The organism is Candidatus Poriferisodalis sp. (assembly GCF_965208895.1).
Lineage (GTDB): Bacteria > Actinomycetota > Acidimicrobiia > Acidimicrobiales > Poriferisodalaceae > Poriferisodalis.
In genome coordinates this window covers 2,001,989-2,057,439 of record NZ_OZ242363.1, presented here as the reverse complement: position 1 = coordinate 2,057,439, position 55,451 = coordinate 2,001,989, and the positions used below count along the sequence as shown (strand labels likewise).

Annotated in this window: 59 protein-coding genes, 1 tRNA gene and 2 pseudogenes (2 of these 62 running past the window's edge); 33 read left to right on the top strand and 29 right to left on the bottom strand. The window is 66.3% G+C overall.

Translation table 11 applies throughout. The features are described 5' to 3' along the window. Positions 1-49 carry the beginning of a hypothetical protein gene (locus tag ACOGJB_RS09320; protein ID WP_419840530.1) on the bottom strand. Its footprint begins 242 nt before the window's first position, so 49 of the gene's 291 nt are visible here — the first part of the coding sequence; it begins with the start codon at positions 47-49; its stop codon lies beyond the left edge, outside the window. Positions 50-268: 219 nt separating this feature from the next. On the opposite strand from ACOGJB_RS09320, the gene ACOGJB_RS09315 reads away from it, so the two are divergent. From ACOGJB_RS09315 to ACOGJB_RS09260, 12 genes are all read left to right on the top strand, one after another. Continuing rightward, on the top strand, positions 269-1,015 hold the full coding sequence (locus ACOGJB_RS09315; RefSeq protein WP_419840529.1) for an ABC transporter ATP-binding protein: 747 nt from the start codon (positions 269-271) through the stop codon (positions 1,013-1,015). Positions 1,016-1,072: 57 nt separating this feature from the next. Next, positions 1,073-3,661 (top strand): ABC transporter permease, encoded by a 2,589-nt coding sequence (locus ACOGJB_RS09310; protein ID WP_419840528.1) that lies wholly within the window; start codon positions 1,073-1,075, stop codon positions 3,659-3,661. A gap of 123 nt (positions 3,662-3,784) precedes the next feature. After that, positions 3,785-7,534 carry an adenylate/guanylate cyclase domain-containing protein gene (locus ACOGJB_RS09305; RefSeq protein WP_419840527.1) on the top strand — a complete coding sequence of 1,250 codons (3,750 nt, stop codon included), beginning with the start codon at positions 3,785-3,787 and terminating at the stop codon, positions 7,532-7,534. A 44-nt stretch (positions 7,535-7,578) separates the two neighbouring features. Next, positions 7,579-7,980: a cobalamin B12-binding domain-containing protein gene (locus ACOGJB_RS09300; RefSeq protein WP_419840526.1), complete on the top strand. Its 402-nt coding sequence runs from the start codon at positions 7,579-7,581 to the stop codon at positions 7,978-7,980. Positions 7,981-8,045: 65 nt separating this feature from the next. Then, positions 8,046-8,918, top strand: coding sequence for a 3-hydroxybutyryl-CoA dehydrogenase (locus ACOGJB_RS09295; protein WP_419840525.1), 873 nt, complete (start codon positions 8,046-8,048; stop codon positions 8,916-8,918). A gap of 11 nt (positions 8,919-8,929) precedes the next feature. Then, a complete protein-coding gene (locus ACOGJB_RS09290; protein ID WP_419840524.1) occupies positions 8,930-9,961 on the top strand; it encodes a phosphotransferase family protein in 1,032 nt (343 codons plus the stop codon). Positions 9,962-10,221: 260 nt separating this feature from the next. Next, entirely contained in the window at positions 10,222-11,643 is a 1,422-nt protein-coding gene (locus tag ACOGJB_RS09285) for a S1C family serine protease (RefSeq protein ID WP_419840523.1), read from the top strand. A gap of 126 nt (positions 11,644-11,769) precedes the next feature. Then, a complete protein-coding gene (locus ACOGJB_RS09280) occupies positions 11,770-12,207 on the top strand; it encodes an enoyl-CoA hydratase-related protein (protein WP_419840522.1) in 438 nt (145 codons plus the stop codon). Then, on the top strand, positions 12,159-12,599 hold the full coding sequence (locus tag ACOGJB_RS09275) for an enoyl-CoA hydratase-related protein (protein WP_419840521.1): 441 nt from the start codon (positions 12,159-12,161) through the stop codon (positions 12,597-12,599). Before ACOGJB_RS09280 ends, ACOGJB_RS09275 begins: the two co-directional genes overlap by 49 nt. Positions 12,600-12,697: 98 nt before the next feature. Further along, positions 12,698-14,362, top strand: a complete 1,665-nt coding sequence (locus tag ACOGJB_RS09270; RefSeq protein ID WP_419840520.1) for an MFS transporter — start codon at positions 12,698-12,700, stop codon at positions 14,360-14,362. 52 nt (positions 14,363-14,414) lie between these two features. Continuing rightward, positions 14,415-14,966, top strand: coding sequence for a disulfide bond formation protein B (locus ACOGJB_RS09265; RefSeq protein WP_419840519.1), 552 nt, complete (start codon positions 14,415-14,417; stop codon positions 14,964-14,966). Positions 14,967-15,043: 77 nt separating this feature from the next. Beyond that, a complete protein-coding gene (locus tag ACOGJB_RS09260; protein WP_419840518.1) occupies positions 15,044-15,886 on the top strand; it encodes a DM13 domain-containing protein in 843 nt (280 codons plus the stop codon). 20 nt (positions 15,887-15,906) lie between these two features. Here ACOGJB_RS09260 and ACOGJB_RS09255 read toward each other — a convergent pair whose 3' ends face one another. From ACOGJB_RS09255 to ACOGJB_RS09245, 3 genes are all read right to left on the bottom strand, one after another. Next, positions 15,907-16,266, bottom strand: a complete 360-nt coding sequence (locus tag ACOGJB_RS09255; protein ID WP_419840517.1) for a hypothetical protein — start codon at positions 16,264-16,266, stop codon at positions 15,907-15,909. 151 nt (positions 16,267-16,417) lie between these two features. Continuing rightward, positions 16,418-17,452, bottom strand: a complete 1,035-nt coding sequence (locus tag ACOGJB_RS09250) for a TIGR03617 family F420-dependent LLM class oxidoreductase (protein WP_419840516.1) — start codon at positions 17,450-17,452, stop codon at positions 16,418-16,420. Positions 17,453-17,544: 92 nt separating this feature from the next. After that, positions 17,545-17,617: transfer RNA gene (locus ACOGJB_RS09245), tRNA-Arg, on the bottom strand. Positions 17,618-18,035: 418 nt separating this feature from the next. Between ACOGJB_RS09245 and ACOGJB_RS09240 the strand changes: the two genes are divergently transcribed. Beyond that, the gene (locus ACOGJB_RS09240; protein ID WP_419840515.1) at positions 18,036-18,383 is read left to right on the top strand and encodes a hypothetical protein; all 348 of its coding nucleotides are present in this window, start codon (positions 18,036-18,038) and stop codon (positions 18,381-18,383) included. A gap of 66 nt (positions 18,384-18,449) precedes the next feature. Here ACOGJB_RS09240 and ACOGJB_RS09235 read toward each other — a convergent pair whose 3' ends face one another. After that, positions 18,450-19,610 (bottom strand): metallophosphoesterase, encoded by a 1,161-nt coding sequence (locus ACOGJB_RS09235; RefSeq protein WP_419840514.1) that lies wholly within the window; start codon positions 19,608-19,610, stop codon positions 18,450-18,452. 36 nt (positions 19,611-19,646) lie between these two features. Further along, the gene (locus tag ACOGJB_RS09230; RefSeq protein WP_419840513.1) at positions 19,647-20,891 is read right to left on the bottom strand and encodes an ATP-binding protein; all 1,245 of its coding nucleotides are present in this window, start codon (positions 20,889-20,891) and stop codon (positions 19,647-19,649) included. A 203-nt stretch (positions 20,892-21,094) separates the two neighbouring features. Between ACOGJB_RS09230 and ACOGJB_RS09225 the strand changes: the two genes are divergently transcribed. Then, positions 21,095-21,376 carry a Fic family protein gene (locus ACOGJB_RS09225; protein WP_419840706.1) on the top strand — a complete coding sequence of 94 codons (282 nt, stop codon included), beginning with the start codon at positions 21,095-21,097 and terminating at the stop codon, positions 21,374-21,376. A gap of 197 nt (positions 21,377-21,573) precedes the next feature. Here ACOGJB_RS09225 and ACOGJB_RS09220 read toward each other — a convergent pair whose 3' ends face one another. The 6 genes from ACOGJB_RS09220 to ACOGJB_RS09195 form a co-directional block, all read right to left on the bottom strand. After that, on the bottom strand, positions 21,574-21,960 hold the full coding sequence (locus ACOGJB_RS09220; RefSeq protein ID WP_419840512.1) for a type II toxin-antitoxin system PemK/MazF family toxin: 387 nt from the start codon (positions 21,958-21,960) through the stop codon (positions 21,574-21,576). Between the two features lie 2 nt (positions 21,961-21,962). Further along, a complete protein-coding gene (locus ACOGJB_RS09215) occupies positions 21,963-22,598 on the bottom strand; it encodes a Panacea domain-containing protein (protein WP_419840705.1) in 636 nt (211 codons plus the stop codon). Between the two features lie 350 nt (positions 22,599-22,948). Continuing rightward, positions 22,949-23,323 carry a type II toxin-antitoxin system VapC family toxin gene (locus tag ACOGJB_RS09210; RefSeq protein WP_419840704.1) on the bottom strand — a complete coding sequence of 125 codons (375 nt, stop codon included), beginning with the start codon at positions 23,321-23,323 and terminating at the stop codon, positions 22,949-22,951. A gap of 29 nt (positions 23,324-23,352) precedes the next feature. Then, a complete protein-coding gene (locus ACOGJB_RS09205; protein ID WP_419840511.1) occupies positions 23,353-23,577 on the bottom strand; it encodes a ribbon-helix-helix protein, CopG family in 225 nt (74 codons plus the stop codon). A 156-nt stretch (positions 23,578-23,733) separates the two neighbouring features. Beyond that, positions 23,734-25,275, bottom strand: a complete 1,542-nt coding sequence (locus ACOGJB_RS09200) for an ATP-dependent nuclease (RefSeq protein WP_419840510.1) — start codon at positions 25,273-25,275, stop codon at positions 23,734-23,736. 369 nt (positions 25,276-25,644) lie between these two features. Next, a complete protein-coding gene (locus ACOGJB_RS09195; RefSeq protein ID WP_419840509.1) occupies positions 25,645-26,355 on the bottom strand; it encodes a hypothetical protein in 711 nt (236 codons plus the stop codon). Between the two features lie 266 nt (positions 26,356-26,621). On the opposite strand from ACOGJB_RS09195, the gene ACOGJB_RS09190 reads away from it, so the two are divergent. Beyond that, positions 26,622-26,837, top strand: a complete 216-nt coding sequence (locus tag ACOGJB_RS09190) for a DUF4258 domain-containing protein (protein ID WP_419840508.1) — start codon at positions 26,622-26,624, stop codon at positions 26,835-26,837. Then, positions 26,834-27,034 (top strand): DUF2283 domain-containing protein, encoded by a 201-nt coding sequence (locus ACOGJB_RS09185; RefSeq protein WP_419840507.1) that lies wholly within the window; start codon positions 26,834-26,836, stop codon positions 27,032-27,034. The genes ACOGJB_RS09190 and ACOGJB_RS09185 overlap by 4 nt, the downstream gene beginning before the upstream one ends. Positions 27,035-27,557: 523 nt before the next feature. On the opposite strand, the gene ACOGJB_RS09180 is transcribed toward ACOGJB_RS09185, so the two are convergent. Next, entirely contained in the window at positions 27,558-28,730 is a 1,173-nt protein-coding gene (locus tag ACOGJB_RS09180; protein WP_419840506.1) for a tyrosine-type recombinase/integrase, read from the bottom strand. 378 nt (positions 28,731-29,108) lie between these two features. Between ACOGJB_RS09180 and ACOGJB_RS09175 the strand changes: the two genes are divergently transcribed. The 3 genes from ACOGJB_RS09175 (at position 29,109) to ACOGJB_RS09165 (ending at position 36,245) form a co-directional block, all read left to right on the top strand. Beyond that, complete coding sequence (locus tag ACOGJB_RS09175; protein ID WP_419840505.1) at positions 29,109-32,105, top strand: DEAD/DEAH box helicase family protein; 2,997 nt, start codon at positions 29,109-29,111, stop codon at positions 32,103-32,105. Between the two features lie 20 nt (positions 32,106-32,125). Further along, the gene (locus tag ACOGJB_RS09170) at positions 32,126-34,720 is read left to right on the top strand and encodes a DNA methyltransferase (protein WP_419840504.1); all 2,595 of its coding nucleotides are present in this window, start codon (positions 32,126-32,128) and stop codon (positions 34,718-34,720) included. Positions 34,721-35,666: 946 nt separating this feature from the next. Next, on the top strand, positions 35,667-36,245 hold the full coding sequence (locus ACOGJB_RS09165) for a helix-turn-helix domain-containing protein (protein WP_419840503.1): 579 nt from the start codon (positions 35,667-35,669) through the stop codon (positions 36,243-36,245). Here ACOGJB_RS09165 and ACOGJB_RS09160 read toward each other — a convergent pair. Beyond that, positions 36,242-37,527: pseudogene (locus ACOGJB_RS09160) on the bottom strand (IS256 family transposase). The gene ACOGJB_RS09165 and the pseudogene ACOGJB_RS09160 overlap by 4 nt on opposite strands. A 73-nt stretch (positions 37,528-37,600) precedes the next feature. Here ACOGJB_RS09160 and ACOGJB_RS09155 point away from each other — a divergent pair. The 3 genes from ACOGJB_RS09155 to ACOGJB_RS09145 all read left to right on the top strand — a co-directional run bounded on the left by ACOGJB_RS09155 (position 37,601) and on the right by ACOGJB_RS09145 (position 39,059). Continuing rightward, a complete protein-coding gene (locus tag ACOGJB_RS09155) occupies positions 37,601-38,194 on the top strand; it encodes an IS630 family transposase (RefSeq protein ID WP_419840502.1) in 594 nt (197 codons plus the stop codon). Between the two features lie 296 nt (positions 38,195-38,490). Further along, the gene (locus tag ACOGJB_RS09150; RefSeq protein ID WP_419840501.1) at positions 38,491-38,892 is read left to right on the top strand and encodes a DUF6338 family protein; all 402 of its coding nucleotides are present in this window, start codon (positions 38,491-38,493) and stop codon (positions 38,890-38,892) included. Positions 38,893-38,915: 23 nt separating this feature from the next. Next, positions 38,916-39,059: a hypothetical protein gene (locus ACOGJB_RS09145; protein ID WP_419840500.1), complete on the top strand. Its 144-nt coding sequence runs from the start codon at positions 38,916-38,918 to the stop codon at positions 39,057-39,059. Positions 39,060-39,323: 264 nt separating this feature from the next. Here ACOGJB_RS09145 and ACOGJB_RS09140 read toward each other — a convergent pair whose 3' ends face one another. The 4 genes from ACOGJB_RS09140 to ACOGJB_RS09125 form a co-directional block, all read right to left on the bottom strand. Beyond that, positions 39,324-39,620 (bottom strand): DUF1971 domain-containing protein, encoded by a 297-nt coding sequence (locus ACOGJB_RS09140; RefSeq protein WP_419840703.1) that lies wholly within the window; start codon positions 39,618-39,620, stop codon positions 39,324-39,326. 63 nt (positions 39,621-39,683) lie between these two features. Next, positions 39,684-40,025, bottom strand: coding sequence for a hypothetical protein (locus tag ACOGJB_RS09135; RefSeq protein ID WP_419840499.1), 342 nt, complete (start codon positions 40,023-40,025; stop codon positions 39,684-39,686). Between the two features lie 113 nt (positions 40,026-40,138). Continuing rightward, positions 40,139-40,432 carry a hypothetical protein gene (locus ACOGJB_RS09130; protein WP_419840498.1) on the bottom strand — a complete coding sequence of 98 codons (294 nt, stop codon included), beginning with the start codon at positions 40,430-40,432 and terminating at the stop codon, positions 40,139-40,141. A gap of 38 nt (positions 40,433-40,470) precedes the next feature. Next, positions 40,471-40,785, bottom strand: a complete 315-nt coding sequence (locus ACOGJB_RS09125) for an AbrB/MazE/SpoVT family DNA-binding domain-containing protein (RefSeq protein ID WP_419840497.1) — start codon at positions 40,783-40,785, stop codon at positions 40,471-40,473. Between the two features lie 363 nt (positions 40,786-41,148). On the opposite strand from ACOGJB_RS09125, the pseudogene ACOGJB_RS09120 reads away from it, so the two are divergent. From ACOGJB_RS09120 to ACOGJB_RS09105, 4 genes and pseudogenes are all read left to right on the top strand, one after another. After that, positions 41,149-41,277, top strand: a pseudogene (locus ACOGJB_RS09120) (SRPBCC family protein); the annotation flags it as partial. 34 nt (positions 41,278-41,311) lie between these two features. Beyond that, positions 41,312-41,572: a hypothetical protein gene (locus ACOGJB_RS09115; protein ID WP_419840798.1), complete on the top strand. Its 261-nt coding sequence runs from the start codon at positions 41,312-41,314 to the stop codon at positions 41,570-41,572. A 129-nt stretch (positions 41,573-41,701) separates the two neighbouring features. Continuing rightward, positions 41,702-41,938, top strand: coding sequence for a hypothetical protein (locus tag ACOGJB_RS09110; protein WP_419840496.1), 237 nt, complete (start codon positions 41,702-41,704; stop codon positions 41,936-41,938). Positions 41,939-41,947: 9 nt separating this feature from the next. Continuing rightward, positions 41,948-42,328 carry a twitching motility protein PilT gene (locus ACOGJB_RS09105; RefSeq protein WP_419840495.1) on the top strand — a complete coding sequence of 127 codons (381 nt, stop codon included), beginning with the start codon at positions 41,948-41,950 and terminating at the stop codon, positions 42,326-42,328. A 103-nt stretch (positions 42,329-42,431) separates the two neighbouring features. Here ACOGJB_RS09105 and ACOGJB_RS09100 read toward each other — a convergent pair whose 3' ends face one another. Next, on the bottom strand, positions 42,432-42,728 hold the full coding sequence (locus ACOGJB_RS09100) for a DUF1971 domain-containing protein (RefSeq protein WP_419840702.1): 297 nt from the start codon (positions 42,726-42,728) through the stop codon (positions 42,432-42,434). Between the two features lie 238 nt (positions 42,729-42,966). Between ACOGJB_RS09100 and ACOGJB_RS09095 the strand changes: the two genes are divergently transcribed. Further along, positions 42,967-43,251: a hypothetical protein gene (locus tag ACOGJB_RS09095; protein WP_419840494.1), complete on the top strand. Its 285-nt coding sequence runs from the start codon at positions 42,967-42,969 to the stop codon at positions 43,249-43,251. Between the two features lie 142 nt (positions 43,252-43,393). After that, positions 43,394-43,843: a hypothetical protein gene (locus ACOGJB_RS09090; RefSeq protein WP_419840493.1), complete on the top strand. Its 450-nt coding sequence runs from the start codon at positions 43,394-43,396 to the stop codon at positions 43,841-43,843. Positions 43,844-43,858: 15 nt separating this feature from the next. Here ACOGJB_RS09090 and ACOGJB_RS09085 read toward each other — a convergent pair whose 3' ends face one another. From ACOGJB_RS09085 to ACOGJB_RS09075, 3 genes are all read right to left on the bottom strand, one after another. Further along, a complete protein-coding gene (locus ACOGJB_RS09085; protein ID WP_419840492.1) occupies positions 43,859-44,236 on the bottom strand; it encodes a PIN domain-containing protein in 378 nt (125 codons plus the stop codon). Further along, the gene (locus ACOGJB_RS09080) at positions 44,233-44,484 is read right to left on the bottom strand and encodes a hypothetical protein (RefSeq protein ID WP_419840491.1); all 252 of its coding nucleotides are present in this window, start codon (positions 44,482-44,484) and stop codon (positions 44,233-44,235) included. Before ACOGJB_RS09080 ends, ACOGJB_RS09085 begins: the two co-directional genes overlap by 4 nt. A 99-nt stretch (positions 44,485-44,583) precedes the next feature. Beyond that, positions 44,584-45,702 carry a citrate/2-methylcitrate synthase gene (locus ACOGJB_RS09075; protein WP_419840490.1) on the bottom strand — a complete coding sequence of 373 codons (1,119 nt, stop codon included), beginning with the start codon at positions 45,700-45,702 and terminating at the stop codon, positions 44,584-44,586. Positions 45,703-45,832: 130 nt separating this feature from the next. Between ACOGJB_RS09075 and ACOGJB_RS09070 the strand changes: the two genes are divergently transcribed. Then, entirely contained in the window at positions 45,833-47,005 is a 1,173-nt protein-coding gene (locus ACOGJB_RS09070) for a citrate synthase (RefSeq protein WP_419840489.1), read from the top strand. Between the two features lie 63 nt (positions 47,006-47,068). Then, the gene (locus ACOGJB_RS09065) at positions 47,069-47,257 is read left to right on the top strand and encodes a PIN domain-containing protein (RefSeq protein ID WP_419840488.1); all 189 of its coding nucleotides are present in this window, start codon (positions 47,069-47,071) and stop codon (positions 47,255-47,257) included. A gap of 14 nt (positions 47,258-47,271) precedes the next feature. Here ACOGJB_RS09065 and ACOGJB_RS09060 read toward each other — a convergent pair whose 3' ends face one another. After that, positions 47,272-47,553 (bottom strand): DUF983 domain-containing protein, encoded by a 282-nt coding sequence (locus tag ACOGJB_RS09060; protein ID WP_419840487.1) that lies wholly within the window; start codon positions 47,551-47,553, stop codon positions 47,272-47,274. A 152-nt stretch (positions 47,554-47,705) separates the two neighbouring features. On the opposite strand from ACOGJB_RS09060, the gene ACOGJB_RS09055 reads away from it, so the two are divergent. After that, complete coding sequence (locus tag ACOGJB_RS09055) at positions 47,706-47,945, top strand: hypothetical protein (RefSeq protein ID WP_419840486.1); 240 nt, start codon at positions 47,706-47,708, stop codon at positions 47,943-47,945. After that, entirely contained in the window at positions 47,932-48,246 is a 315-nt protein-coding gene (locus tag ACOGJB_RS09050) for a type II toxin-antitoxin system PemK/MazF family toxin (RefSeq protein WP_419840485.1), read from the top strand. The genes ACOGJB_RS09055 and ACOGJB_RS09050 overlap by 14 nt, the downstream gene beginning before the upstream one ends. Before the next feature lie 82 nt (positions 48,247-48,328). Here the strand turns inward: ACOGJB_RS09050 and ACOGJB_RS09045 are convergent, their stop codons facing one another. The 6 genes from ACOGJB_RS09045 to ACOGJB_RS09020 form a co-directional block, all read right to left on the bottom strand. Next, complete coding sequence (locus ACOGJB_RS09045) at positions 48,329-48,700, bottom strand: DUF2237 family protein (protein WP_419840484.1); 372 nt, start codon at positions 48,698-48,700, stop codon at positions 48,329-48,331. 37 nt (positions 48,701-48,737) lie between these two features. Continuing rightward, positions 48,738-49,502: an inositol monophosphatase family protein gene (locus ACOGJB_RS09040; protein WP_419840483.1), complete on the bottom strand. Its 765-nt coding sequence runs from the start codon at positions 49,500-49,502 to the stop codon at positions 48,738-48,740. A 57-nt stretch (positions 49,503-49,559) separates the two neighbouring features. Beyond that, entirely contained in the window at positions 49,560-50,309 is a 750-nt protein-coding gene (locus ACOGJB_RS09035; RefSeq protein ID WP_419840482.1) for a RidA family protein, read from the bottom strand. Between the two features lie 464 nt (positions 50,310-50,773). Continuing rightward, positions 50,774-52,213, bottom strand: a complete 1,440-nt coding sequence (locus ACOGJB_RS09030) for an amidase (RefSeq protein WP_419840481.1) — start codon at positions 52,211-52,213, stop codon at positions 50,774-50,776. 59 nt (positions 52,214-52,272) lie between these two features. Next, complete coding sequence (locus ACOGJB_RS09025; protein WP_419840480.1) at positions 52,273-53,064, bottom strand: short-chain dehydrogenase/reductase; 792 nt, start codon at positions 53,062-53,064, stop codon at positions 52,273-52,275. Positions 53,065-53,135: 71 nt separating this feature from the next. Next, the gene (locus ACOGJB_RS09020; protein ID WP_419840479.1) at positions 53,136-54,398 is read right to left on the bottom strand and encodes a Fic family protein; all 1,263 of its coding nucleotides are present in this window, start codon (positions 54,396-54,398) and stop codon (positions 53,136-53,138) included. A 170-nt stretch (positions 54,399-54,568) separates the two neighbouring features. Here ACOGJB_RS09020 and ACOGJB_RS09015 point away from each other — a divergent pair, with 170 nt between their 5' ends. Further along, positions 54,569-55,451 carry the 5' portion of an acyl-CoA dehydrogenase family protein gene (locus ACOGJB_RS09015; RefSeq protein WP_419840478.1) on the top strand. It continues 353 nt past the right edge of the window, so the window shows 883 of its 1,236 coding nt (coding positions 1-883); the start codon lies at positions 54,569-54,571; its stop codon lies off the right edge, out of view.

The following is a 55,451-nucleotide window of genomic DNA, read 5'->3' as shown; positions in this document are numbered from 1 at the left end:
TCTCGATGAGTTCTGCATCGATCGTGACGGTAATGCGCCGCTTGGTCATACTTTCATCATATTTGACGTCGCCGATACATCGATCTCCGAGCGCAGACCGTGTGACCGAGACTGCGTGGTCGTCATCGCTCGGGATGCCACGATGATCGTCGCCGTTGAGAAGGCCAGCCAAGATCCCACGCTGCGAACCTGAGAAAAACCTGAGCATGGGCAGGGGACCGGCGTGCGTAGAGTTGCCCGCTGGTTGGCAACCTCTCTGGGAGGCAACATGTCTGTCGCGGCTCCACCCACGCATGCAGCGGCGCGGGCCGTCGCAGCCACCAAGACCTACGGCTCGGGCGACACTGCGGTGCGGGCGCTCGACGCCATCGACGTGACCTTCGGGCAAGGCCGCTTCACCGCCATTATGGGGCCGTCGGGTTCGGGCAAGTCCACGCTCATGCACTGCATGGCGGGACTGGACCGGGTGACCGACGGCCAGGTGCTCATCGGCGAGACCGACCTGTCCTCGCTGTCCGAACGCGACCTGACCCTGCTGCGCCGCGACAACGTGGGATTCGTGTTCCAGGCGTTCAACCTGATCCCGACGCTGACCGCCATCGAGAACATCATGCTGCCCATGGACCTTGCCGGCAGCAAGGGCGACACCGCCTGGATCGACGAGGTGGTGGGGGCCACCGGTCTGGCCGATCGTCTCAAGCACCGGCCCAGCGAGCTGTCGGGCGGGCAGCAGCAGCGCGTGGCGGTGGCACGGGCGCTGGCCGGCAAGCCGCAGGTGATCTTCGCCGACGAACCCACCGGCAACGTCGATCTCAACACCGGCGCGGAGATCCTGGGCTTCATCCGCAATGCGGTGGACGAGATGGGCCAGACCGTCGTGATGGTGACCCACGACGCGGTCGCAGCGTCGTACGCGGACCGGGTCGTGTTCCTAGTGGACGGCAAGATCGTCGACGAACTGCACGACCCCACGCCAGAGCGAATCCGTGCGCACATGAACCAGCTCGGCGCCTGAGCCGACGCATCGGCCCGCGGGCCACACCGACCGGCCACACACCGACAGGGAACTCACATGCTGCGACTCGGCATCAAATCGCTGCTGGCCCACAAGGTCCGCTTCGCGCTGACGGCCAGCACCATCGTCATCGGCGTGGCTTTCGTGGTGGCGGCATTCGTCACCGCCGACTCGCTGCGGTCGGGCTTTGATCAGCTCGCTGAGGACATCAACACTGGCACCGATTACACCGTGCGGGGCGAGCTGACGTTCGGCGACATCACCGAGGCCGTGGCGCCCGCAGTTCCCGCCGATCTGGTCGACGTCATCAACGCGGTAGACGGTGTGGACATCGCCGCGGGCGGACTGTTCGTAGACGGCGTGATACCGGTGGACGGCAGCGGCGAAGCGGTCACCACCTTCGGACCGCCGGTGGCCGGTAGCAATTGGCTCGAAGACGAGTCGCTGTCGCAGTTCTTCCTGATCGAGGGCCGCTGGCCCGTCGGCGGCGAGGAGTTTGCCATCGACGTCGCCACCTACGGCGACGACAGCTACGACTTCGAGCTGGGCGGCACGTACCAGGTGGTCACGCCCACCGGTCCACGCGAGTTCACCCTGACGGGTACGGCACAGTTCGGCTTCCCCGAGAACGCCGGCGTCGGTGCCATCTTCTCGCTGTTCGACACCCCCACGGCGCAGAACGTGCTGGGCTTTCCGGGTGAGTACTCCCAGATCGCCGTGCGGGCCGACGCGGGCGCGGACATCGCCGAGGTGCAGCGCCGCATCGAAGCCGTGCTGCCTGACGGCGTCGAAGTCATTACCGCGGACGACTCCGCCGAGGAGTTCAGCGACGCCACCGAGACGTTCATCGGGCCGTTCCAGACCATCCTGCTGGTCTTCGCGTTCATCGTGCTGTTCGTCTCCATGTTCATCATCTCCAACACGTTCAACATCGTGCTCGGCCAGCGGGTGCGAGAGCTCTCGCTGCTGCGGGCCGTGGGCGCGACGCCCCAGCAGGTGCGCCGGTCGGTCCTGACCGAGTCGGCGATCATCGGCGCGGTTGCTTCGATGGTGGGGCTGGGCCTCGGCATGCTGGGCGCGCTCGGCCTGAAGGCCCTGTTCAACTCGCTCGGGGCGTCGCTGCCTGGAGGTTCGCTGCCGCTGACCCTGCGCACCGTGGCGTGGGCTGTCGTGGTGGGCGTGGGCTTCACGGTGGCGGCGTCGCTGGTGCCCGCCTTCAAGGCTTCGCGCATCTCGCCGGTGGCAGGACTGGCTGAGGGCGCCGGCGGCGACGAGAGCGCCAGCCTCGGCTGGAAGCGCCTGGCGAGCGGCAGCCTGCTCGCAGCCATCGGTCTGGTGCTGACAGGCCTCGGCCTGTTCGCGGACTTCGACGGCGCGACGCCGCAGCTCAGCACGCTTGGAGCGGGCGCTGCGATCACGTTCGTGGCGGTGTCGATCCTGAGTCCGCTGGCGGCCAGATCGGTGGTGTCGCTGCTGGCGCGACCGCTGGCGTGGATCATGCCGATCTCGGGCCGCCTGGCCCGTGCGAACGCCGCCCGCAATCCGCGGCGCACCTCCGCGACCGCGGTCGCGCTCACGATCGGCCTGGCGCTGGTGACGATGGTGTCGATCGTCGGCCAGTCCCTCAAAGTGTCATTCGTCGAGCGGTTCGCCAGTGCGGTGAATGCCGACTTCGTCGTGTCGGTGAACACGCAGGCTGGACTGCCCAAGACGCTCAGCTCCGACATCCGCGCTGCGGGCATCGGCACCCCCGTGGGGTTCGACTTCGACCTCGTGCGGATCGAGATCGCCGGCGGCCCGTCGCGGCCTGCGGGGACGGTGATCGAGACCGACCTGACCGCCGCCAGCATCGGCGATCTCGACGCTGTTGTGAACATCGATGTGGCCCAAGGCAGCTTGGACGGCTTCGATCCGCAGACGGGGCTGCTGGTCCACAGCGACGTTGCCGCGGACGAGGGCTTGGTGCCCGGCGATTCGGTGGACCTCACCTTCGTCAGCGGAGACCGCGTCACAGCGACCGTCGCCGCGACATTCGACGGCACGGCTTTCTGGAGCAGCTGGATCATCGACAGCGCGCTGCATGAACGGGTGGCGACGAGCGCCTTCGACGACATCGTGCTGGTGCGCTCGGCCATCGACGATCCCGAGGCTGCCCGCTCGGCCATCGACGAGGTGCTGGCCGGCTACCCGCAAGCAGCTCTGGAAGACCGTCAGGAATTCCAGGAGAGCGTCGAGTCCAACCTCGACACGGTGCTGGTGCTGGTGAACGTGTTCTTAGGTTTCGCGCTGCTGATCGCGCTGGTTGGCATCGTGAACACCCTCACGCTGTCGGTGTTCGAGCGCATCCGCGAGATCGGGTTGCTGCGCGCCGTGGGCATGACCCGCCGGCAGATGCGGCGCATGATCCGCTGGGAAGCTGCCGCTGTGGCGCTGTACGGCGCCGTGGTGGGCGTGGTGCTCGGCGGAATGTTCGGCATAGCGACTGCAGTGGCGATCCCCGACGACATCATCGACAGGGTGTCGATTCCGTCGGCACAGCTGGTGTCGTTCCTGGTGATCTCCGTGCTGTTCGGGTTGATCGCTGCGCTGTTCCCGGCGTTTCGCGCCAGCCGGATGAACGTGCTCGACGCAATCGCCGACGAGTAGGAGGCTGAGCCGAACGGCGAGGCCGTGGCCCGAGCGGCCCGTGAGCGACAGCAAACCAGAGCGGGAAACAACAGGATCAGCCGGCATGCGGCCTGTTTCCGGCGTCGTTTCTAGACTGCTGCGATGACGTGCCCTGCCTGCGCTACCGAAGTGCCGCAGGGCGCACGCTTCTGCCCGAGCTGCGGCAACCTGCTCTCCCACGCCGAGGAGCGTCGTGTCGTCACGGTGCTGTTCGCGGACCTGGTCGGTTTCACGTCCATGGGCGAGGCCGCCGACCCTGAGGAACTGAAGCATCTCATCGACCAGTGCTTCCAGCGCTTGGTGGGCGACGTCACCGCATTCGGAGGCACGGTCGACAAGATCATCGGCGACGCGATCCTGGCGCTTTTCGGCGCGCCCACCGCCCACGAGGACGACCCCGAGCGTGCGCTGCGGGCCGCGTTCCGGATGCAGCGCTCGCTGGAGGCCTTCAACGTCGAGCGCGGTCTCAACCTGCGGATTCGCATCGGCATCAACACCGGCGAAGTGCTGGTAGGGGCGCTGCGGGCGGGCGGCGACTACACGGCCATGGGCGACACGGTGAACATCGCGAGCCGGCTGGAGACCCTCGCCGAAGCGGGCGAGGTGCTCGTCGGCCCGACGACGCAGGCGGCCACGGTCGGCATCGTGAACTACACGTCCCGGGGCGAGATCGGCCTGCGCGGGCGCGACGAGCCGCTGTCGGTCTACCTGGCCAGCGGCGAACTGGCGCCGCCCGGCCGGCACCGCAGCGCATCGCTGTCTCAGATGGTGGGCCGTGGCCTCGAGAGCGCACTGCTGGACTCGGCCGTTGACACCGCCGTGGCCCGCAGGCGCGCTCAGCTGTGCCAGATCGTGGGTGAAGCCGGCATGGGCAAGACCCGCCTTGCCCGTGAGGCGGTCTCGGGTGCGGTCGAGCGCCACGGGGCGATGGTGCTCGAGAGCATGGCATTGCCCTACGACGAGACAAATCCGCTGCGCTGCCTGGGCGACGCCATCGCGGCAGCGGCAGATGTGAGCGCGAGCGATTCGACCGTGCTGGCCACGCGGCGCATCTCGTCGCTGGTCGCCGAGGTGCTGCAGCCGACGATCGGCGCAGGCCCGCCAGGCAGCTCGGATGCACCCGCCAGCACCGTCAGCTACGAGGAGATCGACGAGATCACCGATGTCGTGCTCGCCGTGCTCGGGCGCGTCGGCACCGGTGACCCCGCGGAGATCGAGTGGCGCGCCGAAGCCACGTTCCGCTCCCTGCGCCGCTTCCTGGGGGCGCTGACCACGCGCCGACCGGTGCTGCTGCTGCTCAGCGACGTGCATTGGGCGGAGGAACGGCTGCTCAGCGTGCTCGAGCAACTGCTGGCGGCACTGGCGAACCAGCCGTTCGTCGTCATCACGACGGCGCGCTGGAACATGGACGAGCAGCGCTGGACGGTGCCGCCGGGTCGTCACAGCACCGTGGTGCTGAACCTGGACCCGCTGGGTCGTGAGGCCACCGCCGAGATGGCCGCTGAGCTGCTGGGCGGCGGCGTGCCCGCCTACTTGGCCGATCAGCTCTACGAACGCAGCGGCGGCAACCCGTTCTTCCTGGAGGAGATGTGCGTGCTGCTGCGTGAATCGGGCGTCGTGGGGCCAGGCGCCCGCCCCGATCACGAGGAACGATCGCTGGCGGAGCTGCCCGACACGCTGCGGGGGCTGGTGGCTGCTCGTCTCGACACGCTGAGCCCGCCCGAGCGGCGGCTGGTGGATGCTGCCTCGGTGCTCGGGGGCGGCGGGGGGATCAGCGAGCTGCTCGAGTTGGTGTCGGCGACGAATCCGGCCGACAGCGGCGACGGAGACCTCGCGGTGTTTCAGCGGCTGGTCGACAAGGACATCTTTGCGAGCGAGGCAGACGCCTGGACCTTCCGCAGCGACGTGGTGCGCGACGTCGCCTACAGCATGCTGACCAAGAGCGACCGGGCCGAGCGTCATCTCGACGTCGCGTTGTGGCTGGCGCAGAACCGCGACGATCCCGCCAGCGATTCGGTCGGCGTCATTGCCGATCACTTCGCTTCGGCAGTGGAACTGGGCGGCGATGCCGGCCAGACAGTGACCGGCACGTCCATTGCCGGCAGTTCCCGTGCAGGCGGTGCCCGCGACGGCGATGTCTTCGAAGGCGGGATGACCGAAGTGGCCATCGAGTGGCTCGGCCGCGCCGGCAAGTGGGCGGCCCAGCGCGACAGCCACTACGCCGCGGCGCAGTTCTACCGACGTGCCATCGAAATGCTGGGAGACGCCGACCCGCGGCTCATCGACATGGCCTTGGGACGGGCGGCCGCGCGCCTGCGGCTGGGGGAGCTGCACGGCGCCCATGCCGACGCCGAGCTGGCCCGCGCCTTGGCGACGCTGAACGGCAACCGGCTCGCCGCGGCACATGGTCTGCGCGTGCTGGGCGAGGTTGCCTTGGCCGGCGACGACCATGCAGCCGCAGACAAGCTGCTCGCCGACGCGCTGGACCAGTTCCGCACGATGGGCGAGGTGCGCGAGGCAGCCGAATCGCTGCGACTGCGCGGGATTGCCTCGCTGCGGGCCGGCGACTACGCACGCGCCGACCGCTACATCAACGAGGCCAACGGCACCTTCGCCTACCTCGGCGACGACAGCGGCGTGGCGTGGTGCCTGCAAAACCTGGCGTGGCTGTCCTTCGAGCAGGGCTTGATCTCCGAAGCCGGCGATCGCATCAGCACCGCCATCGAGCGGTTCGCAGACCTCGGGGACACGGTCGGCCTCGCGACTGCCGAAGGCCTGCTGGCGTTTCTGCGCTTCCACGCCGGCGACCGTGACGAGGCCGAAGATCTGGCCCGCTCAGTGCACGGGATCGCCCACGAAAGGGGCGAGCGCTTCACCGAGGCCATGATGGATCTGCTGCTGGGGTCGCTCAGCCTGTGGTCGGGACGAGCGGCGGATGCAGTCGAGCGTGCCAAAGCCGCGGAGAAGGTCTTCCGCGATGTGCACAGCGACTTCGGCGTGGTGCAGGCGCTCGGGCTGCTGGGCCGGTCGTACGCGGCCGTCGGCGAGCTGCAGCGCAGCAGGGCGATGCTCGCCGAATGTCTGCAGCGGGCAAGCGACATGCCGGGTCGGCCGCTGGAGGGGTTCGCACGGGCGGTACGCGCCGCGGCGGCAGTTCAGATGGGCAGCCCGGAAATGCTTGCCGACGACTTGGCGCGCGCTGGCTGGGAGGCGGCGTCGGATCGTGCGGCGCGGGCGTCGTCGCCTGCGAGCGGGACCGGATCGGGCGCCGAGCGCGCTGTCGTCATCGGTGAGCGGGACCTCGAGGTCTCGCTGGGACTCGCCCTGGCACAGCAAGGCAGAGGGGCTGACGCAGTCGCGGCGCTTGAAGCTGTGCCGTCCGTCCCGCTGCCGCCGATCTACCTGCGCTCATGTCTGGCCATCGCCTATGCGGTCGAGGGGCGCACGATCGACGCGCTGGAGCAATCCCGATTCGCCATGGCGAGCGGCACCGGCACCTACGCCGACATGCGCAACGCCTTGACTGCCCGCGCTCTGGCCCATGCTCGAGACGGTGACCGCCCCGCGATGGAGTCTGCGTTCGAGCAGGCCCTGGTGCTCATCGACGCCACCGACAGCCGGCTCAGCCAGGCCGTGGTGCGGCTGGCCCGTGCCATCGGTCACGAGTCCTTCGAAGCGCCCGACACGCACGAGTTGCGTTCTGAAGCGGAGGTGGCCATGGCTCAGCTCGGGGCCCGGCCCAGCGGCTGGGAGACGGCGTTCCGATTGGCTGCCGGGCTCGAGGCGGCTGCGCCGGTCATCAGCGGCCCGCTGCCTGAGGCGATCCCGTATCCCGGGCAGTCAGAGCAATAGCTGTGGCGTCTGTGTCTTTCGGTTGATCCTCTAGGGTCGCTGCGATGTCTCGGGTTTTGATTGCGAAGCTTGGCCTCGACGGGCATGACCGCGGGGTCAAGGTGGTGGCGCGGATGCTGCGTGATGCCGGCTTCGAGGTGATCTACACCGGGCTGTTCCAGACTCCCGAGAGCGTGGCCGCGGCCGCCGTCGACGAGGACGTGGACGCCATCGGAGTCTCGATGCTGTCGGGCGCCCACGAGGCGCTCATGCCGCTGGTCGTCCAACGCCTGCGTGAGCAGGGGGCCGAGTCGATCCCGGTCATCCTGGGCGGCATCGTGCCCGACGGCGACCTCGACGCGATGCGTGAGGCGGGCGTGGCGGCGGTGCTGACGCCCGGCGCAACTGCCGACGAGGTTGTGGCCGCGGTTCGCGGGGCCATCGAACGATCCCGCCAGACAGCCTGAGATTCTCCTGAACCTCCGCTTGAGTGCCGGGGACCCGGCAGACACGGGCGGGTAGATTGCCCCCCGTGTCTAGCAACGGTTCCATTGAACGGGTAGGGGTGGTCGGCTGCGGCCTGATGGGGTCCGGCATCGCCGAAATCGCTGCCCGCAACGGGTGCGACGTCAAGATTGTCGAAGTCGACGAAGGTGCGCTCGCAGCCGGCATGGCTCGCATCGAGAAGAGCCTGAACCGGGCGGTCAACGCGGGCAAGCTCGACGAGGGTGAACGGGATTCGGCGCTGGGCGCCATGTCGTTCGGCCTCGACCTCGACGATCTCGCCGACCGGGAGTTCGTCATCGAAGCCGTCGTCGAGGCCGAGGCGGCCAAGCTGGAGGTGTTCGGCCGGCTCGCAAAGGTGCTCACCGACCCGACCGCCGTGATGGCCTCGAACACTTCGGCCATCCCGATCATGAAGCTGGCGATGGCGACCGACCGGCCCTCGCAGGTCATCGGCATGCACTTCTTCAACCCGGTGCCCGTGATGGGGCTCGTCGAGGTCATCTCGTCGCTGCTGACCGCCACCGACACTGCCCAGCGGTGCCGGGCGTTCGCGTCCGAACGGCTCGGCAAGCGGGTGGTCGACTCCCAGGACCGGGCCGGCTTCGTCGTGAACGCCCTGCTGATCCCCTACATCCTGTCCGCCATCCGGATGCTCGAATCGGGCTTTGCCTCCACCGAAGACATCGACGCCGGCATGGTGCTGGGCTGCAATCACCCGATGGGCCCGCTGGCCTTGTGCGATCTGATCGGCCTCGACACCACCATGGCGGTGGCCGAGTCGCTCTATGAGGAGTTCCGCGAGCAGCTCTACGCCCCGCCGCCGATGCTCAGCCGCATGTGCGACGCCGGGCTGCTGGGTCGCAAGACCGGCCGAGGCTTCTACACCTACGGCGGTTAGATGTGTCGGACATGCCAGCGGGGATCAATGCCGCGGCGGTCAGCGACTGGTTTGCCCAGCACGTCCCGCAGGCTGCTCAGCCGCTTCGCTTCGAGCTGATCGCGGGCGGGCGTTCCAATTTGACCTACCGCGTGCACTGCGGCGACGGCACCTCGGTGGTGCTGCGCCGCCCCCCGCTGGGACATGTGCTGGCCACGGCGCACGACATGGGCCGCGAGCACAAGATCATCTCCGGCGTCGGCCAGACAGACGTGCCGGTGCCTCGTGCGATTGCGCTGTGCGCTGACCCCGAGGTGAACGAGGCGCCGTTCTACGTGATGAGCCACGAGGTCGGGGCGGTGCTGCACTCCGCCGACGAGTCGGCGCTGGTGCCCCAGAGCGAACGCGCCCCGCTGAGCCGGCAGGTCGCCGACGTGCTGGCTCGCTTGCACGCCGTCGAGCCCGACGATGTCGGCCTCGGCGACCTGGGCCGCCGGGAGGACTACCTGGGCCGGCAGCTGCGCCGCTGGAAGCGCCAGTGGGAACAGTCCAAGACGCGTGAGCTGCCGATCATGGATGACGTGGCCGCAGAGCTCGAGGCCCGCAAGCCCACCCAGATCGGCTCATCCATCGTTCATGGCGACTACCGGCTCGGCAACATGATCTCGGGTGCCAGGCCCAATGAGCACTGGGCCATCGTGGCCGTGCTCGATTGGGAGCTGTGCACGCTGGGCGACCCGATGGCCGACGTGGGTTACCTGATGAACAACTGGGTGTCGCCCGACGAGCCCTCGGCGGGCACCTCGGCTCCGACCCAGGCGGGCGGTTTTGCGTCGCGCAGCGAGATGCTGGATTGGTACGCCGATGCGTCGGGGCGCGATGTCTCGGGAGTCGACTACTACCGCGCGTTCTCGTACTGGCGATTGGCTGCTATATCGGAGGGTGTGCTGAATCGGTACTTGCGAGGCGTGATGGCCGACGCCGCCGAAACCGACACGAACGTCTTCCGCGAGCACGTCGACTTCCTGTCGGCCAGCGCAGCCGAACGTCTCGCCGTTCGCTGATGTTCTTCCCGCACTCGGCCAGCCCGCCCCCGCTGTGGGGATCGAGTAGTACGACACAGTCGGCTGCTGCGCTCGGTGACGGCGCTGAGCCATCGACGCCGCCTGAAGCGCCAGGTCGCGGTGGCGACCAACCGGGCTCCGGTCCCCCAACAACGGCGCTCGACGACGCGCCGCCAACGACCGCCCGCGAGCCGCAGTCCCGACCGGGTTGCCTGCTGGCTGCTGTGGCGGGTGCGGTCGGAGCGCTGGTCGGAGCGCTGGTGGCTGGGTTGATCCTGGTCATCGTTCTCGGCGGCGACGACAGCGGACCGACGGGTGTCGAAAGTGCGGCCGAGTCGCCGCCCAGCACGGAGCTGTCGATTGCCGACGACGCAGGTGAGACTGACGACGGTGGGACCGTGGAGGTGTTGCCACCGGAAGGGTCCACCGGCGACGCGGACTTCTGGAGCCAGGTTCTCGCCAACGCCAACCTGTTCGGCATTCCGCAAGCCGACGGTTCCGCCGCCGCGGGCGACAGCAGCTCATCGGGGGCCGAAACCGTCGACCTCGACCCGAACGTCATCGCCGAGACATGGGCGCGGATGCTCGCCGGCGAGCTTGGTCAGCCCGGGGCGCCGCTGGGCAGCCGCATCGAAGGCATCAACGTCAAAGCGGTGCTCGAGGAGGTGCAGGAGTCGGTGGTGATCGTCAAGATTGCGACCGACGACGGCGGCGAAGGCGGCGGCTCGGGCTTCGTTGTGTCGTCTCGGGGGCACATAGTGACCAACGCCCATGTGGTGGAGGACGCCGACACCGTGGACGTCAGACTCTTCGGCGGGGAACTCCTGGCGGCGGAGGTGATCGCCAGCGATTCCACTAGAGACCTTGCCGTCTTGAAGGTCGATCGAGAGGGACTGCCGACGGTGCGACTGGGCTCCACCGACGGGGTCGAGGTGGGCGATGAGGTGATCGCGATCGGCAACGCGCTCGACATCATCGGCGAGCCGACGGTCACCGCGGGCATTGTGTCTGGCCTCGACCGCTACATCGAGTTCCCCGACGGCAAGCGGCTGGTGAAGCTGATACAGACCGATGCTGCGATCAATCCGGGCAATTCCGGCGGGCCGCTGGTGAATGCGGCAGGCGAGGTGATCGGCGTGAACACTGCGATTCAGGCCAGTTCGTTGGCAGGGCGCGGCATTGCCGAGGGCATCGGTTACGCCATCTCGATCGATCATGCCCGCCCGATCATCGATCAGCTGCTCGAGGGAGTCGTACAGGCCAAGGCGTACCTCGGCGTGCGCATCATTTCGGTGGAGGACTTCATCGCATCGAACCGTGCACCCGAAGAACCCGACGATCCGGGCGCAAACCTCGGCGACCGAGGCCCCGAGACCGTCGAGCCGGGTCCTGATCCCGATGACGAACTGGCCGATGTCGCCGTAGCTCCCGAGGTCACCTATGGAGCGCTCGTCGTGGGCATCGACGCAGGCGGGGCCGCCGATCAGGCGGGCATCGAACCCGGCGATGTGATTGTCGCATTCGACGGCATGGAGATCCGCAGGAGCGAGGACCTCGTGGTGGAGATCTTGGCGCTGCTGCCGGGCACCCGGATCGAGCTGGGTGTGATCGGCGGCGACGGGAGGCTCCGAAGCGTCGAGCTGAACCTCGGCTCCTTCGTTCCTGCGGGCACCGAGGGGTAGCCCCGGCACAGCCAGCCCTGCAGCCCTGCGCGTGTCGCGCCCGTTCGCGATACTGCGGAGGCTGGTCGGGTCGGCGCAGGCTGCACCGGCGACCAGGCTGAACCAAGCTGAACAAGGAGTGCAGAGATGGCTGACCGGGTCTTCGATACAGGGACCGACGACATACTCGTCGACATCAGCGACGGCGTGATGACGATCACGCTCAACCGCCCTGAGCGCCGCAACGCGATGTCCACGCCGATGATGGAGGGGCTCGTCGCTGCGATCGCCGATGCCGAAGTGGCCTCCGACGTGGGGGCGCTGGTGCTGACCGGAGCGGGAGGCGCCTTCTGCGCCGGCGGTGATGTGAAGGGCATGGCCGCGGCCGGCGGCGAGGGCGGCGGCAGCCCGCTGCAGTACGACGCCCGGGTGCACAACCAGCGCCGCAGCCAGCGCGACACCTCCGGACGGCTGTACGAGATGCCGAAGCCGACGATTGCCGCACTGCCGGAGCCGCAGCCGGCGCGGGCCTGTCGATGGCCCTTTCATGCGACCTGCGGTACGCAGCGCCGAACGCGATCATGACCACGGCGTTTGCCCGGGTGGGCTTCAGTGGCGACTACGGCGGCACGTGGTTCATGTCACGCCTGATCGGCTCGGCCAAGGCGCGCGAGCTGTACTTCTTGTCGGATCGGGTCGACATGGACCAGGCCGTGTCGCTGGGACTGGTGAACGGCGTATTCGAAGCCGACAGCCTGATGGACGAGGTGGGCGCCATCGCCCGGCGACTGGCCAACGGACCCACGGTGGCCTACCGCTACATGAAGGAGAACCTGAACCGGGCGGTGCACGGCGACATGGGCGAGTGCCTCGACATGGAGGCCGCGCACCACATCCACACCGGGCAGACCGACGACCACAAGGAAGCGGCGCAGGCGTTCGTGGACAAGCGCGAGCCGGTGTTCCACGGCCGGTAACCGAGGCGCCCGTCACGAGCACGGGCCAACAGCGGCTTCTCTAACAGCCGTTCGGTTTACGCGATTGACGGCGCGGGCGTCGCCGTACGCTGGTTTCGATGCGGAACGAGGTCGACCTCAGCGAGGTCGATCCGGCGCGGGTGCCGACTGTGCCTTCGAGCGTGCCCGTAACCCGTCGCGATCCGCAGGATGGGGCGGTTCCGAGGGCGGGTGCCGGCGCTCCTGCGATACCGCGCCGCGATGCGATCGGCGATGTCGACACTGGTCAGCGCAACGGCGCAGTTCCGCCTGTCGAGTCTTCCGCGCCGACAATCTTGCGAGCGGCCGAGCCCGGCGATGCCGATCTGCCACCGAAGTCCACGACGCGCCACGCTGGGGCCCTTGAGCCAGTCTCGGGATCCGCGTGGAGGGGTCTGGCAGTTGCGTCCATGGGAACGGTGCTGTTGGGCTTCAACAGCACCGCTTCCAACCTGGCGCTGGATTCCATCCGGGACGGCTTCGAAGGCGCCACAGCTTCCGATGTGGGCTGGGGCATCGCCGGCTTCATGATCGGCACGGCCGCCTTCTTGCCGCTGGCGGGCCGTCTCGCCGACCGGATCGGCCGCAAGCGCATCTTCCAGATCGGGCTGGCGCTGTTCGCGCTGTCTGCGGTGTTCTCCGCCATCGCGCCCACCGTGTGGACGTTGAACTTGGCGCGAGTGATGCAAGCCATCGCCGGTGCGGCCATCCTTCCCGCCTCGCTCAGCTTGGTGCTGCCACTGTTTCCCAAATCCAGGCGCACCACGGCCGTCGGACTGTGGTCCGCATCGGGGCCGCTTGCCGCAGCCATCGCCCCACAAGTGTCCACACTGCTGCTGGCTGTGGCGGGCTGGCGGGTGCTGTACTTCGTGAGCGCCCCCATTGCGGGGCTGCTGTTCTTCGTGGGCCTGCGTGTGCTGAGCGAACAGCCGACACCGCCCAAACTCCAGCGGCTGGACATCGTCGGGGCGACTGCGGGCACGGTGGCGCTGCTGGCCCTCGTAACGCCCTTGATGCAGGGCAGGGAATGGGGATTCGTGTCCCCGCTGTCTCTCTCGATTGCCGCTGTCGGCGTGCTCGCGCTGGCGGTCTTTGTCGTCAATTCGCTGCGCCATCCCGAGCCGCTGCTGAACCTGCACTTGTTGCGGCGCCGCGCCGTGTGGGTGACGCAGCTGGCAAATTTCTTGGTCGGTATCTCGTCGCAGTCGCTGTGGCTGCTGTGGCCGCTGTTCTTGCAGAACGTGTGGGGCTACGGGGTCGCAGGGGTTGGACTGGCACTGACCCTCGGACCCATCGCGGCGGGTTTCTCCACTGTCACCTTCAGCCGCTTGGGCGATCGTTGGTCGGCGATCTGGCTGTGCCGGACAGGGGCCGCCGTGCAGATCGCGTCGACTGGCTGGCTGGTGCTCGCACTTGGCACCGAACCGAACTACTGGTTCGCGATGGCGCCCAGCATCCTGCTGTACGGCATGGGCTGGGGCATGTGCGTGCCGCTGCTCAACAGCGTGGCGCTCAAGGCAGTGCCCGACAAGTACTTCGGGGAGGTCAGCGGGCTGTTCAACACGTTGCGGTATGCGTCGGCGGCGATCGGCATCGCAGCGTTCTTTGCCTTGCTCACCGAAGACTCAGGACCCGGCTCCCTCATCTATTACCAACACGCACTGGTGTTCTTCCTGGTTGCGGCCAGCGTGGCGTTCGCGTCGCTGTGGATCCCCATCGGACGGCCGGATCGCTCGGACAACTGAGGGGAAGCGCCTGCGCGCGGTGTCATGCAGAACCGTATGGCACGCTGAGCCCTTGACTCTCGACCAGGTGCTGCAACTGTTCGCCGCCGCGGCGATCCTGTGCAATGTCGCGACGCTCGGTCTTGCGGTGGCAGCACTGCGGCGCCGCGGCGGTCCCGGTCGCGGGCGTGTGTCGACTGGGCGAGGGACGGCTGCGGTAGGCGCCCGGACGGTCGTGGGAATGGCGGCGCTGTTGGCGATTGCGGCCACGCTGGGCTCGCTGTACCTGTCCGAGATCGCCCATCTCGAGCCGTGCCGCTGGTGCTGGTTCCAGCGCATCGCGATGTACCCGCTGGCGCTGGTGCTCGCCGTCGGCTGGGCACGCAAGGACCGGGGCGTGCATTTGTACGGGCTGCCGATGTGCGCGGCGGGCGCTGCGATGTCGACGTGGCACTACCTGCTGCAGCACTTTCCCGATCTCGAGGGTGCCACGACGTGCAGCCTGACGAGTCCGTGCGCCGTGCGGTACGCGTGGGAGTTCGGTTTCGTGTCGATCCCGTACATGGCCGGCAGCGTGTTCGTGCTGGTGGGCGCTCTACTGATCTCGTCGCGGCGCCGAACCTGAGTATCCGTCGCGGGTGGCGATGAAAGCGAGCGTGCGCCTTCTACGGTGTTCAACATGAACAAGAACGTGACCGGACAATGAAGCGGTTGCTCGGCAAGTTGATCCCCCGGACCACGGGCGGGCGCTGGGCGGCGGCGGCAGTCCTCGGCCTAGCTTCGGCGGCGGTCCTGTACTTGGCCTTTTCCGTGTTCGCTGTCCACAAGTTGTTCGTCGATGACGTGGTGGACGAGGAGGCGCCCGAGTTCGCTGTCGATCTTGGCGAGACCGATATCGACGAGCTCATCAGCGCTGCACTGGCCGGTGGCGATTCCGAGGGACGGGCTGCGCTCGCCGAGCGCCGCACGGAGCTCGAATCCGAAGCCGACCGCATGCGCGAAGACGCAATGGCCGACGGCTCGGACGAGGCGATGGGCCATATGTACGGGCATCTGAACCCGATGCTCGAAGAGATCGCCCAGCTGGAAGCCGCTGAGGAGCAGATGATGAGCCCCGACGAGGCGGCGCAGCTCGCCGCCGAGCGAGAGCGGGAGCAGGCCGAGACAATGGCAGCGGCCGAGGAGATGGCTGAGGGCGGCGTCCGGGTCGCCTATGTCGGGAGCTTCGGGCCCCGGACGCACCCCGCCGAGGGCACTGCGGTGGTGCTGACCGACGGCACCCAGACATTCCTGCGATTCGACGACGACTTCGCCACCGACAACGGCCCCGATCTGAACGTGTACCTGCACACTGCGGGTCCGGACGCATCGGTTGGCGACCTCGTGGACGATTTCATCGACCTGGGCGATCTGAAGGGCAATATCGGGGCACAGAACTACGTGATTCCCGACGACGTGGACCTCGACCGCTACAGCACCGTGTCGGTCTGGTGCGTCCGCTTCCGCGTGGTCTTCGGCACCGCCGAACTGGCGCCCATGAACTGACGCCCTGCCGCCTCTCCAGATCAGGCGGCCGTCATGAAGCGCACGTTGAGGTGCAGGTAGGCGTTCGTGTTCGGGTGCTTCGCCCAGATCTCCTGCCACTCGGCGCCGCCGAGGGTTGACCTGAAGCCCTCGTCGCGGGCTTCCCGGCTTGCCCATCGGATGATCCAGCACACGTTCGGCTGGCCGTGGGGGGACACCTGCGGGTCTGATCCCGCAACCTCGGGCTCATGGCCGTCGTCGACCCAGAAGTCGATCACGTCGAGATTGGCCCGCAGCCAAGGCGCCGCATGGTCGGTGGCCCACTGCCGGTACGCCTCAAACCACTCGGGCTCGATGGTGTAGTCCCGTACTTCCACAATCGCTTCGGTGTCGTCAGGCATGGTGCATCCCCTTTGGGTTCGTCAATGCTGCGCGAGTTCTCTTTGCTAGCCGACGTCGCAAGCTGATGTCGGGGCTTGCCGATGGCCGCAGGGGCTGGTCTGCATGCGTCAGCGCCGCAGGGCTGGTGAGCCTCTTGGCCCGTGCGTTTCGTCAGGCCGGCTTGCCGTCGGTCGTGATGGCCCCGATGTCCTCGATCACGTCGGGCGGCAGGTCGGCGCCGATGTCCATGGAGACGCTGGCGTTCACCTCGTCGACCAGGCCGTCGAAGTGCTCGGCAATGGCGCCGGCGATCTGGTCATGGCGACCCACTGCAGCAAAGAGCCGCACCACGTTGTCGTCGACGCAGCCGGCCATCTGGCCCCAGCCGTCGTTGCGTGAGAGATGGTTGAGCTTCTCGCCGAGGTCCCCGAGATCGTGCTGTTCGAGCACCGGCCAGTACGCCCGGGTGCTGCCGTAGAAGCCGATCCGGTAGCGGACCCACTCGACCATGCGCTCCACGGCCTCGTCGTCGGGGCCGGTGCAGATGAACCCGCCGCCGGTCACCCAGAAGTCGCTGCGGCTGCGCGCGGCCCGGTCCAAACCGGCTTGCAGCTGGGGCATCACATGTTCCCGCAGATAGTCCGGCGTGCAGAAGCCGTGCAGGCGCACCCCGTCGCAGTACTGCCCGGCGACTCGCAGCATGGCCGGGCCGACCGCAGCGATCATGATCGGCGGCGTTGGCCCGTCAAGCGGCTCGGGCGTGAAGTTCGGCGTCATCAGCGAGAAGCGGTAGTGCTCGCCCTCGTAGCTGAGCTGCTCGCCGGTGGACCAGGTGTGCCAGATGGCCCGGATCGCCTGCACGTACTCGGCCATGCGGGGCGCCGGCGCCGACCACGGCACGCTGAACCGCCGCTCGTTGTGGCCCTTGACCTGGCTGCCGATGCCCAGCACGAAGCGCCCGCCCGAGGCCGCCTGCAGGTCCCACGCAGTCGACGCGGTCACCATCGGGCTGCGGGGGAAGCTGATCGCCACGCTGGTGGCGAGCTTCACCCGCTCGCTGTGCACCGCTGCGATGCCGAGGGGGATGAACGGCTCATGCCGGTTCTCCATCGTGACGACGCAGTCGTAGCCGTCGGCCTCGATGCGGCGTACCTCGTCGGGCACGGCTCGCAGGTTGTGCTGAGGCAATGTCGCGCTGACATGCATGGGGCGCTCCCGTCTTCCAGCGAGCCATCATGCTGCAACAGCCGCGTCGCTGCTGCCGAGCGTGCCTGCTGATGCCGTGCCCACCCAATCAGCGCCCTCGGCAGGATTCGAACCTGCGACGCACGGTTTAGGAAACCGACGCTCTATCCCCTGAGCTACGAGGGCGGGACCTGTGCGGAATGTAGTGCGGGTATCGGCGCGGGTAACAGTGCGGGTGTCGCGAATCGCACTCGCACCGCCGCGGGATCGGCTTGGTCCGGGGTCGGTATCTATTGGCCTTGTGGTTTCGTGGCGGCCGGCTGGCCGCAGTGGCTTTTGCCAGGTGCTTGACCCGGATTGGCTCGCCGTCGGCGAACAGAGCCTTGTAGCGCTGAGAATGCGTTGGAACAGTGACTGCTTCGGTAGACGCCATTACGGGCGCTTCGCGGTTGCGCGTGTTGCGTCTGACTTCGCGCGACAGGTTCGGAGTTTCTTCAAGCAGCGTCGGGCAGGGTTGGCGGTCTTTGTTCAGGAGGCCGCAGCTGATGAGTTCGCAGGACCGCAAACCGAACAAGCTGCTCTCAGCAGAGCAGAAGTACGACTTGTGGGTGAGGATGCTCATTGCCAACGGCCCGGCGAAGAGGCCTATCCCACCCAGCCCTTCCCGCCCAAATCACCGCCGTTCGCTCTTCAAGGTGTCGCGCTGGACGACCAGAACGATCTGACAACGCAGATGCATGCGCTCGCGGCAGCCGAGATGCAGCGGTTCGCGCTGGGTCCCCTCGTCACACCGCCGAGTCCGCAGGGAACGCTGCAGCGACCAAGCGGCGGCGCAACACCGTCTGAGACTTATTCCAACCCGATGACCTACACGGCGCAGTCAGGCCGGCAGTCTGTCGTCGCTAGCGGCCGCAGGGCGAATGCCGCGCTCGTCGCCTTCACACTGCCCTGACGGGGGTGGCGGTCGGGATTGGGGCGGCCCGCAGGGACCGTTGAGACAGCCGTGGCAGGGCGCTGCTCATGGGCCGTCGCCGACGTCGCTCACGAGATCGATGATGCCGATCGAGGGGCGGACGCCGAGTCGCAGCTGGGGGGCGTTGCCGCGCTCGCGGCCTACGCCCGTTGACACGTAGATCGGTGTGCCGTCCAGCTCCGCCAGCCCGCCGGCGGCGATGTGTCTTGGCACGTTTGACAGGGTCAGCGGCGGACCGAAGATCGGCAGCGAGACCTGCCCGCCATGGGTGTGGCCGGCAACCAGCAAATCGACCGGCGTCGCCCGCACCAGCTCGATGGCATCCGGCTTGTGACCGAGCAGGATCCGCACCCCGGCCTGCCCGTCGCCGGCGCGCCCATTGCTCGTTTGCACGCCCCCGGCTGGTTCGGCGCCCGCGAGTCGCGCCGCCATTCGCCGAGCTGCCGCGTCGTCGCCGAACAGCGTCGTGCCGCCGATGCTCACCAACACGCCTTTGAGCTCGAAGGTGTCGATCTCGTTGTCGAGCACTCTGGCTCCGGTGCGGGCGGTGATCTGCCGCAGGCCGGCGACGGTGTCGGTGTTGCCGCTCACCAAGTACACGAGCGGCACCTCGTCGACGATCCGCTCGATCAGCTGCGTGAACTGTGGTGCACGCTCGTCCAGCAATTCGGCATCGAACTGATACAGGTCACCGGGCAGCAGCACGATGTCGGGCCCGAAGCCGAGCAGGCGTTCGGTCGCATCGCGCTCGTAGTCGCCGATGGCGGTGGTCTGCAGATCAGCCAGCACGCCGATCCGGATCGGCTCATCGACCCCGACGACCGCAAGCTCCACGGCATCCACCTTCAGCCAGAAGGGCTCCACATGCGTCGCATAGAGGCCGACCGGCACGGCAGCCAAGGCGATGACGCAGGCGGCGGTGACAGCCCCAGGTCGCGGCCGGGCCCAAAGCAGCACGATGCCGCCGGCCAGCGGCACCCCGACGGTACCCACGACATAGGCGACATGGATCAGCGTGAACCCGTCCGCACCGGTGATCGCCAGCCCCCCGACGCCGAACACCACCGTGCCCGCGAACCCCACGCCCGCAGCCCGCCCGAGCACCGGTCCGCCGCCGAGGCCGCCACGCAGCCACCGCACCGTCAAGAACCCCGAGACGGCACCCACCAGCACAGCAGCCGCAACTGAGTAGTAGTTCAAGATCATCTACGGCACGACTCCGAGTCAGCAGGGTGTCACAGATCAGCCGCTCACCGAAATCGGCCTTGCAAGACCATGATTTCGCCTTCGTTTCATAGGCGGCGGCGTGAGATGGGGAATGGCTCGCTTGAGGTAGTCATCGAACCCGGGAACGGTGAAAGCGGCATAGCCGTGCTCGGTCGCATACAGCAAGCCCTTGTCGATGAGCTGCTTTCGGGTCGGACCGCACTCAGACGAGGTGCGATCGAGTAGATCGGCTACTCGGCTTGCGAGCTGTGCGTCGGGTCCGAGTTCTGCCATTGCCCGCAGGTAGGCCTTCTGAAGTTCGGTTGTGCGCTCGAGCCGAACCTTGAAGAATCCGGAATCCAGCTTTTCCTGCACCACCAGCTTGGCGCGCAGCCCATCCATTTCGTTGATCGATGACCCGGAGGCGAGGTCCCATGCTGCCTCGCCGAATTCCTGCAGGAAGTAGGGATACCCCTCAGAGAATTCCAGTCCGAGATCGAGGGCTTTGTCACCGAAATCCACGTCGAGTCTTCTCGCAGGCTCTCGCAGGACTTCCCGCGCCTCCGAATCGTCGAGCTTCCCGATAGAGGGGAACTTGAACAGGCGCTCTGCGTAGGTCTTGGCGTCTCCGACGAGTTCGTGAATCTGCGGCAATCCAGCGGCCGCCGCGGTGAGAGGCAGCGAGCGTTGAACGGTCTTGTGGACGGCCGCAATGAGTGCCTCCATCTGTGGCCGTGTCAAGAAGTGCAATTCGTCGAGCAACAGCACGACCCCGGTGTCGTGCTCACGAGCGGCCTCGCCCACGCCGACCAGCAGATCGCTCAGGTCGGCGTCGAGATCTCCGCTGTCGGCCACGCCCACCGAGGCATCGGCGTCGAGCCCGACCGTGAGATGACCCTCGGGGTCGACCTTGAGCGTGAACGAACGCAGTGCGCCGATCGCGCCCCTGAGCTTCTCGGTCCACCGGTTTCGGGCGCTGATGCCGTGCAGCACGCGCCGCAGTTCGCGGGCGATGCTCCTTCGAAACTGCGCCTCGTCCCACTTGGAGACCTCAATCTCGACCACGTTCCATTCGCGTTCCAGCGCGAGGTGACGGAACTCGCCAAGCAGCACGGTCTTGCCCACCCCGCGCAGTCCGACGGCGATCAAGGACTTCTCGGTGTAGCCGGCTTCGAGACGGTGCAGCAGCACATCGAAATCCTCCAGTTCGCTCTTGCGGCCTACGAGCACTGGAGGCTTGGCGCCTGCGTTGGGCGTGTACGGGTTGAGACGGCGGTCCATCGATGCGGTCTGCCTCCTCGGTGCATCTGCTTTTCATAGTTTATAGCGCTTTTGTTTTAGAAACAAAAAGCCTATAATCCTTGCAAAACCGAGCTACGTCACCGACGACGCGTCTTGGATTCCGGCCTTGCGCCATGGTGGCGCAAGCTCATGCAACCCGTGAGGGTCTCTGAGCTAAGCCCCCAACGGCCTCAGCTCAGGGCATCGGCGGCAGCTCGCCGTTCAGGGCCACCTACGTTCCGTCGGCGCCAGACGAGATAGCGGACTTCAGCGACGATCTCATCGCGTTCGCGAATGAGCGAACCGACCTCGACTCGAACTCCCACGCGGCGGTCCTGCATGCCCAGTTCGAGGCGATCCATCTCTACGGCGACGGCAACGGCCGCCTCGGCCGCATACTCGTCACCGGAGCCCTGCGGCGGGCGGGCCTGACCCGCCACTCGACGGTGCCGATCAGCTCGCCGACCGCATCGCGGCTGATGTGAAGGCCGCCGAAGAACTGCGGGCGCTGGCGGATCGCTGCCAGCGCATGCTGTCGATGTGAGGCTGCTGCTCGACGAGATGTATCCGCCCTCGGCTGCTGGCGAACTGGGGCGGCTCGGCCACAACGCCCTCAGCGTCGCCGCCCCAGCAGCGTGTGGAGCGGCACAAAGGCACTTCACCAGTAGCGCATGCGTTGGGATTAGAAGGGCGATTCCTCGTCGATGAGCCCCAGGTATTGCAGCACTCTCATCTGGACCTCGTCCAGCTTGGGCCGCGGGACGCTGCCGGTCAGGTCTTGGAGATCCGACTTAGGCATGGCCTGAAGCGCCGGCACCCGTACCCAGCATTTCTCGGGCATGTTGCCGTCGCCGGCGGCGAGCTTCACGCAGAGTTCGGTGCGGAATCTCGTGGATTTCGAGATCGGACATCCGAGCACGACACGCCAGTTTTCCCGGTCGTTGTAATCGGCTGCGCTGAGTACGAGGAACGGCCGGCGCGAGTCGTGCACACTCCGATGCTTGCCGTCGTCCAGCGAGATGAGTTCGTCCGCGACCAGATAGATGCCGCCGGTGACAGGCCGGTCCACTGCTAGTCGTCGAGCAGGATCTGGTTCGCTCGTGCTCGGTTTGCTCGCAGCGGATTCAAGATTTCCGGACGGCAGCCGGGCGGTGCCGGCTCTTCGTCGTCGACGTAATTGTCGAGCATGCGCTGGAAGCGGTGCAGGGTCGCTGACGCGCCAGGGATGGGGGCAGTGTCCCCCAAGTCGAGGATTACGTTGCGCTCGCCGTCCGCTTGGGCTTCGCGCATCGGCTCGGTCTCGTAGGTGAGGTCTTTGAGCTCGCTAGGGCTGAGGCCGCCATGCTCGGAGAGCACGTCATCGAGGTGAACCAGAAAAGGGCTTGCCTCGTCGAGGCTCGTCGTCGCAGCGGCGGCTCGCAGGCGGTACTCGGGACTGCCGAAGTAGTTGTTGGTCTCTTCGACGGTGATGTCGCCGCTCGCCGCCAGCCGATCTTCGACGCTGTAGAGATCGTTTGAGAACGGTCCGTAGTTCCGCCATTGCCACACCACACCTGAGCCCGTGACGCCGTCACTCTCGACCGAACGCAGATCGGCCAGATACAGCAGCTTGGCGGACTTGGTGCGCGTCATCCACAAGCCCCGAGCTTCTGCCAGCCCCAACAGCGCCTTCATCGCCTCCGATGCGCGAGACACATCTGTGCGCATACGAGCCACACGTCCAGCGTATTCACCTCCTGATGACGGGCCTAGACAAGCCGGCACATTCGGCATCATCGCAACCCCCGGCGCCCAGGTCACGACAGCACCCGCCGGTGCCGGTGCCTGCGATGTCCATCGACGATGCGATCGCCTACCACAGCCAGTCCCTCGCCGATGCGGACGCGGAGTGGCCGGCTGCGGGCGGCGATGTCATGGCACCGTTGTCGACCCGGTTCGAAACGGTCGAAGTCGAGATCCCAACACCTCAAGCGACGCCCGCCGGCTGTCGCCGACTCGACCCTGAGTCGACTTCGGGCGGACCGGCTTCCCGTTTCGCGCCGGCGGAAGGCGACCGGTCAGGGCAGGATCTCGAGCCGTTCGCAGTGCAGAGGCCGGACCATGCCGAAGTGGCGGCGGTCGACGGTGGCCACGGCTGTCGCGCCCAGGCGCTCTGCAGCGGCTATGACGGAGGCGTCGACCGTGCCCAACGGCAGATCGCCGTAGGCGTGAACCAGTTCGGCGATGCGCAGCCAATCACTCGCTGCCACGGGCTCCACGAACAGGTCTCCAGAAGCGAGGTCGCCCAAGAACCGCACTTCGGCCCGAGAGCCCAGTCGCGTGCCGACGAGGTGCGCGACTTCGGTGATCACCAGGGTCGGCACGATGAGCGGTCCCCGATGCTGCGAGAGCAGATTCAAGCTGGCCGCGTGATGTCGATCGTCTGCGTCGATGTAGGCGTAGAGCGGCCCGGCAGCGACTATCAGCGCGATGCTGGGACCTCGCTTGCCAGGATCTCCTCGATGCGTTCGGAGATGTCTGAACGGCCGCTGCGACCGGCCGCCGCCGCTCCGAGGCGTCGCCGAGGCCCGAGATGGTGCTCGATCGCCTCTCTCGTCAGCTCTGAGATGGTGATGTTGCGTCGAGCGGCTTCGTGGCGAAGGTGGGCGTCGAGTTCGAATGGGAGCTTGACGGTGGTCCGCTTCACGTGTGCCAGCATACCCAGGGAGCTGACCGGGCCGTAACGGGATTCGTCGGCGAGGTGTCGGCGCCGTGCAGCCCCCACAGCTCCTCGGCTGGGTATCGGGTGACGCTTCGGACCGCGCATGTGCCGACAAGCGCCCGTGCACTGCCAGTTTCAGAATTAGGGCCGACGTTTGATGCTGTCGTCAACCTCGATCAGCCAGTTGCGCATCTCGTCAGGAATCTCGGATGGAAGCATGCGGCGGGCGAGATTCTTGGTCGACACCGTGTCGTGGCCGGCCTGCTGGAGGACTCCGTTCAGCGCTCTCAGAATCTCCTTGGCCGGGTATCTCTGGAGGCGCCACACGGGATCTGCGGCTCGTGGCCTCAGTTCTGTGTTCGTCTCGCTGACGGTGCTCGCGATGTCCTTCTTGCCGGTCTTATGGGAGATGTGCCGCTTCGCGGCGAATTGGGCGAGGGCCCTCTCGGTCATGTCGTCCGTGATCGACTCCAACTGGGACGCGATGAAATCCTCTGATGAGTTCGACACGCGTGCCAGAGCCGCCGGTTCGAGCAGATAGCTCTCGAGTTCCTTCCGGCGCCAGACATGGGCGTGGACGCCGATTTCTTCGAGACTCGAACGCACCTCGTCAACATCCGCATCGGCCCGATAGTCGCGATCGAGCAGCACATGTACCTCAACGGAACCCTCGAGGAAGTCCGTGACGAACCACTTGAAGGGCTCGACCTGGACCCAGTTGCTGAAGCCCTTGATTTCAATGACCGCGCAGTTGCGCTCGCCGGCCAGGTGATCGGCACCGATCGTCTTCGCCAGTTCGCGGATGATGGACATGTCGTCCCCTTCCACGAAAACCACGGTCCGGGCGCGGAGGGCCGTCGCGAGCCGCAAGTTGAAGCTTGAGCCAATCTGCGTCGACAGATCCTCGAGTGACGCGGGCTCGGGTCGACGCACGGCTCTGCGGCGGGTCTTGTCGACCCACACAACCGACTCAGAAGAGGCCTCCGCAAGCATCTCGGAAGAGTGGGTTGCTGTGATCGTCTGCGCCGACGTCGAGTTGAGCAACCTCACCAGACGCCGCTGGAGATCGGCATGCAGATAGAGATCAGGCTCATCGAGGATCACGACATCTGCCGACTTGAAGCGCCAGAGATGGGTCAGGATCTGCACGAAAATCTGCATGCCATCGCCGACCCAGAACAGCTCCTTCGACGTCCTGTCGCCACGCTCTCGGACGAGTACGTCGAGTTCCCGGTGGCCGAGTTTCGCGCCCGGACGTGTCGAGACCGCGAGTTCCTCAATCTCGGGAAGCCAGTCGGTCACAAACTGCTTGAATCCCTCAAAGTCGCCGTCGTCCTTGATCATCAGCAGCTGGTTTCGAGCATGCTGACTAGACCTGCGCCCTTGGGCCTGGGACCGTACGTATGTCTCGTCTAGGACTGTCTCGGTGTGATTCAGCGGGTAGAGGCCGGGGATGATGCCGATCTGGCCGGTCAGTTCTCGTACAGCTTTCGGCTGCAAGATCGGCCGTTCGTCGGGACGGCGCAGATAGAAGTACGGATCTGGATTGTCGTCGTCACCATCGGGCCAAACCCCGGTGAGGATCAGATCGGTGTCCGTACGGATCGACACCGCCGACTCTCCCGAGCGGAACTGATGCCGAAGATTCTCCGTGACCAAGCCGTACTGATCGGCGCGGAGCAAATGTGTACATGCTCGTCGTTCACCGTGTATTCGGGACCCAGTCGGCGTTCTCCGGGACGCATGCTCCAACATTCCTGCCGCAGCCCTCGCGGCCGCGATGAGGGTCGATTTTCCTGCGTTGTTAGGCCCAACCAAGAATGCGCTGGTCCCAAGATGCATGGTGAACCTTTGGAACGCCTTGAAGCTCCACAAGTCGAGTTGTTGGATGCGCATAGCCCAATCCGACCACCGTGATTTGCGACAGCAACCGTAGGGGCTAGCGGACACGCGCAGCGTGTGGGTTCCGGCAGCAGCACGCTGCTGGACTGATGCCCAAGACTCGACGTTTGCCCCTCGATACGAGATGGCCGAACGGCAACGCGCGGGCAGTCAACAGCGGCGAGCCGCCAAGAGTCTCGGAACTCTCGAGGTTCGCAGGAGGCTGGACGCGTGCGCTGGTGACGTCCAACGCAAGACCCCGACCAAGTCGTCGTAGAGATCGTCGAGGGTGAATGTCCCCACTCGGCCGCCTGGGAGCTTCCGCGTCCACGGCTTGGCGATGGGCTCATGGTGCGCGAGCCGATTTCGGAGGCCTAGGAGATTGATCATCGATTGCTCAAGCATCCGTCGACGGTCCCCTGGAGCATGGCCCGGGATGTTGGTGAAGGCGTTGTCAAGTGCCGTGTTCCAGAACGACTCTTCGTAGCGGCCTGAGACGGTGTAGCGCCAGAAGCCGAACGTCACCTCCGCGATGACCGCGCCGCGGGATGCCTTGCGCCCACCGGCACGCTTGCGGGCAGCGCCGAGTGCCTCTCTCGCGTCCTCGTCCCACCAGTGGCCTTGTGGAGGAATCCAAGACGAATCCCACATCCAGTGCCGAACATGCGGGGCGACGCTGGCCACGTAACTGCTGAGCGCTCGGTCGATGTGATTTCGGAAGACGACCTCGAGTATTCGGAAGTCGGTGAAGAGTGCTCCGGCGACCGCACCAGTCCACTCGTACAGATCGACGGCCAGCGAACGGTCGGCGTTGGCCAGTGCCACGAAGGTCGCGAAACGGCCCGGGGAGATCAGTTGCTCAAGGTCCGATGGTGAGACCACTCGCCGTCCTTCGCAGTCGGTGCGTTGCCTTCGAGCCGATGGTCCTAGTAGTGTGGGGTCCGACAACCCCGAGGGGTCGCTTCTCTAGCGGCTTCCGGGGTTCAGTCGTTCTAGCACCGGCCTCGTAGCCCGCAGAAGTCGATTTTCGACTCGCGAGCTTTGCGTCGAGCCCGTCCGCGAGATGCCCTTCGGGATCGATCTTGAGCGTGAACTAGCACGGCACGCCGTTGGCGCCACAGTGCCGCTGGTCTCGCACTCGACAGCAGATGGAACGGCGAGAGATTCCTTGGTCGTGGGTGGAGCGGGTCGTGGCGTCGCCGTCATTTCGCGTGCGGGACCCGGATGACAGCACGGTAGAGCGCTTCTATGGGCCAATCGATGAGCGTGATGGCCGAGTGCTGCGCGCGGCGGTGAACACGTCGTCGGATCCTTGGCGAGTGGTTACGGTGTTCTTTGACCGCGGAATGCGAGGTGAGGCATGAAGCTGCGAATCGACAAGGAAGACGATGCGCTGTACTTCCATCTCGACGACTCTGCGATTGTCGACTCGCTCGAGGTCGCGCCCGGGGTGGTGTTGGATTTCAACGCTGCCGAACAGGTCGTCGGCATCGAGATGCTGAATGTGTCGGCCAGATCGCCTCATCTCAACCTCAACGCTCTCCAGTTCGAGACCGCGTAGCGGGCGAGATGCGCCGCACCCTCGTAGCGATGGTGACGGTCAACGGGAGGCGCGGAGCTCACCGCTTGCGCAGGGCAACCTGAGCACCCGGCCCTGAGCCGACTTCAGGCGGACCGGCCCCTGACCGATCTCCTCCTCGCTGTCGGCGAGGTCAGATTCTCAGTTCAGCGAAGCCGGATGCGCATGGTCCGAATGGGCATTCGTGGTGATGGGACCTGGCGAGTGTCGGGGTCGAATACGCGCAGAATCATGAAGAGAACGACGTACTGAGGCCTTGTTCCCGCCCTCTTGCACAGTCAAAATCGAGGCCGGGATAATTGCCGTTATCCGTCATCTCGGGTCCCCTGGCAGTGACGAGGCCCCGGTCTTGGGTCCCCGTCAGCAGGCCGAATCCGCAGAGTACCAACGCCATCGGCAGCATTCCGAGAAGGCTCCCGATTCCAGTTTGAAGAAGCCCAGGTCACCGTTCGCTGCACTCGATTGACGGACGGCGGGTGCCGCGAGATGAGCCGTTCTGTGTGGATCAAATCGCCTGAGGCGGCTTCCGGGGGTTCCGCGGGAAGTCATAGAACTGCGCGACTGCACCTCGGTCGGCAGTCTCGTTGCGGGTGTAGTGGGCGGGCATCGTCGGGGAACGCCACCGTCCCGCGGTCATCAGGCTGGGCAGCTCGACGCCGATTCGTGCAAGGTCTTGAGCCATGCCGACACGTGGCGAGTGCCCGCTGAAACCGTCGCCCAGGCCGGCCGCCACGGCTGCTTTCTTGATCCGAAGCGAGATCTGATTCGAGCTGAGCTCGAACACCCGGTGTGCCGCTGGGGTGCCGTTGCGAATCGACGCAAGGACCGCCATCGTCTGCGGCGACACGAACACGACGGCACCTTCACCGTCGGGGTCGGTCTTCGAACGCCGAATCAGCAGCCGTCCGCTGCCGTCGGGCACCGTCTCGATGTCGCTCCAGGTCAGCGCAGCACATTCGGAGACCCGCAGCATTGCGTCGCGCATGAGCCTCACGAGCGCGATGTCGACGCTTCCTCTTCTCGCGGCGGCTTGTGCGCTCTCTCGTCTGCCGTTCTTTCCGAGACGCGGCCGACAGGCGGTGGCTGCGATTGCGTCGAGTGCGTCGGAGGTGAGGCCCTTCGCCTGCTTTTGAGCCTTGCCGGCCACTCGGGTCGCTCCGCGCAGGGTTCTCTTGACATCGGGATGGCTGCACGGGTTCTCGAGGCCGCAGTTGCTGTGGACGTAGGCGATCGCAGCGGCGGCGACGCGCAGCGTGGCCGGCTTGTGCCCGAGCTGCTCGAAGCGCTCGACCAAGTACGCAGCGACATGCTCGGGCTCAGCCGGGATCGCTGGGACTCGCCGGGCAGCGGCCCAGGTCACGAAGCTCCGCCATTGGCTTCTGTAGCTGCGGATCGTGTTGTGGGAGACCTCGTGGCGGAACAGCCCGTTCAGGTTGCCGGCATCAGACTCCGTGAGGAGTACGACATCGGCGATTGCCTCGTAGCCCGCTCGGTCGACGGACGAGTTCCGATTCGGCTGCCCGCTGGTGGGGACCCTGCCGCCGCGGGCGACATCCTGCCAGCAGCTGGGGGATTGAGCAGCACCTCGTTCCGTCGCATCCTCGAACGTCGACAGTCCATTCGACTCGTCCCCAGAGCCATTGGCCCCGCCGTTGCGGGTGGCCTCGACCGGCGGCACTGACGGGTTCGCACAGAGGAGCCCAGTACGGGATGGTTGCCGCTGTGGCGCTGTCACGGGCTGGCGCTGCGAGCGCGGCGGACCCCTCAGAGAATATTCGGGCTCTGCACAATCACATGTAGTCATGCGGAGATGCTGCGAGGTCTCGCCATCCCCTCAGGAGCGGCATACCTTGTATCCCGTTCGTGCTCCCCCGTCTTGAGTGGCTGGACTTACGGCCTGCCCGGACCTCGGCTTCGCCGTTCGGCTCAGCCTCGAAGATCAGTGTCCAAGAGATAACGGCAATTTCACACGGCGGCAGGCGCAGGCGGGCCCGAAGAAGCAACACCTGGGCCGTTGCGGCACGGTCGGCCTGCCCATCGACGCCAGTTGACCGGAATGCCCGACGACTGGGCCGACGGGGCCACCGAAGCCGAATTCGATCCGTCAGTAGACCCCGTGCTGTGCTCGCCGTTCGAGGAACCCCAACGACACTGGTCGCTGGACCGCACGGGCCGAGCGCGAACAGGGTTCGCCCCGGACGATGGGCGGCGCCCGTCGATGCTGATCAACCCCGTACCGGCCGATGAGAAGTCCGGCGCGATTCAGCTCGCGCTGGACGATGTGCAGCTCAACGACCTGATCAACGACATCCGCGGCAAAGTCTCGAGGTGGCGAGCCGGCGGTTACCAAGGCGCGACGTCGGTGACTGTCAGGCTGCTGGAGCACTGGGCCGACGAGCGTGGCTGCAAGCTGCGACCGTTCTTCGCCCAGCGCGAAGCGATCGAGACCTTGGTGTGGCTACGCGAGGTGGCCACACGACAGACGTCAGAGCGACGCGAGCTGGAGACGCTGTCGCGTCAGCACAACGACGAGATCGTCCGCCATGCGGTGAAGATGGCAACCGGCACCGGCAAGACGGTCGTGATGGGAATGCTGATCGCCTGGCAGACCCTCAACGCTGCCCGTACCACGCGCCGGCGCAATCTCATGCACGGCGAGCGATTCCTCGTGCTCACCCCCGGTCTCACGGTGCGCAACCGCCTCGCCGAACTAAGGCCGTCCAGCCCAGACAACGTCTACGACGACATGGGCCTGGTACCTCGCGACCTGCGACCGGTGCTCAACCGTGCCCGGGTCGAGGTCATGAACTTCCAGGCCTTCAACCGTCAGAATCTCAACACGCTGGGCTTCCCGCGCAGCGGATCGAAGGGCGGCCGAGCGCACCGTGACCTGATCGGGCGGCCTACCGGGGACGAGCATCTTGAGAGCTACCAACAGTCCGCCCAGCGGGTTCTCAAATCGCTGCTGACAGCGAACGCTTACGGCAACCTCGTCGTGCTCAACGACGAAGCGCACCACTGCTACCTGCCCAAGTCGCTCGCCAAGCGCAGTATCGAGGACAAGAAGGAAGACAAGCGCGCTGCGGTGTGGTTCAACGTCTTGCGCAGCTTGCGAGACATGGGCCAACTCGGCCAGGTCAACCAGTACGGACAGGCCTCGGTGGTGTACGACTTCTCGGCTACGCCGATGTGGATCGACACCTCGGGGCGGGCAACGCCCGAACCGTTCCAATGGGTTGCATCGGACTTCGGTCTCATGGATGCGATCGAGTCCGGGCTGACGAAGGTCCCACGAGTGCCCGTCGACGACGACTCGATCCAGGAGCGAACCGTCTGGCGCAACCTCTATGAGGCGACTGAGAAGAAGAAGATTCCGAGACCTACCGAGGACGGCCCGGCCGCGGTCATCCCTGCGCCGCTTCGCAATGCTCTCAACGCCCAGTACGACGACTACAAGGACCACTTGGCGCTGTGGTTACGAGTGCGGCCCGAGACGGCGCCGGTGATGATCGTGGTGGCGAACACCATCGACAACGCCAATGCCCTGTACGAGCACATCGCCGGCTGGGAGGACAGCGACGGCATCCTGCACGAAGGCGTCTACCAGGAGCTCTCCAATGTCGTGCAAGGTCAGTGGACAGAGGATCTGCGCACCATCGTCGTGCACTCCAATCTTGACGACAGCAGCGATCTGCCGGCCAAAGCAGCGAAGCTGATCAAGGCTCAGGGACAGCGTCTCAATGAGCGGCGAGGGCGCTCCAAGGACGCGCTCGAGACAGTGCGAGAGGTCCTCAACACGGTCGGCAAAGCAGGTCGGCCAGGCGCCCGGGTGCGCTGCGTGATCTCGGTGGGGATGCTCACCGAAGGCTGGGATGCCCGCAACGTGTCCCACATCGTCGGCTACCGGGCGTTCTCGACGCAGTTGCTGTGCGAGCAGGTCACGGGCCGCGCACTTCGTCGCACCTCCTATGAGGACTTCCGATTCGACGGCACGGGAAGGCTGCGTCCCGAGTACGCCGAGGTCGTGGGCATCCCCTTCGAATTCATGCCTTCACGGGGCGGCAACACCGTCACCCCTCCGGTGCGCCCGGTTACTCATGTGCACACGGTGCGAGGGCGAGGCAAGTACCGAATCGTGTGGCCGCAGGTGCGTGAGTATCGGCGGGTCACGCCGAGCCTCAAGCTCGAATTCGATGAGTCCAAGTCCAAGGCGTGGAAGATGAAGCCGCAGTCGGGCGCGTCGATGGCAGTGCTCAGCCCTCATGTCGGCGAGGAGAAGATCCTCCAGACCAAGAGCCGGCGCGGCGAGGCCGAGTTCAGGATGGCCCAGGAGATAGTCGGGGAGTTCCGCAGCAGCACCGATGACGACACCGACGGCACGAGCCTGTCGCTGTTCAGATCGGCTCGGCGCATCGTCGGTCAATGGCTTGCGCTCGACTATGTCGAGTGCGGCGACCCCGCAGCGTTGCTGGTCGACGACGATCAACGGCGCCGCGCCGTGCTCACGATTCTCGACGCATGCACCAGTGAACGCGGCCACGAGCACACACGCGTCGCAGTGCTCGACAGTCCGCCACGACTCGACACCAGCGACGTCGCTTTCGACACGACGCTGGAGCACATCCAAGAAGCGAAGCGAAGCGAGCTCTCCCACGCGGCATGCCACTCAAACCTCGAGAAGCAAGTCGCGGCGATCCTCGACACCCACAAGCGGGTCGAGGCGTGGGCACGCAACTTCCAGACCGGCTGGTCGGTGCCGTATTTCTTCAACGGTTCATGGCGTCGCTACGAGCCCGACTTCATCGCCCGCCTCACCGACGGCACGAACCTGATCGTCGAATGCAAAGGCGTCCGCGACGACAAGGCCATCGCAGCCGAGACCTACGTGCTGCAGCACTGGATTCCCTGCGTCGCCGGCACCGCTGCGTTCCCCGATGCACTGCGCCGCTGGGCCTTCATCGAGATCCAGAACGCCAACTTCGCCCGGCACCAGATCGACCAGGTCGGCAGCGGCACGCCTCAGGTCGAGTTCGCCTTGTCGGCGACTGACTGAGCACTCCGGAGGACTCAACGATGGCGAATGACTCGTACAGGCACAGGACAGCGACCCGGCGCAACAACCCAACGCCCGAGACCGAGTCGCTGATGACCGACGAGGACCGCAAGCCCAAGCCGTTCACGATCGACCGGCACGAGATCGCCGCTCCCGTGCTCGCCTGGCAACGCGAGGGGGAAACGTCCGCGCTCACCGGGGACGCGGCCGAGGACGCGCTGCTGCGCATGGAGGCCCTGCCGCTGTACGTGCGCGAGAAGGTCGCACCCTCCGAATTCGTCAACCAGCTGCGCACGCCCGACAGCGGAATTCAGCTCAGCACCGACGACTTCAACGGACTGCCCGAGGGGGCTGACCCGCTCAACTTCTACGAGCACTCCGGCAACTGGCAGAACCGCCTCATCCACGGCGACTCTGCTGACGTGATGAAGAGCCTCATCATCAAGGACGGCCTTGCCGGCCAAGTACAGATGATCTACTACGACCCGCCCTACGGCATGTCGTACCAGTCCAACTTCCAGCCCACCACCGACAACCTCGACGTCAAGGACAACGAGTCCGCAGTTCCCGCGGGAGACGCGCTACCCATTCGGGCGTTTCGGGACACCTACCGCAACGGTGTTCACTCATACCTCGACGGCATCCACAAGCAATGCGTGCTCGCACGCGAACTGCTCGCAGACAGCGGGTCGCTGTTCGTGCAGATCGGCGACGAAAACGTCCACCGGCTCGGCGTGCTGTTGGACGAGGTCTTCGGCGCAGACAACCGAGTGGCGACGATCACGTGGCGTCCGACCGGCATGCCCTCAGCGAAGCTGCTCGGAGAAAGCGCCAGTTACATCCTCTGGTACGCCAAGGACAAGGAACAGATCAAGTTCAATCCGATCTACGAGCCTCGCGACCGGCAGGAACAAATGGCGGATTTCACTTCGTACGCCGGCGTTGCCGTTCCGGGAGCGGCTGACCGCAAGCCTTCGAAGGAAGAGCGTGGGGATGTCGCCCTCTTGCCAAAAGGCGCTCGGCTCTTCAAGCGCTCACGACTGACCTCTCAGGGCTACTCGACGACGGGCAGGTCGGTCGACTACTGGTACAACGGCAAGTGGCACTCGACTGGACCGACTAGCCAGTGGAGGGTCTCAGTGCACCCTCCGCCACAGCGCATTGCTGAACCCATTGCAGATGACGAGCTATGTCCGGGTGACCCAGACGGTCGCCAGGACGAATGCGGAATGTGCGCTCTGAAGCGCCAGGATCGCTTGTCCGACCTTGGCACAACGCTCCACTGGAAGCTGTTTGAAGAGGAGCGACCTGGCCGCAAGATCGACAACGTGTGGAACTCGGTGGCGGCGCCCTCCAAGAAGCGCTATGTGGTCCAAACAGCGGACCGCATTATCGAGCGCTGCCTGCTCATGACCACCGATTCGGGCGATCTGGTCTTGGACCCAACCTGTGGCAGTGGCGTGACCGCAGACCTTGCGGAGGAATGGGGTCGACGGTGGATCACCTGCGATGCGCAACGTGTAGCGGTGGCCGTTGCTCGATCTCACCTGCTTTCACGGGTGTACACATGGCACAAGATTGCCGACGCTGGGCTGGACCCAGCATCAGGCTTCGTTGAAGAGACGATCCCCCATGTCACGGCTGCCACGCTTGCCTACGGCACGGTTGGTGACCCCGAGAATCAGATTCGGCTCGTCGATCGCACAAGCGTCGACAGCAGGCGACCTCGCATCTGCTCAGCCTTCACCGTCGAGTCGATCTCTCCGTACACCTACCTGCCACTCGATGAAGGTGCGCACAGTGATCTGCCCACCGCAGACCCGACCGATGCGGAGACATTGCTGCAGTTGCTGCGTAACACGCCTGTGTGCGACGCCGACGGACGACCGGTCTTCGATGTTGTCGAGACAATCCCATGGCCCGACACGAAACTCGTCGGCTACGGAGCACGCTGCGCGTCAGCGACCCGCGAGGGCGAATTCGCCGCAGGCGTGATGGTCGCTGCCGCCGATGCGACGGTCAACATCGAAGTCGCCCGCCGTGCGGCAATCGAGGCCCGCGACAACGACCCGACGTGCGAGAACCTGATCATCATCGGGTACGACTTCGAAGCCGGCATCCCGCCGGCCGTCGGACCGGTCCACGTCCACCGCGTCGCCGCCTCCCGCGATCTACGCCTGCCCGAGACGGTCAGCCGTTCGGCGGACGGCGGTTCGTTTGTGCTGCTGGCCGAACCCGACGTGATCCTCGGCACCAGTGACGACGGCAACATCACCGTCGAGCTGCTCGGCTGCGACACCTACGACCCGACTGCGAACAGTGCACGCGGTTACGGCACCGACCAGGTCGAGTGCTGGATGCTCGACACCAACCACGACGGCTTCTCGTTCCGTGTCCGCCGTGCCTACTTCCCCAATGGACTCCACAACGGCAGTGACATCAAGAAACTCATCGCCAAGATCCCCAAGCGCGAGCGAGATGAACACGCCCTCGACAACATCCAGTCCACGGTCTCGCAGCCGTTCACGCCACCCGACCCCGGACGCAACATCGCCATCAAGGTCATCACCACCACCGGCGCCGAAATGACCACCACCATCGACGGCGGCTGGTAGCCCTACCCCCCAGGGAGCCGGGCCTCGGGTGCGATCCGACATTCACAGGCCGGGGACATGGCCGTTCCGATGCTGGCTGGATCGCGTGAGTGGGACTCAGCCGACCGAGCAGAGGAATTCAGTAGGCGGCTCTATGTTCCGGTTGCGAATTCGGCAACACGCAAGACGATGTCAACCAGCACGATCAGTGCCACCAGCACCGAGATCCGCCGAGCGCGCTCGGAATCTTGGGCCTGTTGCTCTATTGAGAATGCTGTCCAAGTGACTATTGCGGCGGTGTCGTCTGACCCGAATTTGGCGCGTCGGGGTGGTCGTGGGGTGGGTGCCGGCCGATGCCGAGTGCTGGCGGCTGGGCGCAGGCGAGCTCGCCTCGGTGGGGGAGCTGCCTGGGGTCCGATCACGACCGAGTCGCGGGGTTCGCTGCGGGCTCGGGCTTTGCCGAAGGCCCCCAGGCGGTCGGGTCGGGACAGGTGGTGTGCCACGGCGACATCGCTGCGCAACACGGGCTTCGCCGGCGGGCGGGCGGCGGCGTTCATCGATGGGGACGGCATCTTCGTGGCGCCGCCGATGTGGGACCTCGCGCACGCCGTGTGGCAGTTCGCGCCGGTGTGCGGCGATGCCGATCGGTGGTTGGAGGGCTGGCCCAGCGCGCCTGATCGCTCGGCGCGCATAGCAGCGTCGGTGGGCGGCTACGGGCTGGGCGCCGGAAGGGCCGATGAGCTCGCCGACATGGTGGCCGAGGTGATCGCTGGCTGCAGGCGGGCGGCGGTGCACAAGATCGCTGCGGGGATTGCGGCGTTCGTGCAGATGGAACGCGAGGGGCTTCTGGCCACGCTCGACAGCCAGCACCGCGCCGCCGAACAGCCCCGTCCCCTCATCGCCCACGCCGCCGCTGCTGCTAGTGGTATGTCGTGGGTTTGGTTGCGGTGTTGGTTAGTGTCGTGTCATGAGCATGTGTGCTGCCGCGTTGGAGCTGAGCGATCGGGACCGCGCGGGTCTGGAGCGTGTGGCGTCGTCGGGGGCCTCGACGGTGCGCGCTGCGCGTCAGGCCCGTGTGCTGCTGTGGGCGGCGCAGGGGGTCCCTAACGAGGAGACCGCCCGCCGCGAGGGCGTCGCGCCGAACACGGTGCGTGCTTGGCGGCGCGGCTTCGAGGCAGGCGGGCTGGGCTGGCTGGACACTGTCGCGCCCGGCCGAGGCCCGAAGCGGTCGCTCAGCGCCGGCACCGAGGCGGCGATCGTGGCCGACACGCTGACGGCGGAGCCTCCCGGGGAGGCGGCGTGCTGGTCAACGCGTGCGATGGCGGAGCGTTTCGGGGTGGGCAAGGACATCGTGGCCCGGGTGTGGCGGGAGGCGGGGCTGCGTCCGTGGCGCACCGACATCTTCAAGGTGTCCGCGGATCCCGATTTCGAGGCCAAGCTCGACGACGTGATCGGCCTCCATGTCGATCCGCCTGAGCGCGCGGTGGTGTTCAGCTGGGAGTGTCACATGTTCTGTGTAAGCGGGCCGGTCGGTTGGTCATTTTAGGTGAGTGGGAGTCGTCCTGGGTAGCGGACGGCGAGTTGGTTCAGGCAGCGTTTCCATCCGATGGTTCCTGTTCCTTGTGGTCCTCCTCTGGTTGTGGTGATGTTGCGGATCGCGAGGTAGAGCAGCTTGAGCGCTGAGCGTTCGTTGGGGAAGTGCCCTCGGGTCTTGGTTGCCTTGCGGAGCTGGCGGTTGATGTTCTCGATCATGTTGGTGGTGTAGATCACTCTTCGCACGTCGGGCGGGTAGTCCAGGAACGGGATGAACTGTTCCCAGCTCGACCGCCACCGTCACTCGTTTCGGCGCTCGCAGCGCAACTCCTGATTGCAGTTCGAGGCCCGTCATCGACGAAAGGAACAGGTCTGCGTCCGGACCTCCTGGGTCGGTCTGCACTGGTTCTCTTCCGCCGACGCGGATGACACCCCGAACCCTTCGGGGCCTACCCATAATGAACTAACGAGGTCTGCACTGTCGCTTGGGGCCAGGTCGCCTCGATCGCGTCTGGGAGGCCCCGAAGGCCGTCGCAGCACACGATGAGCACGTCGTCGACGCCTCGGTTTGCCAGCTCGGTGAGCACCCCCAGCCAATATTTGGCGCCTTCGCCGTCGCTGTCGCCGATCCAGATGCCCAAGACGTGCTTGGCGCCGTCGAGATCGACGCCGACGGCGAGACAGGCGGGCCGGTTGGCGACGTGACCGTCGCGGATCTTGACGTTCAGCGCGTCGATGAAGATGATCGGATACACGGCGTCGAGAGGGCGGCTGCGCCACGCCTCGAGCTCGTCGAACACGCCGTCGGCGACCCGGCTGATCAGGTCATGAGACACTTCCACGCCGTAGATCTCGCGAAGATGCGCCGCCACGTCGCGCACCGTCATGCCCCTGGCGTACAAGGCGATGATCTTGTCGTCAAACCCTTCCAGACGCGTCGCGCCCTTGGGCACGATCCGAGGCTCAAAGGAGCCGTCGCGGTCCCGGGGAGCGTCCACGTCCACGGTGCCGATGCCGGTGTGAACCCGCTTGGGCGTGGTGCCGTTGCGCGAGTTCCCCGACCCCGCACCCGCCGGGTCGCCCTTCTCATATCCCAGATGATCGGTCAGCTCGGCCGCCAGCGCCCGCTCGAGCACTGCCTTGGTGAGCTGGGTCAACAGCCCGCCGGCGCCGACCAGATCGGCACCCTCGGAGCGGACCCGTTCCATCACCGCGTCCAGCGCCCCGTCAGGCACCAACGGCGTCGTGTCCGCCGCCGGCCTCCCCGGCAGATCTTCTCGTATGTTCTCAGTCATTGCGGTCCTTCCTGTCGCCCCGGCATCCATCACCGAAGCAACTGTCACAGACCACCCCCCTTACACAGAGGAAATGACACTCTCGTTCAGCGAAAAGACCCAGATCCAGGCCCTGGACCGCACCCAGCCGTCGCTGCCGATGCGCCCGGGCCGCAACCGCACCCTCACCCACGACTACAAGAGAAACGGCACCATCGACCTGTTCGCCGCACTCGACGTCGCCACCGGCGAGGTGCACGCCGCGACCCGCAAACGGCACACCGGCAACGACGTGCTCGCGTTCTTCAAAGACATCGACCGCCGAACGCCGCGCCATCTCGACGTCCACGTCGTGCTCGACAACCTGTCCGCCCACAAGTCCGAGCCCGTACGCGAATGGCTCGCCCAGCCCGCCCAGCGCCGCTGGCACCTGCACTTCACCCCCACCAGCTCCAGCTGGGCGAACCTCGTCGAGGGCTGGTTCTCAGTCCTCACCCGCAAAGCACTCAAAGGCCGGGCATTCACCAGCGTCGCCCACCTCATCGAGATCATCGAGCAATGGACAGCGAACTGGAACGCCGACCCCAAACCTCTGCGCTGGACCAAAACCGCCGAACAGATCAACACCAAAATCCAACGAGCCAGAACCACCCTCAACCGCGCAACCCAACCCGCGACACACCACTAGTGCTGAGTCACCTGCGGGCGGTGGGTGACTAACGCGTCCCCAAAATGACGTAACCCCGACCGTTTGCCGAAGCAGGGACGGTTCCGGGGCTTTGAAGGACCACTCTACTGAGGTGACGGCTTGCGCATGGCGTGTGAGATTGAGCAGCGAACCATCGCGAGACTTCGGGAGCACCAAAATCAGTTGACAGACATCGTGAATCTGTCCTAGGCAGTCGCCGTGACACTCGCATCAGCGGCGCTCACCATCGCCGTGCTGTTGATCCCCGGCGTCGCCTTCATCTGGGGTTACGAGCGATGGAACGAGGTGTACGCCCGCCGCGCGCGGGACTGGCCGTTCCGTTTGGCGGCAATCGCCGCTGTCTATCTCGCCATTGCGGCAGGGGGGCACCGAACGCATGGGCATATCTGTTCCGCAGCGAGTCTGAGGGCGTGGTGCGCTGCAAACTCAAGAGCGGACGCTGGGTCGGCGGCTACTACGGCATAGGTTCGTATGCGTCCTCCCAAGGTCCCAAGCGCGATCTGCTGATCTCACGCGCCGTTCCCTTTGGCGAGGACGGCGTCCCGATCGCACCTTGGGGCGGCACAGTCAATTCCGGCGGCCCCGAGCAGCGCACTAGCCTGCTCGTCAAATGGGACGACATCGAGACGCTCGAGTTCACCGCAGCCGACGGCGGGTGGCAGGAGGCAGCGCAGTGAGGAACCGAATAGTCCCTGGACGCGTGGGGCTGATTGAGCGACGTGGCGGTTACGCCCCCAGACGTGACTGTCCTGAGGACTTCCGCATCGAAGACGTCTACGGCCCGGTGGAAGGCGTCTCGGCTGCTCCCAAGCCAGCAGATTCACCACAGAACGACGACGACTAGCCAGCGCCGCGCCGACGAACAAGAAGCGAGGTAAGCAGGTGCCTGCCGCGTACACCGAACCGAGCGAGATCGTTGTGCATCGGCCGACTCCTGACGAGGCTCGGGAAGCGCTGGACAGCGCGATCGCCGAGACCGGATTCACACGCGAGGAACTCGCGGCGCAGGCTCGCGAGCGTCGGACGGCAAACAGATCAGGCTCCTCAAAGCCATGATCGAACAGGGCTGACCACCGCATCTGGCCAAGTCGCCCGCCGCTGCCTCGGTTCAATCGGGGGATTCGGGCGTGCGTTCGTAGAACTGCACGTAGAACGCGGCGTCGTGAGCGGGTTCGATGTGATGGGTGACGCCGGGAATGATCGCAACGCGTTCTCCCGCCGCTGCGCGGACTCGCCGCGGCGAGTCGTCGACGAACAGCACCGAGCCGTCGACCACGACGAGTTCGGCCCATGTCGATGTCACATGTGACGTGGTCAGCGCCCGGGGGACGGTGGCGGCGTCGAATGTGGGTGTTCGGCGAGCCGGTGCGGCCCCAGCGGGAACCCTCGGACTGTCTGGCGTGATGAGCCGAAGCTACGCGACCGACCGCTCGCTAACCGCAGCCACATCGAGCTCGTCAGCGAACGGTCACACGACCGGTCTTTCCCGCCATCGTTCGGTCCGCCGCGTCTGCCGCCGCATCTTGCGGTCCGCGCGTGCCTCCATGCGCTCGACCGCAGCGGGACTGAGCGGAAACAGATCCCGTCCTCGGTGCAGCCACCATGCCTCGATGAGGGCCTGCAGCACGAAGCACACGGCCAGAGGAGCGATCACTGCCTGCCAGTTGCCGGGCCGCCAGTACGCGACCCCCGCCGGGATGAGACCGCCGAGGAGCGCCGCAGTCCTGAACGCCCACGACTCGCCGCGGCTGCGGAACTGCGGGTACTTCCACAGCAGCTTGAGGAGCACGCGTCCGTAGCCCGGCTTCACGGCAGACAAAGTATCCACCGGCGTTGCCCGCCATCGTGCCGTCGATAGGCGGAACTGCCGCCGACGGGCACTGCCGGAGTGGTCGCGGCGAACGACATCGAGGTCGTCGCTGCCTACGGGCGACGGAAGATTGCATGAGTTCCGACTCGCCGCCAGATGATGTGTGGCTGTCCTTGGACCCGCTCGTCACCGTAGGCGAATGTCGCGCGGCCGTCGTCTGCCCAGCTCATCTCGAAGACGCCCAAATGCCCCTTGACGCCCTTGACGCGCAAGCTCGGGCGTGGCGAGCGCCCAGCCGCCAAGTCCTCAACGAATTGCGCCACCGCGGCAAGGAAGTCGGCCTGACTGTTTCGATCCAGTCCGGCAAACTCGCGCCCGAACACGACCTCCCATTCGAACGTCGGCATTGCGCTACACCGTCGATGCCAATTGGGTCGCGGCTGACTCAGTCCTCGATGGGGCCTGGGCCGGGGGCATTGTCGGCGCGAGCTCGCAGAGCTTCGAGAAACTCATCGGCGGAGTCGAATACTGGGCCGAACCGGCCGGCCGCTCGGTCAAGTTCGATTTGCTTTTCGCCTTCTTGCCACTCCGGCGTCCAGTACCACCCTTGATCGGGGTCGCGCTCGGCGCGAGGTCGAAGCAGAATGCCGTCGCTGACGACTTCGGCCTCGAGTTCGTCACCATCGTGCAGGCCCGCGGCAAGCCGAAGCTCTTTCGGCAGCGTCACCCGACCGCCGACAGTAAGCCGCGTCAACACCATGACGTCACCATACCGGCGCTGCTGAATTCGGCTGTCCGAGCCAGCGTCAGAGCATGCGGCGCGGCGAGCATTGCGGAACTGTCGTACTTCCTCGACGGCAAGGTCGAGTGCCTCGTCTTCAGAAAGGTTTGAGTTGTTCTCGGCGTTCGCGGAGCGGTCAACGCTGACAGCTGCAGCCTGGCGGTGCCCGCCATGTCGGGTCCCAAGAAGACGCAACCCCGGCCGTTTGCCGAGGCAGGGACGGTTCCGGGGTGTTCGCAGCCACCTTAGACGTACGACCTCAGCCCCGAAACCGGTTGCCGTCGGCCAGATTGAGGGCGCCCGGGTGCTCAGGGGCACACTGGGCTGTCAAGGAGACACGTCATGGCGCACGCATTCTCTGTCGAAGAGATCATTCGTCACCCGGTTCCGCAGGTGTGGGCCGCCCTCACCGACTGGCCGAACGCTCACCGGTGGATGCCTGGGATCGACAAGATCACCGCCGATGGGCAGACCGCAGAGGGCACCCAGTTGACGTTCCGCGCTCGTGGCAAGGATCGCTCCAGCACCATCGTGCGATGCGTCGCCGGACAGTCGATGGTGCTGCGCTCAGTTCAGCGGCGTCACTGCGGACTACACCTACGAGGTCCACGAGCACGGCGACGGCACCGCACGGGTCAGGCTGACCGCGGACTGCGAGAGCACGGGCGTGCTGTGGCGTGCGATGTCGCCCCTGCTGCGCATCGCCATCCGAGCGTCCGACGGCAAGCAGATCAGGCTCCTCGAAGCGATGATCGAAGAGGGCTGACCACCGCATCTGGCCGCGTCGTCCGCCGGCGCCCGCGTTCGTGCTGATGGAACGCGAAGGGATTCTCGTCGCCCCGCTGGCGTCAGGCCAAAATCGGTTGGATCGAAGTGCAGGGCTACCGTTACGTTCGTGGCGGTGAAGAAGCTGTCGATCTCCTTGGACGAATCGGTCGCCGAACGTGCGGCCAGCGCCGCTGCGTCGCACGGGGTGAGCTTGTCTGCGTGGCTCAACGCTGCCGCGGAGCGGGCAATCCGTATCGAGGACGGGCTTGCGGCCGTGCGTGAGTGGGAAGCGGAGCATGGCGAGCTCAGCGTCGAGGAGCTGGCTTGGGCTGACCAGGTGATCGCTGCCGACATGCGGGCATGAGTCAGAGAAGTGCCCGGATATACGTACGACACCGGCGCGTTGATTGCTGCTGAACGTAACGATCGGCGGGTGTGGGCCTTGCATCAGGGGGTGCTCTCCGAAGGCCTGACGCCGACGGTTCCCGCGGTCGTGTTGGCCCAGGGTTGGCGCGGCGGCCCGCAGCCACAGATGTCGAGATTGCTGTCGGGATGCCGGATCGAGACCCTCTCTGAGGCGGTAGCTCGTTCTGCGGGCAGCGCATGTGCTCTGGCTGGCACCAGTGACGTCGTCGATGCCGCAGTTGTGGTCGGGGCATGTGCTCGGGGGGACATTGTCGTCACGAGCGATGAGCGAGATCTCCTGCACATCGCCGCCGCTCTCGGAGTCGCACTGCGCACACGGCAGGCCTGATTGCCGCCAGACCAGTTGCCGGTGACCAGATCAGACTCCTCAAAGCCATGATCGAACAGGGCTGACCACCGCATCTGGCCAAGTCGGCCGCCGCTGCCTCGGCTCAATCGGGGGATTCGGGCGTGCGTTCGTAGAACTGCACGTAGAACGCGGCGTCGTGAGCGGGTTCGATGTGATGGCTGACACCGGGAATGATCGCGACGCGTTCTCCCGCCGCTGCGCGGACTCGCCGCGGCGAGTCGTCGACGAACAGCACCGAGCCGTCGAGCACGACGAGTTCGGCCCACGTCGATGTCACATGTGACGTGGTCAGCGCCGGGGGGACGCTGGCGGCGTCGAACGTGGGTGTTCGGCGAGCTGACGTGGCTCCAGCGGGAACCCTCGGACTGTCTGGCGTGATGAGCCGAAACTACGCGACCGACCGCTCGCTAACCGCAGCCGCAGCCTCTGACCGCCGCAGACGGTGCGGTGTCATACTGGCTGGTGTCTCCGTGGGGGTTTGGGTGCTGCGAAGCCATGCTCTGCGGAGGAACTCCGGTATCTGGGCGTTCGCTGCGGCTCTGACCTTCTTGGGTGCCTGCAGCAGCGACCCACACGGCGAGTCAGACCCCGCAGAGCCGACACTGTCATTTGCCTCGGTGGCGGTTGGGAGGGGGTTCGTCTGCGGCCTCGTCGACGACGGCTCGGTCGCATGCTGGGGTGACAACTACGCCGGTCAAGCCGATGCGCCCGAGGGCGAATTCACCGAGGTCGTGGCGGGAGCCAGTCACGCGTGCGCGCTAGAGGTCGGCGGTTCGGCGGTGTGCTGGGGCAGCGACGGCTCATGGCAAGCGTCGCCCCCTGACAAAAAGTTCGTGTCGCTGTCGACGAGCGGCTGGACATCGTACGGTCGAGTGCTGGAGTTTCTCGGAGTCGAGTGCTGATCCCTATGTAGATGCGCCCGAAGGGTCATTCCAAGCGATCAGTTCGACGTCTAACAACTCCTGCGGCATTCGCAATGACGGATCGCTGGAGTGCTGGGACCTCTACGGCCTGAGCGATGAGTTTCCCGAACCGATCCTGGACGTGCCGGACGGGAACTTCTCACAGGTCGCTGCTGGTTTGTTCGGTTCGTGCGCGTTGCAGACATCAGGAGAGGTCGCCTGCTGGGGCACGTTCTCCGGCGAGACAACCGCTGTCGAGGATCAGGCCTTCAGCGACATTTCCGTCTCCTCTGGATTCGCGTGCGGTGTGCAGTCTGACAAGCAACTCGCATGCTGGGCGATCGAGGACCGCGAAACGGACGGACTCGTGCTGCAAGTCGGCGGCTCCAACATCGGCGTCTTCAGACCTCCCGAATCCATGGCAGGCGAACTGGCGCAGGTGTCGACTGGCTCCACATATGTGTGTGCGCTCTTCACAGACGGGACGATCGACTGCTGGGGTGGAGTGACCAGCGCCCCGGGCGGCGTGGACTTCGAGCCGTTCCCACAGGCCTTCGCCGAGCAACGAGCCAAGGCAACATTTGGGTTTTGACCAGCCGGACAGTGGCTACACGCGGACGGTCTCGATGTCAGCCGACAGGCGTGACAGATCGCCAGGGTCGCTGGTGAGCACCGGCTGGCCCAAGCGCAGAGCGCAGACGGCCACGTGCGCGTCGACGGTGTCAGTGGTCTGCGTCGACGCCAGCAGCACGCCGACCAGGCGCGCGTCGCTCGCATCCAGCGGAACGATGTCAATCTCGGGCCGGCGAAGCAGTGCTGCGAGTCGTGCTTGACGGCGTGGGTTGCGCCACGCTTGGGCGACGCAGCCCGCTGGCACTGTCAGCGTCGCGCCGACAGCTCGGGCTTCCGCGACGAGCGCGACCACGCTGCGGGTTGCGCGTTCCCACGCGATGAGTCCCCCGGTGTCGATGACAGCGCTGTTCACGCAGCAGCGTTGCCCGACAGCACACGCCTGGCGGCAGCGCGTTCATCGGGTGTGAGTGGTCCGCCGGTCTCGTCGAGCATGGTGGCCAGCAGCACGTCGAAGTCAGCGTCGGCTGCAAGCTGGCATCGCACGGAGTGTTCGACGTAGGCCGACACGCTCGACGCGCCACCTTGGGCGACCAGCGTCTTCACCTGGTCGGCGATGTCGGAGTCGACGGTGACCGTCAACCGGCTCTTCGGGACGCTCATACTGATCATCTTACTCTTCCGTCGCTCGACACCCCAGCGATGTTTGTTGCGTTTCACCGGAGGCCGGCATCTCGGCGTCGAAGAATCGAAGGCGCGCCATCAGGCGGCTATGTAGCGAGCGCTTGGTCGGATGATCTTGTTGTTGGCGGCCTGCTCGAGAATGTGAGCGCCCCAACCGACGACCCGGCTCGCCGTGAACGTAGAGGTGAACGCCTCCTGGGGCAGTCCGGCCAGGTGCAGCACCACCGCGGCGTAGTACTCCACGTTGGTGACGATGACGGCGTCGGGTTTGCGGTCGGCCAGGAATGCCAGCAACTCTGCTTCGATCGCCACCGCACGCTCCACGAGTTCGCCGCCGAAATCGAGTGCCACGTGCTTCAGCGTTTCTGAGCGCGGGTCTGCCGCCTGGTACACGGCATGCCCGAACCCCATGAGCTTGCGGCCGGCGTCGAACTCGGCCGCTGCCCACGCGCGAGCCGCGGCCGGGTCGCCGATTGCGTCGAGCAGGTCGAGCACCCGGCTCGGGGCACCGCCATGGAGCGGGCCTGACAGCGCGCCGAGCGCTGCGACGAATGCGCTTGCCACCGATGCACCGGTGCTGGTGACGACCCGGGCGGTGAACGCCGAGGCGTTGAACCCGTGCTCGGCGGTGAGGCCGAGGTAGGTCTCGACGGCCCTTGCGTGGGCCGTCGGCGGATTGTCGCCCAGCGTCGATCTCAGGTAGTGCGCTGCGTACGACAAGCCTCGTTCGGGGGTGACCGACTCGCCGCCTGAGCGGATGCGGTTGACCGTGCCGAGCACGGTCGGTGCAGCGCCGACGGTTTGCAGCACCGCCAGGCGGCGTTCGTCGCGGGTCAGGTCGATGGTCGGGCGCCCGTCGACCACCAGCGGCAGCACGCTGGCCAGCACAGCCAGCGGGTCGAGATCCGTTCGCGACAGCTTCACGACTAGGTCGAGTGCATCCGCGTTCAGCTCCCGGAACGTACCCAGCTCGGCGGTGAATCCGGCCAGGGCTCCATCTTCAGGCAGCACCCCGTCGACCAGCAGGCAGGCAATCGCCTCGAAGGAGACTGACCGAGCGAGTTCGGTGGCGTCGCGGCCTCGGTAGTGGTACCAGCCCTCGTCGCCCCGGACGGTGCCGACGGACGTCTCGGCCACGATCAAGCCTTTCAGCCCGGGTGGGGCAACAGATCCTGCGGGGACGACATTGGTGCTCATGTCGGCGAGCGTAAGTGCGTGGAGTTATATTGACAACGTTGATCAATATCAATGTTGCTTCGGTGCACACAGGGCGAGCGCCGTTGGCAGCCGGCGGAATCCAGCAACCCAGAAAGAGCGAACCAAACGCATGGACGACTGGTTGACGACCGAGCAAGCGGTTGTCCGCCTCGGCGTCAAGCGCGAAACGCTCTACGCCTACGTCAGCAGGGGACTGCTGCACCGGGCGCTGGATGCGGACGGCCGCAGGTCGCGCTTCGATCCCGCGGAAATTGACCGGCTCCGCCGGCGGCAACGGCCCGAGGGTGAGTTCGCGACGCTCGTGTCGACACGGATCGCACGGCCGAGCGATGAAGGCGTGTGGGTGCGCGGTCGGGATCTCGTGGCCGAGGCAGCGCTGTCGACGTTCGAAGATGCTGCCGACCGGGTGTGGCAAGCCGGCCCCGGGGAGACCTGGCCGCCGGTCACCGATACCGATGAGATTCATGACGATGTGCTCGCCCGAGTCCCGCAGCAAGCGCCGCTCATGGACCGGCTCCGGATCGGCGTGGCGCTGGCCTCTGCCGCGGACCCCCTGCGTGACGATCTCACGCCGGCCTCTGTCCGCACGGCGGGCCGTCGAGCCGTGTGCGCGATGGTCCGCTCGCTGCCGCGTCGCTGCAGGCCGCAGGGCGACCGCATCGCCGATGCATTGTGGTGCCGCCTGTCACGCCGCCAAGCAAGCCAGCGGCGCCGGTCGGCGTTGAACCGGGCGCTGGTGCTCTTGGCCGAGCACGGCATGGCAAGTTCCACGCTCGGCGCCCGAGTGGCGGCTTCGGTCCGCGCTGACCCCTATTCGGTCATCACGGCCGGTCTCGGCGTGCTCGGCGGGCGACTGCACGGCGCAGCGAGCGCTCCCGTCCACCTGCTGCTTGCCGAGGCGGCGCTCAGCGGCGATCCGGCGCGTGCACTCGGCGACGCGCAGCGAACGCTGAGCTTCACGCCGGGCTTCGGGCACGTCACGCTCAAGCGACGCGACGCCCGGTTCGGGGCACTGATGGAAGCCCTGACCGGTGCCTGGCCGACAGACGAGCGGCTCGGAACCGTGCTGGAGGTGCACAACCTCGCAGCCGACCGAACCGAGGGCGTCGCCACCGTCGACTTCGCACTCGGCGCCATGACATTCCTGGCCGATATGACGCCCGAAGCCGGCGAAGCCATCTTCGCCATCGCCCGAACCGTCGGCTGGGTCGCCCACGCCCTTGAGGAATACGGCGAGGAACCTCTCCGCTTCCGCTTCCGAGCCCGTTACGTCGGCGACTGAGCCGCACTACAGCGAGCATGCAACTGGGTAGCCGCGTGAAGTGGCGCAGCCGAGACGATCTACATGGCGCGAGAAGACGAGGCCCGGGCTCGCTCGCTGCGCGATCCGGACGACTGGCCAGTCGTGGCGTGCGCGTTGTCGCTCGGCGCTGGAGTGTGGACCAACGACAACGACTTCCTCGGCACCGGCGTGCCGACGTGGACAACAGCAACGCTCGACCTTTGGCTGCGGCGTGCAGCGGCGGATGGCTAGCGCTCAGGAGTCGGTCAGTCGAAGTCGCCCGGACCGGGTGGCCTCATCAGCGCGTCTATAGCGGTCCACAGCGTGCGCGACACCGGGTCGAACAGCACCGGCACCCCCACGCCGACAGGTGCGGCCAGCGCCAGCAGCAGTGCGCGGCTGACATCAGTGCCCCAGACGAGCATTGCCGCAACGACGGTCGCAATCACGGCGGCCGCGGACACAACCGTGTTCACAGCCACCGCGCCCAGCCAGTGACCTTCCATGCGTTCGAATCTCAAGCCGCAGCTCGGACACCGCTCGCGCATGGCGAATAACGCCCAACGCCGAAATAGGCCCCGACCCCCACACGACGGGCAAGCCAACGTCAAACCGCGCCACAGCACCCGCACGCCCGCAGTCTGCCGCCGCATCCCGCCGTTCACATACGGTGTATGACGAAACGTGATACACTGCTCGAGTGACGCACGCGATATCTGTGAGGCTCGACCCCGAAGCACTGAGGGCTCTTCGCAGGGTGGAAGCTCAGGGGCTGACCCAATCCGAGGCGGTGCGCAGATCCATCGTGAACGAGGCCGAGCGACTTCGTGACCGTCGCGCACTCGCAGCCGAGGCCGCTGCCTTGGAATCTGACGAGGCTGACCAAGCTGAGATGGCCGCCGTGGCCAGCTTGATGGAAGAGCTTCGTGCGCCGGGGTGACATTCACGAATTGCGTTTGCCCAAGGGTCTGGGGCACGAGCAGCAGGGTCGCCGCTACGGCGTCGTTGTGCAGTCCGATGCCTTGCTGCCGAGGTCGGTCGTCTTGGTAGCGCCGACGTCGACAAGCGCACGGGCAGCCTCGTTCCGCCCCACCGTCGACATTGCAGGAACGAGCACACGGGTACTGGTAGAGCAGCTCGGAGCGGTTGACGTCAGCCGCCTCGGCGATGTCGTCGGACACCTCACGCACGAGGAGCAGTGGGGCGTGGACGTCGCCTTGGCGACAGTGCTCGATCTCTGACCGACCGCAGCCTCGCACTCCAGCAGCTCCTTCCAGTCCAGGGTCCCGTCCGGGTTGCCTGCGGCGGACGTTCCAGACTGCGTTATGCGGCGCCGTTGGTGAATCGGTGCGCCTCGAGGTCGCTCCGGCTGGCCCACTCCAGGGTGCGGGCGTGGGTCGCTTCCAGCACCACCGGGGGCGCGCTTGCGGCCTCGAGCGCTTCGGTCCAGCGCGACGCGCACAGGCACCACCGGTCGCCGGGAACCAGGCCCTCGAAACCCCCGGCCGGCTGCGGAGTCGACAAGTCGTTGCCTGCCGACTTGGAGAACTCCAAGAACTCCGCCGTCATCACCGCGCACACGGTGTGAACTCCGAAGTCGCCCGAGTCGGTGTTGCAGCAGCCGTCGCGGAACCAACCCGTGAGCGGGTCATACGAGCACGGCTGCAATTCGCTGCCGAGAACGTTCTGCGCCACGCCGCCCAGTCTCTCAGGCTGTCTGAGCGATGCGGGCTCAGCCGACGATGAGTTCTCGAAGCGGGTCGAAGATCGACGGGCTGGCGGCGTATACCATGTCGTCGTTGAGGTCGCTCGGGAGTTCGACCTGTGCGCCAGCTTCGGTGGCGATGAGCGCCCCAGCGGCATAGTCGTACACCTTCAGGTCCTGTTCGAAGAAGGCATCGCAGCGGCTGTTGGCAACCCAGCACAGGTGCAGCGCGGCTGAGCCGAAGGCCCGGACGTCGCGGGCTGCGGGAAGCACACGCCCCAGCGCAGCCGCCTGAGTGCGACGCCGGTCCGCGTGGTACGAGAAGCCAGTTGCCACGAGGGCCTGCGCCACGCTCTCCGGTGCCTGAGTTGCGATGGGGGAACCGTCCAGGTGAGCCCCTGAATCGAGTGCTGCAGAGAACACCTCGCAGCGCAGTACATCAGCAACAGCGCCAGCCACGACCGTGCCGTCGCGGGTCGCAGCGATGCTCACGGCAAACACAGGCAGGTCGTACAGGAAGTTGACGGTGCCATCGATGGGGTCGACGATCCATCCGATGCTGCTGTGACCGACTTCCTCAGCCAGTTCCTCGCCCACAATCGAAGAATCGGGACAGCGACGCAAGAGTTCGCCACGAATGAGTTCCTCGGACTGGATGTCCACGGCAGTGACGACATCGGTCGGGGAGGATTTCGTGCGCAGTGCCTCGCCGGTTCCAGCCGCCCCGCGCAGGAACGCGGCCGCAACCCCGGCGACATCGACGGCGACAGTCTCTAGCTCTGTTGGTGTCATGCGTCGATCACCTTGCCACGTCTGCTGTCGCCCGGTGGTGACGCGCCGAGGTCGCCGCTAGACAGCGATCTCGCTGCGAATGCCCCGTACATCCATCTCGAAGTCGAGGTCGTGCACGGGCGGTCGCGACCGGTACCAGCGCAGTCCGTGACGAGTGGCCGGCCCCATCTGGTCGATCACGGCGTCTTCCAGCAGGCCCTCGTGCATGAACACCGTGTACACGTCGGTGGTGGTGACCTGTTCCCAATTGGCACCCATCGCTGCGAGGCGCGACCCCATGGTCGCCACCACGTGACCGGCTTTCTCTCGCATGGCCTCGGGGCCCGTCTCGCCCTTGCGGATGATCTCGTTGTCGTCGAGCGTCGCCTCGGGAATCTCCCCCGCGCCCGACACCACAAACGTCGTCGACGCGCCCGCCGGAGCCTCGACGGTGTAGGAGAACGCGTGCAGCACCGGCTCGGACGGCGGGTCGTGTGCGGGAGCGACGTTCGTGCGGGCCAGCGGGTTGTGATCGCCGACGTAGAGATCCCATGACCGGATGAGCTCGACGTAGCCGGCGTTGAACTCGATGAAGCCGGGCATCGAGTACGGGACGGGGCAACGCAGCTCGATCGCGCACAGGGCCGGCCGGCCTCGACCGACATCGGCCAGGTGAGCGTCGATCAGCTCGAAGCCCTCGCGCCACGGTCGGTGGGCACTCAGCGTGGCGTGCACGACCTCGTGGCCCTCAGATGCGATGACCCCGCTGGAGAACGGGGATATGCCGGCGAGGAAGCGGTACCCGCCTCGGGGATTGTCGATGAACATGATATGTCTCCTTGTGTTGACCCGAGGGAGCTATCCGTCCAAGAGCTGCTCGCGCAGGCGGACTGTCAGGCGAGTCGACCCTGTCGAGTCGTATCTCTACTTAGCAGAGCGCTGCGGTTGGCCGGGCTGCTCGGCTCAGCTGGCGGGCATGCTCCAGCTCAGGATCAGGAGGCACCCGGCGAGTGCCACTGCAATCGCCAGCAGCCAGTCGCCGGTGCGTGATCGAGTCTCGGTTGATGTGTTCATCGTGATTTCTCTGTCTCTATCCACCATGCATTACCCATGCATGTCGTCTCCCATGCAGTGCACCAAGGGGGTGTGACAGCCATCTCCAGCGGGACGAGACCGAGCAGCTCGATCACCTTGTCGGCGTCCACCGGCCCAACGTAACCCTCTGGCTGGAAGCCCGATGTGCCCGCCGGTGCGTCTCTCGTCGCCGAGTTCCGGTTCGCTGATGTCCAGCCTCAGCCGGCGTCGATGTCAGGTGGGATCGGATCGAGCCCGAGCAGGTCTTCCAGCACCGCCACGGTCCCCAGCACGCCCACATCGTCGGTCTGGTGGCCGAGCACGCTCAGCCCGATGGGCATGCCGTCGTCGGTGAAGCCGCTGCACACCGTCCCCGCCGGGCGCCGGGTGAGGTTGGCCAGGGGAGTGAAGCGCACCCAGTTCTCGGTCTCGACGCCGTCGATCGTGCCGTCCCCGCCCACAACAGGTGTTTGCGATGCCATGGTCGGCAGCAGCATCACGTCGAAGCCAGACATGATCTCGCCGAGCTGCATCGACAGTTCGGCAGCCTGCTGACGTGCGGCGGAGACGCTTTCGAGCGTCGTGTTCTCGAAGGCTTCCACCAGGGCGACGGCGAGCAGGTCGGTGACGTCGTCCCACGCTGGTGTGCCATAGAGCGGCCGGTAGGCAGGCCCAATCAGCCCTCCGAGGAACAGTGGCAGGAACGCCGCCGCCACGGTGTCGAACAGCGTGCCTGCCTCGACCACCTCAACGCCTTCACCAGCCAGCAGCTCGACGGCTGCGCGGCAACTCGTCAGGATCTCCGAATCCACCGCATCACCGTCGAATGACGGCACCCACAGCACTCGCGCCGGCAGGGGTGGATCGTCGAGCGCCCGCCGCCACGATTCGGTGGGGGCGGGCAGGCTCCGCAGATCCGACGGGTGCGGCCCCACCAGCGCGTCCAGGCAGTACGCCACGTCTCGGATCCGGCGAGCCATCGGCCCCACGCACGACAGGTCCAGCAGCCCCGGTGGCGGCGGGCCGCTGGGCACACGCCCGTGACTGGGCTTCAGGCCTGACATGCCGCAGATCGAGGACGGAATGCGAATAGAGCCGCCGCCGTCGGAACCGGTGCCCACTGGCACCATGCCTGACGCCACCGCGGAGGCGGTGCCGCCCGAAGAGCCACCAGCGGAGCGGGACAGGTTCCAGGGATTCCAGGTGGCGCCGAACAGCGGGTTGTAGGTGTCGCCCATGCAGCCGAACTCGGGTGTGTTGGTCTTGCCGACGATCACGGCTCCAGCGGCCCGCAGGCGTGCTACCTCGGTGGAGTCCGCAGCGACCGGCGGGGTGTCACGCAGGTGCATCGCCCCCCGTGTCGTCACGAATCCCGCGGCATCCGCCAGGTCCTTGACACCGACGGGAATGCCCGCCAGCGGCCCCACGTCCTCACCGGCATCGAGCCGCTCATCGATGACCGCAGCCTGCCGGCGAGCGCCGTCGGCGTCGAGCGCAACGAACGCGTTGAGCTGCGGGTTCAGTGCCTCAATGCGTTCCAGCGCGCGCTCGGTGACTGCGGCGGCGCTCAGCGTGCGGTCCTGCACCATCGACGCCAGTGCTTCGACCGACACCGCCCGAAAATCAGGTACATCCATGGCTGTCTCCCGCTGGCTCACTCGGTCTCGCTCGCCGCGGGACACTAGCGAGCCGCCGGATCACCCCCGGCACGATGCGCTCAGCGGGACGATGCGCCGCCGTCGATCGTGACCGATGTGCCGCTGACGTGGCTCGCCCGCTCGGAGGCCAAGAAGGCGATCACGTCAGCTACCTGCTCGACGGTGCCCGGCGCCGGATCGGCGGGGATCAGCTCCTCCCAGCGTGACTCGTCGCCGAGTTCGCCGATCGCCTGGCGGCGGAGCATGTCTCCCATTCGGTCGGTGATGATGAGGCCTGGGTTGACGGCGACCACGCGCACGCCTTCGCGCAGGCTCCGGCTGCCGAGCGCCGCGGTCATCGCAACCAAGCCGCTGTTGCCGACCCCGCCGGCGATGTAGGTCGGCTGCGGCCGCAGCGACGCCACGCCGATGACATTGACAATGACGCCGCTGCCCCTGGCGGTCATCAAAGGCAGAACGGCCCGGCACAGGTCGATGTAGCCGAAGACCTTCAGGTCCCAGGCATCGCGCCAGGTCGCATCGTCCACGGTCGCGATGTCACCGGCAGGAATCGCCCCGGCGTTGTTCACCCAAATGTCAACGAGGTCCGCGCCGCCGCCACCGTTGCAGCCCGTCTCGGCGAGCAATGTCTGGCGACCCTCCGGCTTCGACAGGTCGACCGCATGCGTCGTGACGGTCACCTCAGGCGCCGATTCCTGCACCTCCTTGGCGGCCCTCGCCAGCACATCTGCTGACCGGGCGGCCAGCGCAACATCGCAGCCCTCACGGGCCAGCGCCACGGCGCAACCGAGCCCGATGCCCTTCGATGCGCCCGTGATCACTGCGCGCCTGCCTGCAAGTCCCAGATCCATCAGCTCAACGTAGCCCTGGCGTCCATGGCCCGACCGATGGGCAATTCGTTCTTCAGTCGCCGGGCTTTCGCCTAGAACAGCTGAGGCTGTGCGGCTTGGTACGGGTCAGTGTCATCGCGTGCGAGGCGCATGCCTCGGATCTGCTGCCAGATATCGTCGAGTTCGGCAGAGGGACGGTACCGCCGTCCGCGTTTGTCGCCGAGTGCGATGAGCAGCCCCGCTCGAACCATCGACTGCAGATCTCGCGAGGCCATGCCATCGCTGATCGGCTCGCCGTCCTTCGTCTCTGCACGAGTGCGGTACAGGGATCTGCGCACGGTCCACCCGCGAGCCGCGTCGCAGAGCGTGCCCACTGCGCGTTCGGGCACGCCGCGCGTGTGAGCAAGCTGGCTGCACGCATCCCACAGCGTCTCGAAGTCGAGCACTCGGCGCAGCACGGTGCGCGCTTGGCGAAGGTGCGCTGTCAAGCAGAACTCGATCCAGGGGCGAGCACTGCGCTGCGGCGACCATCGGCCATCGGCGACCGCACTCAGCGCTGCGTAGTAGTTCAAGGTGTTGCGTCCCAGATATTCCTCGATGCTGAGAAACTCCGGCGCGAGCGGGTCGTGGTCCCGCTGGGCGGCAGCGGCGAGCAGCAGCGTCTGCACACAGCGCGCCATTCGGCCGTTGCCGTCGCTGAATGGATGGATCAGCACCAAGTTGAGGTGCGCCATTGCGGCGGCAACCATCGTCGGCACTGTGTCATCGGCGAAGAGTTCGGCGCACTGGCCGAAGAACTCGACGAGCAAGGCTTCGATGACGTGGCGCTCCGGGGCGTCATACACCGACTCGCCGTCGGCGTCGGCAACCCAGATTGCACCTGGTCGCAGTTGACCCGGGTTGTGGGCAAGGTCGTGTTTGATCATCATGAAGTGCAGCGAGCGGAGCGTCGACAGGTCGACCGGCGGCGGTGGGGACGACGAGCCTCCCGATTCGGGGCCGGCTGCGTCTCGGGTCGGCGGGTCGCGGAGCCGATCGCGCGGCGAGACGCCGGCAGTGAGCTGCAGCGCGTAGGTCATGGCATCGCGGTAGCCGGCCACAGCGCTGACGGTGTCTTGGGCAATCTCGGCGATCGGCTCGTCGTGATCGATGACAGCGGCTGCATCCTCAATGCTGGCGTGGTACCCCTCGATCGAGTTCGAGCCTTGAACGGCGCGCGCGAATTGGGCGCGGCGAAGGGTGCCGTACCAACGTCGTCGCATGCGGAGATACGGCCTGAGCTGCTCCCGCAGCTGCTCGACTTCATCTGCGACGGCCGCGTCGATGGCTGTCATGCCGGGCACTTCGTAGATCACGCGCGTGATACTAGCAATTTATTCGCCGTTTATCAGCGAATACTATTCATCATTTAACGATGGAATGATTATGTGAATCGAACACGGGAGGAACTTCGGCACTGAGAGGCGCCGTGCCGTGCGGTCGTGTTGTTTGGGCGGCGTTTGGGTTGCGGTTCTACGCTGCGCGCATGGTCAGCGCCGACGAGATTCGCGACGAAGCCCGGACGTGGCTGGAAGAGCACTGGCACCGCGAGCGGCCCCTCATCGAGTGGCGCAACCTGCTGGCCGACACCGGCTGGGGCACACCCTCGTGGCCCGTTGAGTGGCACGGGCGAGGCTTGCCGCCAACCATGGATGCGGTCGTGGCCCGCGAATTCGATGCCGTCGGAGCGGTGGGCGTCGCGGCCGGCGTCAGCATGTACCTCGTCGCGCCGACGCTTCTCGCGCACGCCGACGACGACCAGAAGCAGCGTCACCTGCGGCCGATCCTGACCGGTGAGCACAAGTGGTGCCAGCTGTTCTCCGAGCCCACCAACGGTTCCGACCTGGCCGGGCTGGTGACCCGGGCCGACCGCGACGGCGACGAGTGGATCGTCAACGGGCAGAAGGTGTGGAACTCCGGGGCGCACAAGGCCCGTTTCGGCATCCTGATGGCCCGCACCAACTGGGACGTGCCCAAGCACCAAGGCATCTCGTACTTCTTGATCCCGATGGACCAGCCCGGCGTGGAGGTGCGCCCGCTGCGCCAGATGAACGGCCATGCCACGTTCAACGAGGTGTTCTTCGAAGATGCGCGGGTGCCGGGCAACGAGCTGGTCGGCAACCCCGGCGACGGCTGGCGCATCGGCCTCACCACGCTGACCCACGAACGGGCAGCGGTCGCCACGCGCCGTCCCCGCTACCCGGTCGACGGGGGCCCGACGGTCGAGCGGGCGAAGCAGGAGAGCGACGAGTACTTCGCCACCTACAAGTGGTACCCGCAGCGGGCAGGGAGGGCGAACCTGGTCATTCCCGAGGCGGAACGAACCGGTCGGGTCGACGATCCGGTGATTCGCCAGCAGATCGCCCGCG

What these genes read in the sequence shown, in the direction of transcription:
- ACOGJB_RS09315 (WP_419840529.1), top strand. Translation starts at nt 269, where the DNA reads ATGTCTGTCGCGGCTCCACCCACGCATGCAGCGGCGCGGGCCGTCGCA.
- ACOGJB_RS09310 (WP_419840528.1), top strand. Translation starts at nt 1,073, where the DNA reads ATGCTGCGACTCGGCATCAAATCGCTGCTGGCCCACAAGGTCCGCTTC.
- ACOGJB_RS09305 (WP_419840527.1), top strand. Translation starts at nt 3,785, where the DNA reads ATGACGTGCCCTGCCTGCGCTACCGAAGTGCCGCAGGGCGCACGCTTC.
- ACOGJB_RS09300 (WP_419840526.1), top strand. Translation starts at nt 7,579, where the DNA reads ATGTCTCGGGTTTTGATTGCGAAGCTTGGCCTCGACGGGCATGACCGC.
- ACOGJB_RS09290 (WP_419840524.1), top strand. Translation starts at nt 8,930, where the DNA reads ATGCCAGCGGGGATCAATGCCGCGGCGGTCAGCGACTGGTTTGCCCAG.
- ACOGJB_RS09280 (WP_419840522.1), top strand. Translation starts at nt 11,770, where the DNA reads ATGGCTGACCGGGTCTTCGATACAGGGACCGACGACATACTCGTCGAC.
- ACOGJB_RS09275 (WP_419840521.1), top strand. Translation starts at nt 12,159, where the DNA reads ATGGCCCTTTCATGCGACCTGCGGTACGCAGCGCCGAACGCGATCATG.
- ACOGJB_RS09270 (WP_419840520.1), top strand. Translation starts at nt 12,698, where the DNA reads ATGCGGAACGAGGTCGACCTCAGCGAGGTCGATCCGGCGCGGGTGCCG.
- ACOGJB_RS09260 (WP_419840518.1), top strand. Translation starts at nt 15,044, where the DNA reads ATGAAGCGGTTGCTCGGCAAGTTGATCCCCCGGACCACGGGCGGGCGC.
- ACOGJB_RS09255 (WP_419840517.1), bottom strand. Translation starts at nt 16,266, where the DNA reads ATGCCTGACGACACCGAAGCGATTGTGGAAGTACGGGACTACACCATC.
- ACOGJB_RS09250 (WP_419840516.1), bottom strand. Translation starts at nt 17,452, where the DNA reads ATGCATGTCAGCGCGACATTGCCTCAGCACAACCTGCGAGCCGTGCCC.
- ACOGJB_RS09235 (WP_419840514.1), bottom strand. Translation starts at nt 19,610, where the DNA reads ATGATCTTGAACTACTACTCAGTTGCGGCTGCTGTGCTGGTGGGTGCC.
- ACOGJB_RS09230 (WP_419840513.1), bottom strand. Translation starts at nt 20,891, where the DNA reads ATGGACCGCCGTCTCAACCCGTACACGCCCAACGCAGGCGCCAAGCCT.
- ACOGJB_RS09215 (WP_419840705.1), bottom strand. Translation starts at nt 22,598, where the DNA reads ATGCGCACAGATGTGTCTCGCGCATCGGAGGCGATGAAGGCGCTGTTG.
- ACOGJB_RS09190 (WP_419840508.1), top strand. Translation starts at nt 26,622, where the DNA reads ATGGAACGGCGAGAGATTCCTTGGTCGTGGGTGGAGCGGGTCGTGGCG.
- ACOGJB_RS09185 (WP_419840507.1), top strand. Translation starts at nt 26,834, where the DNA reads ATGAAGCTGCGAATCGACAAGGAAGACGATGCGCTGTACTTCCATCTC.
- ACOGJB_RS09175 (WP_419840505.1), top strand. Translation starts at nt 29,109, where the DNA reads ATGCCCGACGACTGGGCCGACGGGGCCACCGAAGCCGAATTCGATCCG.
- ACOGJB_RS09170 (WP_419840504.1), top strand. Translation starts at nt 32,126, where the DNA reads ATGGCGAATGACTCGTACAGGCACAGGACAGCGACCCGGCGCAACAAC.
- ACOGJB_RS09165 (WP_419840503.1), top strand. Translation starts at nt 35,667, where the DNA reads ATGAGCATGTGTGCTGCCGCGTTGGAGCTGAGCGATCGGGACCGCGCG.
- ACOGJB_RS09155 (WP_419840502.1), top strand. Translation starts at nt 37,601, where the DNA reads ATGACACTCTCGTTCAGCGAAAAGACCCAGATCCAGGCCCTGGACCGC.
- ACOGJB_RS09150 (WP_419840501.1), top strand. Translation starts at nt 38,491, where the DNA reads ATGGAACGAGGTGTACGCCCGCCGCGCGCGGGACTGGCCGTTCCGTTT.
- ACOGJB_RS09130 (WP_419840498.1), bottom strand. Translation starts at nt 40,432, where the DNA reads ATGCCGACGTTCGAATGGGAGGTCGTGTTCGGGCGCGAGTTTGCCGGA.
- ACOGJB_RS09125 (WP_419840497.1), bottom strand. Translation starts at nt 40,785, where the DNA reads ATGGTGTTGACGCGGCTTACTGTCGGCGGTCGGGTGACGCTGCCGAAA.
- ACOGJB_RS09080 (WP_419840491.1), bottom strand. Translation starts at nt 44,484, where the DNA reads ATGAGCGTCCCGAAGAGCCGGTTGACGGTCACCGTCGACTCCGACATC.
- ACOGJB_RS09075 (WP_419840490.1), bottom strand. Translation starts at nt 45,702, where the DNA reads ATGAGCACCAATGTCGTCCCCGCAGGATCTGTTGCCCCACCCGGGCTG.
- ACOGJB_RS09070 (WP_419840489.1), top strand. Translation starts at nt 45,833, where the DNA reads ATGGACGACTGGTTGACGACCGAGCAAGCGGTTGTCCGCCTCGGCGTC.
- ACOGJB_RS09065 (WP_419840488.1), top strand. Translation starts at nt 47,069, where the DNA reads ATGGCGCGAGAAGACGAGGCCCGGGCTCGCTCGCTGCGCGATCCGGAC.
- ACOGJB_RS09060 (WP_419840487.1), bottom strand. Translation starts at nt 47,553, where the DNA reads ATGCGCGAGCGGTGTCCGAGCTGCGGCTTGAGATTCGAACGCATGGAA.
- ACOGJB_RS09040 (WP_419840483.1), bottom strand. Translation starts at nt 49,502, where the DNA reads ATGACACCAACAGAGCTAGAGACTGTCGCCGTCGATGTCGCCGGGGTT.
- ACOGJB_RS09035 (WP_419840482.1), bottom strand. Translation starts at nt 50,309, where the DNA reads ATGTTCATCGACAATCCCCGAGGCGGGTACCGCTTCCTCGCCGGCATA.
- ACOGJB_RS09025 (WP_419840480.1), bottom strand. Translation starts at nt 53,064, where the DNA reads ATGGATCTGGGACTTGCAGGCAGGCGCGCAGTGATCACGGGCGCATCG.